Source organism: Trabulsiella guamensis ATCC 49490, assembly GCF_000734965.1.
GTDB classification, from domain to species: domain Bacteria; phylum Pseudomonadota; class Gammaproteobacteria; order Enterobacterales; family Enterobacteriaceae; genus Trabulsiella; species Trabulsiella guamensis.
Genome location: NZ_JMTB01000106.1, coordinates 1 through 52,925, shown reverse-complemented (window position 1 = coordinate 52,925; position 52,925 = coordinate 1). Strand labels below are relative to the sequence as shown.

Here is a 52,925-nt window from a genome sequence, read left to right as displayed (position 1 = left end):
CTGCGGCGTTGACAAGTCCTCTTTTCAAAAAACTTTTCAACCGCCTTATTTTTGTCCAAAGTGCGATTAAACCGCCAGATTTTCGAGCGTTTCAAAACCGTAACGGCGCAAAACGGGTAAAAGTTGTTCAGTCTCTGGCGTCAGCGCCATACAAAAGGCGATATTGGCTTCTGTGGATTTCGCATCCGGCGCTTCATGCTCCAGTAGCCAGGCCGTTCGACGCGCAATCGCCGCGCCGGAATCCACCAGACGAGTGCCTTCGGGCAGCACCTGCAGCAACTCCTCCTGCAATAACGGGAAATGCGTACAGCCCAGCACGACGGTATCCGGCGGTTCCGGCATCCGCAGCCACGGACGTAAAATGCGGCGCAACTCCTCAAGCGAGACAGGTTTACCGTGTAGCTTGGCTTCAGCCAGCACCACCAGCTCTGCCGACCCCAGCATCTCGATGCGGCATTCATTAGCAAAGCGATCAATCAGCTCGCGGGTATAAGGACGTTTCACCGTCCCCCGCGTCGCCAGCAGCCCGACAATGCCGTTCGCCGTCAGACGCGCCGCCGGTTTGATCGCCGGAACCACACCCACAACCGGGAAAGCAAATTTTTCGCGCAGCGCAGGAAGGGAGACCGTACTGGCGGTATTGCAGGCGATAACTGCGAGGGAAAGTGGGTAACGTTGCTGGACCGCCGTCACGATCTCAACAACGCGCTCGACAATAAAATCTTCGCTCTTCTCACCATAGGGGAAAGCGACGTTGTCGAAAGCATAGATGTAATGCAGATCCGGCAGCAACTGCCGGATTTCATCATAGACCGACAACCCACCGACACCGGAGTCGAAGACCAGCACGGTGGGACGTGGATCAGAAGGTGTAGCTGCCAGACAAGGTGTATTCTCGTCCTGCAGTTTGATAGCCATAAACCGTCTCGTAATCTTTATCGAACAGGTTTGCTATTTTACCACGAACTGTCAGGTGAGAGGTGACCGGATATGAAACTGCGACGTCCCACAAACTTACACCACCCAGTTTGACTTCACGATACGGATACGAACTAAAGTCATCGTCATAGCGCGTGCCAAGGTAGCGATACGCGAGATTCCAATCGAGATCCCATACCTGCCAGTCCAGTTGGTATTTCACCTGTTGTTTAGAGCGACGCTTAAGCACTTCGTTGGTTATCGCATTGCGCGGATCAACATAGTCATAAGAGATTTGATGCGCCAGCGGGCCGGTATCAAACTGCGCCGTGGCTTCGATCCCTTCGATACGCGCTTTGTCGACATTGTAATAACGGTAATTGGCGTCATAGCCAATCAGGTTATCAACATCATTCCGGTACGCGCTGATACGCCAGTTTACTGGCCCCGTCAGACCTTCGAAGCCCCCTTCCCATTGCTTACTCTCTTCCGGCTTAAGATCAGGATTACCATAGTCTGCGCTGTGGATCTGGCTCATGGTCGGCGCTTTGTAGGCAGTACCGTATGATCCGATGATGCGATAGCCTTCGATAAACTCCCAGGCAGCGCTGGTTTGCCAGGTACCGTGGTTGCCAAAGTTAGAGTTATCATCATGGCGGGCCGCCGCTTCCAGCGTCACGCTGTTGAACTGCTGCACCGCAGATAAGAAAACGCCGGTATTACGCTGCTCGTAACCTTTTTCCAGATAACCTGTTCCTGCCTGGGTCTTCTGTTTCTGCCAGTCGAGACCCGCGCTAATATTACCGTGTCCCACGGTGAAGGTATTCAGCCACTGCGTGGTGTACTGCTTCACATCGTCTATGGTGGCGGAATCGGCGTAGCGGCCTTTACTCGGGTCATAGTTAATATCTTTGCTGCGACCATAACCGGCTACCAGTTGAGACTGGTAGATCCCCTGGCTGAATCGCAAACCGGTATCCCAGTTCTGGCTGTAAAGCTGACGCGTGTCCGGCGTGCCATCCGCCGTATAGGAGGGGTAACCGTCATAGGCTGTGCGATTATCATAGCCATAACCACGCACAAACCCGCTCAGATTATCAGTGAGCTGCTGCTCAACGGAACCAAACAGAGACTTACTCATAAAACCATCGCGATCAGGCTGACGCGGCACATCATTCGCACCAATATCAAAACCACGGGTATAGGTATAGTTACCACCCATCGTGATTTTGGTTTTGTCGATTTCATGCTGGAAAGCGCCATCATAGGATTGATAGCCATGAGAGCCCACGCTCGCTGAGATCTCTGCGCCCGGTTTATCACGGCCGGTGATAATATTGATGACACCGCCAATCGCGTCCGAGCCGTAAAGCGCTGAACGTGGGCCACGAATATACTCGATACGTTGAATCAGGGAGACCGGTATCTGGCTCAGGTCAGGCGCATTACTGATCCCGGCATTGTTTAACGGGATCCCGTCAATGAGCACCAGTACATGGCGCGCTTCGGTTCCGCGGATGTAGGTTGAAGACTGCGCCCCCATGCCGCCGCTTTGCGCAATATCTACACCAGGCAGACGCTGCATAATTTCATCAACACTGTTTGCCTGCCAGCGTTCGATATCTTCGCGGGTCACGACGGAAGTTGGTGCCAGGACGGTATTCACAGGTTGTTGAAAACGGTTTGCTGTGACGATCAGCGTGTCAGGGGTGGCATCCTGCGCCCAGACGGAAAAAGCCGTGGCGGACATGGCCGTCCACAGCGATACTTTTTTAATCATTGTAAAAGCATCCACAATATAAGAAGGATGCCGCAGGCCTCATCTATAGCACGCGATGATGAAACCAAATGCGACGTGATCCCGGCAGGTCTTCGGGCTGGGTGGCGTTTTATGGATGAAGACTTCCCGTTTTCACAGTGTCTGTTGCTCTCATCCCGCCAGTCTTTACCGCTGCGCGTCAGCTCCAGATTTGCACTGGATTCCCTTTTCACTCTCAGGAGACCGGAAACAGAATGCTACAATTGCGGCATATAGATGTCCAGACTGCTATTAATGATTATGTCTGGACATCCCCGGCGCAATCCCTACAATCGCCGCGTACTTTTTTGAATCAGGATGCACCATGACCCCCGAACACCTTCCTACCGAGCAATACGACGCGCAGCTGGCTGAGAAAGTCGTCCGCCTGCAAAAAATGATGGCGCCTTTTGACGCACCGGTTCCGGAAGTGTTTCGTTCACCAGTGAGTCATTACCGCATGCGCGCCGAATTCCGCCTGTGGCACGAGGGTGACGACCTGTACCACATCATTTTCGATCAAGAGACAAAATCGCGTATTCGCGTCGACAGCTTCCCGGCGGCCAGCGAGCTTATCAACGCACTGATGACCGCTATTATCGCCGGTGTACGCAACAACCGCGTGCTGCGCCACAAGCTGTTCCAGATTGACTACCTGACCACCCTGAGCAACCAGGCGGTGGTCTCGCTGCTGTATCACAAAAAACTGGACGACGAATGGCGTCACGAGGCCGAAGCGCTGCGCGATGCGCTGCGGGCGCAAAACCTCAACGTGCATCTGATTGGCCGGGCGACAAAAACCAAAATTGCGCTCGATCAGGATTTCATTGATGAGCGTTTGCCGGTCGGCGGGCGCGAAATGATTTATCGTCAGGTGGAAAACAGCTTCACTCAGCCGAATGCGGCCATGAATATCCAGATGCTGGAATGGGCGCTGGATGCGACGAAAGACGCGACGGGCGATCTGCTTGAGCTTTATTGCGGCAACGGGAATTTCTCACTGGCGCTGGCGCGTAATTTTAACCGCGTGCTGGCAACGGAAATCGCCAAACCGTCAGTGGCGGCAGCTCAGTACAACATCGCGGCCAACCACATTGATAACGTGCAGATCATCCGCATGGCGGCAGAAGAGTTTACTCAGGCAATGAATGGCGTACGCGAATTCAACCGTCTTCAGGGGATTGATCTGAAGAGTTATCAGTGCGAGACGATTTTTGTTGATCCCCCGCGCAGCGGACTGGACAGTGAGACGGAGAGGATGGTGCAGGCGTACCCACGTATTCTGTACATTTCCTGTAATCCGGAAACGCTGTGTAAGAATCTGGAAACGTTAGGCCAGACGCATAAAGTGACTCGTCTGGCGCTGTTCGATCAGTTCCCCTACACCCATCATATGGAGTGCGGGGTTCTGCTGGAACGGAAGTAAACGAACGGGCTGGCCCTCAGCAGGAGAGGGCCAGCGCATCAGACTTCTTCCATGCGGCCCAGCAGAGCCTGCAGACGCTCCTGCCAGCCGTTTTGCTGCTCGCGCAGCTGGCTGTTTTCGCGCTCCAGCTCTTCGCGGCCATGCTGAGCAGACTGCACTTCCTGCGCCAGCGAATTATTCTTTTCTTTCAGCTCTTCGATTTCCATCTGTAGTAACGTGATGGTATCAATCGCCTGCTGTACTTTGGCTTCAAGTTTCTCAAACACTTCTAATGACATCGTCATACCTCTCCTGAACTTGCAAGGCGTTGATAGCAACCCAAAGATATCGGGTTTAACTGACTCTCGTCCCGGAACGCCGGTGACGCCTTTACGAAAATAAGCGCATTACAATAATGGCCCCGATTGTATGAAGCCCCGGCGCTGCTGTCCAGCGGCAAGCCGCGCAGATTGCGGTTTGCCAGCATTTTCAGTCTATACCTGGTGCGTTCTGAACAGATAACTCTAAATTGTTAACTCATCCGTTAATGAATTGATTCAGCTCACACTCTGCAAAAAGGTGCTTAAACGCACAAAATGGCGCGTAAACGCTCATTTTATTGACGCAGTACACACATTTTGATTTCGATATTTCTCGTTTTTGCTCGTTAACGATAAATTAACACTATGCCTACATGGCAGCATGGTCGTCTTCGGTCACCATGTACCCTATCATCATCACTACGTCTTCAGGATCTAATTATGAGCCAGACATCAACCTTAAAAGGCCAATGCATCGCGGAGTTCCTCGGTACCGGCTTGTTGATCTTTTTCGGCGTTGGATGTGTCGCGGCGCTGAAAGTAGCCGGCGCCAGCTTCGGGCAGTGGGAAATCAGTATTATCTGGGGTCTGGGGGTGGCCATGGCCATTTACCTGACTGCAGGGGTTTCCGGCGCACATCTGAATCCGGCGGTAACTATCGCGCTGTGGCTGTTTGCCTGCTTTGACGGGCGCAAAGTCGTCCCCTTTATTATTTCGCAAATTGCCGGCGCCTTTTGCGCAGCGGCGTTAGTTTACGGGCTTTACTACAATCTTTTTTACAGCTTCGAAGAGACGCATCATATGGTTCGCGGCAGTGTCGAAAGCCTTGAACTGGCAGGTATTTTCTCCACCTATCCGAATCCACACCTCAATTTTGTGCAGGCATTTGCGGTCGAAATGGTCATTACTGCAGTGCTGATGGGTCTGATTATGGCGCTGACCGACGACGGCAACGGCGTACCGCGCGGCCCGCTGGCACCACTGCTGATTGGCCTGCTGATCGCTGTCATCGGCGCCTCAATGGGTCCGCTGACCGGCTTCGCAATGAACCCGGCGCGTGATTTCGGCCCGAAAGCCTTCGCCTGGTTTGCGGGATGGGGCAACGTCGCCTTTACTGGCGGCAAGGACATCCCCTACTTTCTGGTGCCGCTGTTTGCACCGGTCGTGGGTGCGGCGCTGGGCGCGTTTAGCTATCGTAAACTGATTGGCCGCCATTTACCGTGCGATGAGTGTGAGGTGGTGGAAGAAAAGGAATCCACTTCAACGTCGCAGCAAAAAGCTTCGCTGTAAACTGACTACGGGACAAGAATCATGACTGACAAGAAATATATCGTTGCTCTCGACCAGGGCACCACCAGCTCCCGCGCTGTCGTGATGGATCATGACGCTAATATCATCAGCGTCTCACAGCGCGAATTTGAACAGATCTACCCTAAGCCTGGCTGGGTCGAGCATGACCCGATGGAGATCTGGGCCTCGCAAAGCTCGACGCTGGTCGAAGTGCTGGCAAAAGCCGATATCAGCTCTGATCAGATTGCCGCGATCGGCATCACCAACCAGCGTGAAACTGCCATCGTCTGGGATCGTGAAACCGGCAAGCCAATTTATAACGCCATTGTCTGGCAGTGCCGCCGTACCGCGGACATCTGTGAACAGCTTAAGCGCGACGGCATGGAAGAGTACATCCGCAAGACCACCGGTCTGGTGATCGACCCGTACTTCTCCGGCACCAAAGTGAAGTGGATCCTCGACCATGTCGAAGGCTCCCGTGAGCGAGCGAAACGCGGCGAATTGCTGTTCGGCACCGTCGACACCTGGCTTATCTGGAAAATAACCCAGGGGCGCGTTCACGTCACCGATTACACCAATGCCTCGCGTACCATGCTGTTCAACATCCACGAGCTCGACTGGGACGACAAAATGCTCGATGCGCTGGACATCCCGCGCGCTATGCTGCCGGAAGTGCGCAAATCGTCTGAAGTGTACGGCCAGACCAACATCGGCGGTAAAGGCGGCACGCGTATTCCTATCGCCGGGATCGCCGGTGACCAGCAGGCGGCGCTGTTTGGCCAACTGTGCGTCAAGGAAGGGATGGCAAAAAACACCTACGGCACCGGCTGCTTTATGCTGATGAATACCGGCGAGAAAGCCGTCACGTCGGAGCACGGGTTGCTGACCACCATCGCCTGCGGACCGCGCGGCGAAGTGAATTATGCGCTGGAAGGCGCGGTGTTCATGGCGGGTGCCTCTATCCAGTGGCTGCGTGATGAAATGAAACTCATCAATGATGCCTACGACTCGGAATATTTCGCCACCAAAGTGAACGACACCAATGGCGTATACGTCGTGCCCGCGTTTACCGGGCTCGGCGCGCCGTACTGGGATCCGTATGCCCGCGGCGCCATTTTCGGTCTGACCCGCGGCGTGAATGCCAACCACATCATTCGCGCCACGCTGGAGTCGATTGCTTACCAGACCCGCGACGTGCTGGAAGCGATGCAGGCGGACTCCGGCATTCGTCTGCACGCCCTGCGCGTGGATGGCGGCGCGGTAGCCAATAATTTCCTGATGCAGTTCCAGTCCGACATTCTCGGCGCACGTGTCGAGCGCCCGGAAGTCCGCGAAGTTACTGCGCTGGGTGCGGCCTATCTGGCCGGTCTGGCGGTGGGTTTCTGGCAGAATCTGGATGAGTTGCAGGAAAAAGCGGTCATTGAGCGTGAGTTCCGCCCGGGGATTGAAACCACCGAGCGGAACTACCGTTACAGCGGCTGGAAAAAAGCGGTCAAACGTGCGATGGCGTGGGAAGATCACGACTAAGTTCGTCAGCCGCAGAAGAGAGCCGGGCACGAGCCCGGCTTTTTATTAGCTGAAGATCGGCAGCATCAGATACAGCTTAATCACCAGCGCATTGACGATATCAATAAAGAACGCGCCCACCATCGGCACCACGAGGAAGGCCATGTGTGACGGGCCGAAGCGTTCAGTAATCGCCTGCATGTTGGCAATCGCCGTCGGCGTTGCGCCGAGGCCAAATCCGCAATGCCCCGCCGCCAGCACCGCCGCATCGTAGTTTTTGCCCATCATGCGCCAGGTGACGAACATCGCATACAGCGCCATCGCCAGCGTCTGCACCACCAGAATCACCAGCATTGGCAGCGCGAGCGATGCCAGTTCCCACAGCTTCAGGCTCATCAGCGCCATGGCCAGGAACAACGACAACGAGACGTTGCCCAGCACAGAAACCGCACGCTCAAACACACGGTAAAAACCCAGCAGCGCCAGACCATTACTCAGGATCACGCCGATGAACAACACGCAGACAAATACCGGCAGTTCAAACGCGGTGCCTGCCAACAGTTGCGCAACCACGCGACCCACGGTCAGGCAGATGGCAATCAGCGCGATGGTTTCAATCAGCACCAGCGAGGTGATGACGCGCCCGACGTCCGGCTTCTCAAACGCGGTGGGAACTTCCTGATCGTCCGGCGTTCCATCAGGGGTCGACGAGTGTTTAACCAGATAGCGCGCCACCGGCCCGCCAATCAGGCCACCCAGCACCAGCCCAAACGTTGCACAGGCCATCGCGACTTCGGTGGCGTTGGCAAAACCGTAGCGTTCAACAAACAGTTTGCTCCACGCCGCCCCGGTACCATGGCCGCCAGACAGGGTGATCGACCCTGCCAGCAGTCCCATCAGCGGATCAAGCCCCAGCACTTTAGCCATTCCGATGCCAATCGCGTTCTGCATCACAAGCAAACCCACCACGACTATCAAAAATGTACCGAGCACTTTTCCGCCCAGCCGCAGGCTGGCAAGGTTGGCGTTAAGACCGATGGTAGCGAAGAATGCCAACATCAGCGGGTCTTTCAGGCTCATATCGAAATCAATTTCGATATCCATGCTTTTTTTCAGTACCAACAATGCCAGCGCCGTTAACAGACCGCCCGCGACAGGTTCAGGAATGGTGTATTTTTTCAAAAGGGGGACAGTATGGACCAGTTTGCGCCCCAGCAGCAGCACCAGCGTGGCGGCCACGAGCGTCGATAAGGTATCGAGGTGAAACATAAAAAGCTCCTTATTAGCGCATGATCCATTCACACGCGATGTATTGTTCCTGTGCCGATTAATCTCTTCATGAGGAATCAGGAGTCGGATTTTAATCAAAAAATGGGCGGAAATTACAGAAAAATGGTTATCAACAGGCATTTTCAACTGAAAAACCCACTTTAGTGAAATATACAGGCAGTTTTACGCGGTTGCGTAAATTTTTCCGCCAGCACTAGCAAACGTTTGCTTTTGCCATCCAGTTCGATAAAATCCCCACTTTTCCACCACGGGACAGCCTCAGATGTCTGTTAACACCCTCGAGTCAGAAAGTGCGCAACCGGTTGCGCAGACTCAACCCAGCGAATTAATCTATCGCCTCGAAGATCGACCGCCCCTGCCACAAACCCTTTTCGCCGCGTTCCAGCATCTGCTGGCGATGTTTGTTGCGGTGATTACCCCGGCGCTGTTGATCTGTCAGGCGCTGGGTTTACCGGCTGAAGATACGCAGCACATTATCAGTATGTCGCTGTTCGCTTCCGGTGTGGCATCCATCATTCAGATTAAGGCCTGGGGTCCGGTGGGGTCCGGTCTGCTCTCTATTCAGGGAACCAGCTTCAACTTTGTCGCGCCGCTGATCATGGGCGGTACTGCGTTAAAAACCGGCGGTGCCGATGTCCCGACCATGATGGCGGCGCTGTTCGGCACGCTGATGCTCGCCAGCTGTACGGAAATGGTGCTGTCCCGCGTACTGCATCTGGCGCGCCGCATCATTACGCCGCTGGTCTCGGGCGTAGTGGTGATGATTATCGGTCTGTCGCTGATTCAGGTTGGCCTGACTTCCATCGGTGGCGGCTACGCGGCGATGAACGACCACACTTTCGGCGCACCGAAAAACCTGCTGCTGGCCGGTATCGTACTGGTACTGATCATCATTCTGAACCGCCAGCGTAACCCGTACCTGCGCATTGCATCACTGGTCATCGCCATGGCGGCGGGGTATCTGGCGGCATGGGCGTTAGACATGCTGCCCGCAAATACCGCGCCAACCAACAACGATCTGATTATGGTGCCAACGCCGCTTTATTACGGTCTGGGTATCGACTGGAGTCTGCTGCTGCCGCTAATGCTGGTCTTTATGATCACCTCGCTGGAAACCATCGGTGATATTACCGCCACCTCTGACGTTTCCGAGCAGCCCGTTTCCGGGGCGGTGTATATGAAGCGCCTGAAAGGCGGTGTGCTGGCGAACGGTCTGAACTCTTTTGTCTCTGCGGTATTCAACACCTTCCCGAACTCCTGCTTCGGGCAGAACAACGGCGTGATCCAGCTGACCGGCGTTGCCAGCCGCTACGTGGGTTTCGTCGTGGCGCTGATGCTGATCCTGCTCGGCCTGTTCCCGGCGGTCAGTGGCTTCGTGCAGCATATTCCTGAGCCGGTTCTGGGCGGCGCGACACTGGTCATGTTCGGCACCATCGCCGCTTCCGGCGTACGCATCGTCTCCCGCGAACCACTGAACCGCCGTGCGATCCTGATTATCGCCCTGTCGCTAGCCGTGGGTCTCGGCGTCTCTCAGCAGCCGCTGATCCTGCAGTTTGCGCCGGACTGGCTGAAAAACCTGCTCTCCTCGGGTATCGCCGCAGGCGGTATCACCGCGATTGTTCTGAATCTGGTTTTCCCGCCAGAGAAAGAGTAATCCCCGCACGACAGCGGCCAGGCCGCTGTCGTGACATCGAAATACACGATTCCCTCCTTGAGCATTGCGCATAATTCGTGCATAACTCTCTTATGTGCACTTCTCAGGATGGAAGCCCATGAAATTTATCGGGAAGCTGGTTCTCTGGCTGCTGATCGCCCTCCTGGTGGTGATCCTCGCCTTCTATTTTCTGCTCCAGACGCAGTGGGGCGCGCGACAGGTCAGCGGCTGGATCACTGACCACACCCGCTATCGCCTCTCCTTCGATGCGATCGATCATCGCTTCTCGTCGCCTGCGCATATTTTGCTGAAAAACGTCACCTTTGGTCGCGACGACAAGCCGGCAACCCTGGTGGCGAAAGCTGTAGATATCGGCCTCAGTAGCCGCCAGCTCACCGACCCGCTGCACGCCGACACGATCCTGTTGCAGGACGGTACGCTGAATCTCTCGCCGTCGACAGCGCCGTTTCCTTTCGAGGCTGATCGCCTGCAACTCAGCAATATGGCCTTTAACAGTCCGCAAACGAACTGGGACCTGAGCGCCCAGCGTGTTACCGGCGGCGTCAGCCCGTGGTTGCCGGAAGCGGGTAACGTATTAGGTAAGAAAGCAGCGATCCAGATGAGCGCCGGTTCGATGACGCTAAACGGCGTTCCTGCCAGCAACGTGCTGATTCAGGGCACTCTCGACAATGGTGTTGTCTCGCTCGATACCCTCGGCGCCGACATGGCGCGCGGGTCGCTGACCGGCAAAGCGCGCCGCGAAGCGGACGGCAGTTGGGTGATTGATAACCTGCGGCTGGACGAAATCCGTCTGCAAAGCGATAAATCGCTGGCTGATTTTTTCTCGCCCCTCACCACGGTACCATCGCTGCAAATTGGTCGTATCGACGTGACCGATGCGCGTCTGCAGGGGCCAGACTGGGCGGTGACTGATCTGGACATGAGTTTGCGCAACCTGACGCTCAGCAACGGCGGCTGGCAGAGCCAGGACGGTAACCTGTCGATGAACGCCAGCGAGTTTATCTGGGGCAGCATCCATCTTTTCGATCCCATCCTTAATGGCGAATTTTCTCCGCAGGGCATCGCGCTGCGTCAGTTCACCTCCCGCTGGGAAAGTGGCCTGTTACGCACCTCCGGCAACTGGCAGCGCAGCGATAACGCGCTGGTACTCGATGACCTCGCCATTGCTGGTCTGGAATATACGTTACCGAAAAACTGGAAACAGCTGTGGATGGAACCCATGCCGACATGGCTGAGCAATCTGACGCTGAAAAAAGTGAGCGCCAGCCGCAACCTGGTGATCGACGTTGATCCCGCATTTCCGTGGCAGATCACTTCGCTGGACGGTTATGGCAGCAATCTGCAACTGCTGAAGGATCGCCAGTGGGGCGTGTGGAATGGCAACGCCACGCTGAATGGCGCGCTGGCGACGTTTAATCGCGTTGATGTGCGTCGCCCGTCAATGACGCTAACGGCGAATGCGTCAACGGTCAATATCAGTGAGCTGAGCGCGTTTACCGAAAAAGGGATTCTGGAAGCGACAGCGACCGTTTCTCAGCTCCCGCAACGGCAAGTCAACGTGAGCCTGAACGGACGCGGCGTGCCGCTGAATGTATTGCAGCCGTGGGGCTGGCCAGCGCTGCCGATCACTGGTGACGGCAATCTCCAGCTCACTGCCAGTGGCAGCGTGCAGGCGACAGCACCGCTTAAACCCACCGTCAGTGGCCAGCTTAGCGCAGAGAACATGAACCACCAGAAAGCCAGCCAGACAATGCATAACGGCGAAGTCGTCACCGCTGCGCCACAGCCAGCACCTGAAACACCTGCCGCACCATAATCTCCCGCCCCTGACCTGGTCAGGGGCATTTCTTTCCCATGAAACCTGTTCGCATTTTGTGACTGTTTGTACCTATTTCTTGCAACAGGTTCCGGTTCGCTTGCGTAGTTGATATAACACGTTAACTGGAAGAGCACGTAATAAATAAAAATTCCCTTTAAATAAGGTACAACTACTATGTCTGGGATACGTCAACGTATTCTGGAGAACATGCAAAAATTCTCCAGAGCCATGATCGGCGCAGTCTTGTTTTTACCTGTTATTGGTTTAATTCTGGCATTGAGTTCAATATTAACGAACCCGACGCTCATTTCAGAAACGAATTTTTTACATCAAATCGGCCAGCTGTTGGGGGACACGTTCTGGCCGTTATTTGGTAATTTAGGATTATTGTTTTGCGTGGGTATTAGTTACGGTTTAGCGAAGGATAAAAAAACAGAAGTCGCACTGGTGGCGGTGATGTGTTTTATTATGTTCCTCGGCGCTAACCATTCCTGGCTGGAATATACCAACGGTATCGCTGAAAAAATTAATGGCGAATATTACGGTACCGGGCAAACACAAATTCTGGGATTTGTGGTCGTCGATATGGGCGTATTCCTCGGTATTATTCTTGGCTGCACCATTGCATGGGTGCATAACAAAGTCACCGGCATCGAACTGCCTGGCGCACTGTCCATGTATGGCGGCGCGAAGCTGACACTGATTGCCATGACCCCGGTGATCATCCTCTACGCCATGGCTTTTACCTGGATCTGGCCGTTCATCACTCATGGTATTGCTGCGTTAACCGGTTTCATGAAAAACGCGGGCGTGGCGGGTGTGTTCGTCTACGGCTTCTTCGAAAAATTCCTCATCCCCACCGGGTTACACCATTTCGTCTGGTCGCCGTTCCAGCTCACGCAAATTGGCGGCACGCTGAGCGTTGACGGGCAAACGGTCTCCGGGACCCAGGCGATTTTCCTCGCCTATATGCGCCACCCGGACCTGACGCCGGTGATGAACGAAGCGCTGCGCTTCTCACAGCAGGGCATGACCACTATCTTCGGTCTGGCCGGTGCGGCGCTGGCGTTCTATCACACCGCGAAACCGGAGAAAAAAGTGCTGGCGAAGGCGATTCTTTTGCCTGCCATCATTACCTCCATGCTGACCGGGATCACGGAGCCGATTGAATTTACTTTCCTGTTTATTTCGCCGCTGTTGTGGGTGATCCACGCGACACTGACCGCGGCGTCACAGGCGATTTGCGACATATTCACCGTTCGTCCGTGGGGTGCGTCGGGCTTAATTGAATTCCTGATCTATAACCTGCCGCTACCAGTCTCCCTGACCCGCTGGCCGATGTATGTGGTCATTGGTGTCGGTCAGTTCGCAGCGTATTACCTTATTTTCCGCACGCTGGTTGTCAAACTGAAACTGAAAACACCAGGTCGTGAAGATGACGACGACGTGAAGTTATACAGCAAAGAAGATTACCGGCAGAAAATTAAACAGAATGCGCAAACCAGTAATACCACCACCGATGAAATTATCCGTGGGCTGGGCGGTAAAGAAAATATTATCTCCATCGACAACTGTTTTACCCGCTTACGGGTGGCGGTACACAACCCTGATATTGTTGACGATGCAGTTTTAAAAAGTACCGGCGCCAATGGTGTGGTGCATAACCGAAATGAAGTACAAGTTATTTATGGCGTCAGGGTTGGGCAAGTTCGCTCCAGCGTTGACACCTGGCTGGCAAATAATTAAGTGGGAGACGTTATGAAATTAACCGTAATAGGTGGCGGCGGCGTCCGTTCAGCATTCCTGGCGAAATCGCTGGCGTACAACGCACATCGCATCGGCTTACAGGAGGTGGTTTTTCTCGACAGTTCTGCGGAAAATCTGACGCTTTTCGGTGAAATCGCGCGCTATGTGTTTAATACCATTCGGCCAGATATCCATTTCTCTCTGACGACCGACCCCGTCGCGGCGCTGAAAAGCGCCAATTATGTGATTACCACGCTGCGCGTCGGCGGTGATGCAAGCCGCATTCGTGATGAACGCATCGCCCTTGAACACAACACCCTGGGTCAGGAAACCACCGGCGCAGGTGGTTTCGCCATGGCGATGCGCTCCATTCCCGCCATTCTGAACTACTGCCAGTTGATTGAAGAGCATGCTGCCAGGGATGCCATTCTGTTCAACTTCACCAACCCGTCAGGGCTGGTGACGGAAGCGATCATCAAGTCTGGCTTCAAACGCCGGGTGTACGGCATCTGCGATGCGCCATCAGAACTCATTCGCGAGCTACCTTCGATTCTGGGCTGCGACCCGCAGGATCTGAAAGTCGAGTGCTATGGGCTGAATCATTTTTCCTGGTTTACCCATTTCACCGTGCAGGGCGAAGACGTCACCGACCGGTTAATTAATAACCCTGACCTGTACCTTAAAACCGCCATGCAGTACTTCTCGCCGGAACTGGTACAGCTGTGCGATAAACAGTTGCTGAATGAATACCTCTATTACTACTACTATCGGGAAGTGGCACTGAAAGCGATTCAGGACGCGCCGGAAACCCGTGGCGAGCAGATCGCCAGCATCAACCAGGATATGCGCAAGGAACTGGCAGGTGTTAACGTGCGCGAAACCCCGGAAGCGGCATTTGATATCTGGATGAAGCACTATCTGCGCCGTGAAAACAGCTACATGCAAAGCGAGTCGCATCAGGAGAAATTCAACACTCGCGAGCCGCTGACGCTGCAGCAGTTTATTGAAGAGCCGGATACCGGCGGATACGCAGGCGTGGCGCTCGATATTCTTGAGGCGGTCAACAGCAACACCACGAAACGTATTGTGGTCTCGCTCGCCAACAACGGCACGCTGGATTTCCTACAGCCGGACGACGTGATTGAAATCAGCTGTGATCTCAGCAAAACGGGACTGAAGCCGGTCACACCGCAGCACGTCCCGACCGCGCAGAAGAATATGATTTCCTGTGTCAAAGAGTATGAGCGTCTGGCGGTGGCGGCCATCCTTAACCGCGACCGCACGCTGGCGGTGCGCGCGTTAATGGCGCATCCGTTAGTGGGCTCATGGTCACTGGCGCAAAAACTGGTCACGGCGTATCTCGACGATACGCATTGCAAAGACTGGTAAGGGTTTATTCGGGGGTATCGGTAGATGCCCCCGACGCGGTCTGTCTGAACCACAGTTTAAGCAGATGCTCAAAGCCTAAAATGCAGTAACCGAAGAACGGGTTGCTCCAGTAAATATCGTCATCGTATTTTTGCGGGTCGTGAATAATAAAGGAGGTATCTGCCGCCTGGGCTAACGGGCTTTTATAATCACCGGTAAAGCAAATGAGATCGATGTCTTTGCCTTCCAGTGCCTTAACCCAATTTAACGCCGAGCTGCTACGGCCAGATTTAGACACAATCCAGATCGCATCAAATTTCGTTGCTGTTTTTTGTTCGAGTATTTCATAGTCCGGCCATAACGCCAGACTGGCATTAACGCCAATCACCAGGAACTTATTATAAATATACTGTGCAATAAGCTGTGAAAACCCGCTGCCATGGATCAGAATGCGATGATGCTGTAATCCATTGAGCAGCGGGGTCAGTTGCTCTGCGGGCTGAATCTTCATGAAATCAACGTCATTGGTGACGTCCAGCTTGGGCATCGTGATATTAAACTTAATGAAATAGACCAGCTCCAGCCAACCGCTGAATTTCAGCTTTTTCGCCAGACGCACCAGTGAGGAAGGATTACTGTAACAGCGCTCCGCGACGGCACGAATTCCGTCACGAATACATTGTTCCGGATCGTTCTGAATGGTCCGCAAAACGGTTATTTCAGTTTTGCTTAGTTTCACATCGCGAAAAATATTTTCCAGTTCCATGCAACACCCCCGAATAATGAAAAAGGACTGTAACAGACATGTGGATTTCAGTATGTGTATTCTTTCACTTTTCCGGAATAATAATGCCATGAAAAGGAATTTGTCTTTACTGGCGATGGTGTTTTTCTTATGGGGGAATATTACCGCCATTAACAGCACCATCATCCTTTTCTTTTATCATTACTTCCAGATTAGCTGGCAGCAGGCGATGCTCATCACCGTCCTGTTTTATATCGCCCCGTTTATCAGCTGCCTGCCCTGCTCCGTGCTGATTGCCCACTGGGGCTATCGGCGCGTGCTGCAATTTTCATTACTGTTGAGCACCGCTGGCTGCCTGTTGCTCGCGGCGGCGATCAGCATGAATACCTTTTATGGATCGCTGCCAGGAATGTTCATTGTCGCAACAGGCGTGGCCGCCATGCAGGTGGTCGCTAACCCGTACCTGTCGCTGCTTAGCCCGGCTGACCGGCGGGTGAGTAACCTGAGCCTCGCCTCAGCGGTCAATTCGCTGGGCACCACGCTGGCACCGGTGTTTCTTGCACTGCTGTTGAAGCTGTACCCTGCCGATCCTTATCTTCACCAGGAGCCGGTCAGCGGACTGTGGTTCATGCTGGCGCTAGCCTCGATCGCCTTGCTTATCGGAAGCATCATCATTCGCCTGCCAGATGTCCCCCGCCCACCGCTGGCAGCACTGCGTTTTTCCAGCCTTCGCCAGCAACCGCAGCCGTTGCTGAGCATCGCCGCCATTTTTATTTACGTCGGCGTGGAAGTGGCGATTGCAACGAGCCTCGTCCAGTACCTGACGCTCTCCGCTGGCTGGTCGCCGGAAACCGCCATGTCGCTGGTCTCGCTCTACTGGGGCGGCGCGCTGGTCGGGCGACTGCTGTTTGGTCTGTTTGCCAGCAACGCCCATAACGCCACCGTATTTCGAACCGCAACCCTGCTGGGTGTGTTGCTGGTTGCGCTGGCGACAGGGCTCAACAATGCCGCTGGCGGGTGGCTGTTACTACTCACCGGCCTCGGCAACTCGGTGATGTACCCGATTATTTTTGGTCACACCCTCAGTCAGTATCCGCAACAGGCAAACCTGCTGGCGGCCGCGATGGTCATGGCAGGCATTGGCGGGGCGATCATTCCCTGGTTGCAGGCAGTGATCATTGATTACGTCAGCCTTCACCTGAGCTTTCTGCTGCCGATGGCGCTCTATGCGCTGCTTGCGGTGTGGGGCAGGATCGCCTTTGCGAAAGAGAAAAACGGCGTTACGCCCGATCGCTACCCTCTCCCCTGAAGGAGAGGGCATCAGCACCGTTACAGCGTGATCACCAGTTCATTATGCTCTGGCGTCACCACCGCGCCCCATTCACTGCGGGTCACCGTACCGCCCTGCACCTCTGCCACCTGCGGCACATTGCGCAGGCACAGCGACCAGCCGCAAGCTTCGCCTTCACCTTTGACGGTTACGCTGTTGCCGCAGCGCGTCGCTTTTAGCGTAAAGACAACCGCTCCGTTCGCCGCCGGCACCTGACTTATCGCCTCCGCACCATCAACCAAGTTAAACAGCTGGAACGCCGTCCCCTCATGCCAGGCGTAATCCGGCTTCTGGCTGTTATTCCCCAGCGCCAGTAACGTGTTTTCCCGTACGTAGACTGGCAGGCTGCGGAAATCATGCTGCTGTTTCAGCCAGCGACCGCCCTGTACTTCATCGTTGCGCCACAGATGCGTCCAGCGTCCTTCCGGCAGGTAAAACTGTACGTCACCCGCTTCCGAGAAGACCGGCGCAACCAGCACCGCATCGCCAAGCATGTACTGCCTGTCGAGATAGTCGCAGGCGGGATCATCCGGGAACTCCAGCATCATGGCGCGCAGCATCGGCGTTCCGGTCTCGTGAGCCAGCGCGGCCTGACGGTACAGGTACGGCATCATCCGGCATTTCAGTTCGGTAAAGTGACGCACCACGTCGCAGGATTCCTCGTCATAGGCCCACGGGACGCGATAAGATTTGCTGCCATGCAGACGACTGTGGCTGGAGAGCAGGCCGAACGCGCACCAGCGTTTATAGACGTGCGCCGGCGCAGTGTTTTCGAAGCCGCCAATGTCATGGCTCCAGAATCCAAAGCCTGACAGGCCAATCGACAGCCCGCCGCGCAGGCTTTCCGCCATCGATTCATAGTTGGCATAGCAGTCGCCGCCCCAGTGCACCGGAAACTGCTGTGCGCCAACAGACGCTGAGCGGGCAAACAGCACCGCCTCCTGCTCGCCCACGGTCTCTTTCAGCACGTTCCACACCAGTTCGTTGTAGATGTACGCATAATGGTTGTGCATTTTCTGCGGATCGGCACCGTTATGCCATACCACATCGGTGGGAATGCGCTCACCAAAGTCTGTTTTAAAGCAATCGACGCCGATATCCACCAGCCCTTTCAGCTTACTGGCGTACCACGCACAGGCTTCCGGGTTGGTGAAGTCATAAATCGCCAGCCCCGGCTGCCATTTATCCCACTGCCACAGCGAGCCGTCCGGGCGTTTGAGCAGATAATCTTTCTCTTTCAGGTCCCTGAATACCGGGGATTTCTGCCCGATGTACGGATTGATCCAGACACAGATTTTAAGCCCTTTCGCTTTCAGGCGGCGGATCATCCCTTCCGGATCCGGGAAGGTCACCGGGTCCCACTCGAAATCGCACCACTGGAATGCCTTCATCCAGAAACAGTCGAAGTGAAAAACGTGCAGCGGCAAGTCACGTTCGGTCATGCCGTCGATGAAACTATTGACCGTCGCTTCGTCATAGTTAGTGGTAAACGAGGTGGTGAGCCACAGGCCAAACGACCATGCAGGTGGCAGCGCCGGGCGCCCTGTCAGCCGTGTGTAGCGTTCGAGCACCGCTTTCGGCGTCGGACCGTCAATCACGAAATACTCCAGATATTCCCCTTCGACGCTGAACTGCACCTTCGACACTTTCTCCGAGCCGATTTCAAACGACACGCACTCAGGGTGATTCACCAGCACGCCATAGCCACGGTTGGTGAGATAGAACGGGATGTTTTTGTAGGACTGCTCGGTACTGGTACCGCCGTCCCGATTCCAGGTATCGACCGTCTGGCCGTTGCGCACCAGCGCGGTAAAACGCTCGCCAAGGCCATAGACCGTTTCCCCGACGCCGAGATCCAGTCGTTCAAACAGGTAATTGCGTGCGGTGTTGGAGTCCTGCACGTAGCCGTTATTCTTCACCTGACTGCCGGTGATGCGCTCGCCGTTGCGCAAAAAATCCAGTGACCAGAACTCGCCTTTGGTGACGCGAACGCTCAGATTGCCGCTTTTCAGTTCGGCAAATTCTGCGGTGTTCTGCATTTCGACATTAACGTCTTTCTGTACATTCAGCGGATAGTGCGGGCCGTTGTCGATGGCACCCTGAAAGTGTTCAATGCGTACGCCGACCACACCTTCCTGCGGTGAGAAAAAGCGAAGGGTGAACAATGGCGTATCCAGTTGCCAGGTCCGTTCCCGGACGTCGCGCGGGGCGGCGTAAACCACCATCTCGTTGCCCTGTTGTTCGACATCGAACACCTGGATCGGGTGGATCAGAGTGAGCCCGGGTTGGATCAGCCAGTTTCCATCACTGATTTTCATCTTTCATCCTCATAGTTCTTTGCTAACCGGTAGCTGTTCAAATTCCTGTTGATGACGACGTGCGCCCTGCGCAAGTTCGCTCATGATCTTCGCCAGATAGGGGGTTTTCAGGGTGTAGTAACGTCTGGCGATCACTGCACTCAGCAGATAACACACCGCCGGGACAAGAGTGAACAATGCAATGATGATGCTGATGGTGGCGCTGTTTTGCGTTTTCGCCGCAGCGTCATAACCGCCGCCCGCCAGCATCCAGCCAATCAACGCGCCACCCAGCGCCAGGCCGAGTTTCAGCACAAAGAGGGTTCCGGCAAAGCTGATACCGGTGAGGCGTTTGCCGTTGCGCCACTCGCCGTAGTCGACGGTATCAGACATCATCACCCACTGGATGGGCGTTACCAGCTGGTGCAACACGCCAATGACGAAAATGAACAGGAACATGGTGATGTCGTCGTTCAACGGCACAAAGAACATTGCCACGCTTAATACCGCCAGCGCGGCGTTGGTCCACCAGAACACGCTGACTTTGCATTTCCAGTCAGTCAGTGGCTTCGCCAGCGCCGAGCCAATCAGGTTGCCGACGCAATAGGTACCGAGGAAAGCGGCAAACAGCGCGGCATCGCCCATGATCCAGGTGACGTAATACATCATCGCCCCGCCACGCACACAGACGGCGAGGATATTGAGAATGGTGAGCAGCCCGACGATGCGCCACTGGTCGTTCTGCCAGATATCACGCAGATCTTCACGCATGGAAGCGGTGCTCGGCGGCACCTGAATACGTTCTTTGGTGGTAAAGAAGCAGAACGCCAGCATCAGAAACGCCACGACGGAGAGCACTGCAATCCCGCCCTGAAAACCAAACGCTTTATCCTCGCCGCCAATCAGCTTCACCAGCGGCATCATCAGCACCGTGGAGAGCATGCCGCCTGCCGTCGCCAGCACAAAGCGCCAGGACTGCAGCGATATGCGCTGTTTCGGGTCATCGGTAATCACGCCGCCCAGCGCGCAGTAGGGAATATTGACGATGGTGTAGAGCAGGGTCAGCAATGTGTAAGTCACTGCGGCGTAAATCAGCTTGCCGTTGTGGGAAAGATCCGGCGAGCTGTAGGCCAGCACGCAGACAATGCCAAACGGAATGGCACCGAAAATGATCCACGGACGGAATTTCCCCCAGCGACTGCGGGTGCGGTCGGCAATCAACCCCATGCATGGGTCTGAAATCGCATCCAGCGCACGGGCCAGCAGGAACATGGTGCCGACGAAGCCAGCGGGAATACCAAAGATGTCGGTATAGAAAAACATCATATACAACATGACGTTATCAAAAATGATATGGCTGGCGGCATCCCCCATGCCGTAACCAATCTTCTCTTTGACGGACAATACTTCACGTTTCATTTTCTCATCCTTTTGCGCCTGAAGAGGGCATTGAAACCGGTTACGGGATTTTTAAACCATCGTTTCGGACGCTGGTATTCCAAAATCTGGTTATCAAATTACGTTTCTTGCTTTCTGTGATCGCGGTCGGACGGAAGAGTGTGTGAAAATGTAACTAGCGGATTTTATGAGGGTTTATGCAACGCAGGTTATCGCAGGGCAAAATGATGCGAAAAAAGTTCATGAAGTGATGTGGTAAATGCCTGAAAGTAGCTATAATGCGCCCGCCTCCATGTAGCAATGCAGGCGCGGAAGATCGTCGTCTCCGGTGAGGCGGCTGGACTTCAAATCCAGTTGGGGCCGCCAGCGGTCCCGGGCAGGTTCGACTCCTGTGATCTTCCGCCAAAATGTCTTGTTTTGCACTCTCCTTGCATCAACAAATCCCCTTTAGCCAGGCTATTACACAGCACGTCAAAGTGATCTACGAAGAAGAAAAACCTGAACAAATACGCAACCTGTAAGTTTTACTTACAAGTTCAGCAGAAAGGAGCCCGTTGGTAAGTCAGTGTGAACATCCCTGATTTCTACGAGCAAAATCATCTCAAAAGATAGAAAACTTCTATTATCAGGATTAGATGCGACTCGTTTTGCTCAAACGCATCTTGCATGCCTCTTTCACCCACTTACTGAAATTCCCCTTTCCAGCAACTTTCTCAATCTGTTCTAAAAGCTCATCCTCAAATCGAATGTTCTTCATCGTGCTTTTTTTGCGGTCGAAATCGGCTTTCTTTTTCTCTTGCATGGTAGGTACCACTTCGGTTAGGTTGTGTCCATGTGGTACCTACCACATGAAATTTCACATCTGACAACGCTCAAAGGTGCGCCAACACCAGAGAGCGTCTAACCGCACCAACTATCAAGGAGTTGATTATGGCTGATTCGCATTCTACCCCAGACGTTACCGAAACCGGAACTGAGCGCAAGATAATTGTGGGATACCGCCCGCAAGGTCTCGATACCAGCACACCGAGCATGCACCTTTCCGGCAAATGGATGCGTGCGGCCGGGTTTGATACCGGACGTCACGTCACCGTAAAAGTGATGCAGGGTTGTATTGTTCTGGTGGCATACAGCGAACAGGAGCAAAAGCTGCTGGATGAATTAACCCAGGCGAAGCAAAAGCTGAAAGGTATTGAAACGGCGTTGAATTAGCCTGCAAGGGTGATAAACAGGTTTAATGGAGTTGTTCGGTTAAACCGAACAACTCCGCTGAATATAGCTATCCAACTTTTACCTCAGCGTTTTCACCCCGATACACCGGCACCAGCCTTGTCGTACCGGTAATATTATCGGAGACACTCGTCTCAGACGTGGCGATGCGCATGCCCGATTTTCGCAGTCGCTGTATCTCTGCGGCGACGCGCTGAATGCCGAACCAGAACAAAGCGTCGAGCGCGGTGACCTGCAGTCCGCTTTCCAGCGCCAGTTTGAGGCGATCGCGCGGGGCTTTCACCTCTTTGGCGATCTGCTGGAAAGGGGTCGCCATCGTGCCGGTGGGATCAACCCGGCGGATGCGGGTCGAGAGGCGATACTGAAATTCATCGGGGATTTCGCTTAACGAGGTGTTAAGGCTGTAAACGCAGCCAAAACGCTTACCGTTAAACGTCGCACTTTTCTGGCTGAGCTGAAGCTCGTCCCGCAATCCGGCGATCAACTGCGGCGCGCGGGTGAGTAACAACCGGAAGGGAAGCTCGAAGCTGGTGACGTAATCCACATTCAGCAGCGCAATGCGCAGGCGCTCCTCCGCTCCGGCCTGGAGCTGGCGGCACTCGTCCAGCACTTCACGCCACTGATGGGTGAGTCGAGATGGCTCATCGGCTTCCGTAAAACTATATTTTTCAATTTGATAGTCAATTCGTTCGGTCATATCCGTTCGCCATCATCGGTTGATTTTTGCACGCCGGTTATTTTATCTACAGGAACACAAAACAGGAAGCCGTAACACCGATAATATGCCGGATATCAATGCACAAGCTTGATATGTCAGTCCGATAAATCATCCCAACAGGCAGCGCAAAAAACCCGTGATCCTGTTCACATTTCTATAAGCATTACTTATCTGACACAACGCAAATTAACTTTTGCAAATTACCTGTGTTTTTTCGTCTGCTGAACCGTTTTCGCAGCAATTGACGTGGGGGTTTTTACGTGGCTTTATAAAAGACGGTGTCTTTTTGTCCGCCGTCCGGTTCACGGGCGACAGGCATAACAAAATAAAATGAGATGGGGTGTCTGGGGTAACATGAACGAACAATATTCCGCTTTGCGTAGTAATGTCAGTATGCTCGGCAAATTACTGGGCGACACAATTAAAGATGCACTCGGTGAAAACATTCTTGATCGTGTCGAAACCATCCGTAAGCTGTCCAAATCGTCCCGCGCGGGTAATGAAGCTAACCGTCAGGAACTGCTCACCACGCTGCAAAATCTGTCTAATGATGAGCTGTTGCCTGTTGCACGCGCTTTCAGCCAGTTTCTGAATCTGGCCAATACCGCCGAGCAGTATCACAGCATTTCGCCGAAAGGCGAGGCCGCCAGCAACCCGGAAGTCATTGCCCGTACGCTGCGTAAGCTCAAAGACCAACCCGATCTCACCGAAGACACCATTAAAAAAGCCGTTGAGTCTCTGTCACTGGAGTTGGTGCTCACCGCGCATCCGACCGAGATCACGCGTCGTACGCTGATCCATAAAATGGTTGAAGTGAACACCTGCTTAAAACAGCTCGACAATAAAGACATCGCCGATTACGAACGCCATCAGTTGATGCGCCGCTTGCGCCAGCTGATCGCCCAGTCCTGGCACACCGATGAAATCCGTAAATACCGCCCAAGCCCGGTGGATGAAGCCAAATGGGGCTTTGCGGTGGTGGAAAATAGCCTCTGGGAAGGCGTACCGAATTATCTGCGTGAGCTGAATGAACAGCTCGAAGAACACCTTAACTACCGCCTGCCGGTAGATTTCGTGCCGGTCCGTTTCACCTCCTGGATGGGCGGCGACCGCGACGGCAACCCGAACGTGACTGCCGATATCACCCGTCATGTGCTGCTGCTGAGCCGCTGGAAGGCGACTGACCTGTTCCTCAAAGACATTCAGTTGCTCATTTCAGAGCTGTCGATGGTCGACTGCACCGACGAACTGCGCGCGCTGGTTGGTGAAGAAGGTGCTACCGAACCTTACCGCTATCTGATGAAAAAACTGCGCAGCCAGTTGATGGCGACGCAGGCCTGGCTGGAAGCGCGCCTGAAGGGCGAGAAATTGCCAAAACCGGCCGGATTACTGACGCAAAACGAGCAACTTTGGGAACCGCTGTACGCCTGTTACCGGTCTCTCCATGCCTGCGGGATGGGGATTATCGCTAACGGCGAACTGCTCGACACGCTACGTCGCGTGAAGTGTTTTGGCGCTCCGCTGGTACGTATTGATATTCGTCAGGAAAGCACCCGCCATACCGAAGCGCTGGGCGAGCTAACCCGTTATCTTGGTATTGGCGACTACGAAAGCTGGTCAGAAGCTGACAAACAAGCGTTCCTGATCCGCGAACTGAATTCCAAACGTCCGCTGCTGCCTCGCCAGTGGGAGCCAAGCGACGACACCCGCGAAGTGCTGGAAACCTGCCAGGTAATTGCCGAAGCGCCACGTGGTTCCATTGCGGCGTACGTTATCTCAATGGCGAAAACGCCGTCTGACGTGCTGGCCGTGCATCTGCTGTTGAAAGAAGCGGGGATTGGTTTTGCGCTGCCGGTCGCACCGCTGTTCGAAACCCTTGACGACCTGAACAACGCCAACGAAGTGATGACCCAGTTGCTCAACATCGACTGGTATCGCGGCTTTATTCAGGGCAAACAGATGGTGATGATTGGCTATTCCGACTCCGCGAAAGATGCGGGCGTGATGGCCGCCTCCTGGGCGCAATATCAGGCCCAGGACGCGTTAATCAAAACCTGTGAAAAAGCGGGCATTGAACTGACGTTGTTCCACGGACGCGGCGGTTCAATTGGTCGTGGTGGCGCGCCAGCACACGCGGCGCTGCTCTCACAACCGCCGGGCAGCCTGAAAGGCGGTCTGCGCGTGACCGAGCAGGGCGAGATGATCCGCTTTAAATACGGTCTGCCGGAAGTCACCATCAGCAGCCTGTCGCTTTATACCGGCGCGATTCTGGAAGCCAACCTGCTGCCGCCGCCGGAACCGAAAGCGGAATGGCGCCACATCATGGACGAACTGTCTGACATCTCCTGCGAGATGTATCGCGGCTACGTGCGTGAAAACAAAGATTTCGTCCCCTACTTCCGTTCGGCAACGCCGGAACAGGAGTTGGGCAAACTGCCGCTCGGTTCGCGCCCGGCGAAACGCCGCCCGACCGGTGGTGTGGAATCCCTGCGCGCCATCCCGTGGATCTTCGCCTGGACGCAGAACCGCCTGATGCTGCCCGCCTGGCTTGGCGCAGGTGCCGCATTGCAGAAAGTGGTTGAAGACGGCAAGCAGAACGAACTGGAAACCATGTGCCGTGACTGGCCGTTCTTCTCGACCCGTCTCGGCATGCTGGAGATGGTTTTCTCCAAAGCGGACCTGTGGCTGGCAGAGTATTACGATCAGCGGCTGGTGAAACCGGAACTGTGGGGGCTGGGCGAAGAGCTGCGTAAGCTGCTGGAAGCTGACATCAAAGTGGTGCTGGCCATCGCCAACGATGCGCATCTGATGGCTGATCTGCCGTGGATTGCCGAGTCCATCCAGTTACGTAACATCTACACTGACCCGCTGAACGTGCTCCAGGCAGAGCTGCTGCACCGTTCACGCCTGAGCGAGGAGAAAGGCAATGCGCCGGATCCGCGTGTTGAGCAGGCGCTGATGGTGACGATTGCCGGGGTCGCGGCAGGTATGCGTAACACCGGCTGATTGACGCTGTTTACTAAAAGGGCCACACCTTGTGTGGCCTTTTTTGATCGCAACAGGTAAGGTTGCCTCGTCGCAACAGGAATGAGAAACATCATGCGCCACGATATCAGCTATCTCCTGTCCAGGATCATCAACAGCCCCACGCTGCTGCGCCATGTCTTTTTTGCCAGCACTACTGGCGCAATTCCTGACGTTGCGTATCAGGTCCCTTTCCCTCGTCTGGAGATCGTAATCGAAGGTCAGTTGCTGGATTCCGGCATTGTCGGAGAACAGGCGCTGATGAACGAAAACGATGTGCTGTTCGTGCCCGCCGGTGGCTGGAATTTCCCGCAATGGCGCGAGCCGGTCACCACGTTAAGTATTTTATTTGGCAAACAACAGCTCGGTTTTAGCGTCCAGCACTGGGATGGTGCCGTACTGCATAACCTGAATAAAGAGAACGTCGCCCGTCGCGGGCCGCGCGTGGGCTCCTTTTTACTGCAGGCGATCAATGAAATGCTGATGCAGCCGCATGAGCAATCTACAGCCCGGCTAATCATTTCCAGCCTGCTAAGCCATTGCGCTGATCTGCTGGGCAGCCAGATACAGACGGCGTCGCGCAGCCAGGCGCTGTTCGAAGCCATCCGCGAACACATCGACACTCACTACGCATCACCGCTCACCCGCGAGTCGGTGGCGCAGGCGTTTTATATCTCACCCAATTATCTGTCGCACCTGTTTCAGAAAAGCGGCGTGATGGGGTTTAACGAGTATCTGAATCATACGCGTCTGGAACATGCCAGAGCGCTACTGAAGGGCTATGACCTGAAGGTAAAAGAGGTGGCGCATGCCTGCGGTTTTGTCGACAGCAACTATTTCTGCCGCTTGTTCCGTAAAAATACCGAACGTTCACCGTCGGAGTATCGTCGCCAGTACCATAGTCAGCTGACGGAAAAGAAACCCACGACAGAATGAGACACATCGAGGGAAGAGAAAAACGCGATTCACTGGATTTTTGTACGTTTGCGGGTGAAGCCCGCCTGCTTTTTACCCTTTCGCCTCCCGGCTCACTGTGGCTTCTTATAAAGCGTGATCTACATCTCATTCCTCTTTTGACATTACATTTGTCCAGCGTATGGCAGATTTGTCAGATAGCGGGAGATAGCCTGTCGCCCTATCCTGTCTGCATCACTATTGAAGGGGAAACCGCATGGAACTCTATCTCGATACCGCGAACGTCGCCGAAGTTGAACGCCTTGCCCGTATTTATCCACTGGCCGGCGTCACCACCAACCCGAGCATTGTTGCCGCCAGTAAAGAGCCGCTGTGGGAGCTGTTGCCCCGGCTACAGAACGCGGTCGGCGAAAATGGAACATTGTTTGCCCAGACCATGAGCCGTGATGCCGCAGGCATGGTCGCCGAAGCCAAACGGCTGAATAACGCGCTGCCAGGTATCATCGTAAAAATTCCGGTTACGGCGGAAGGGCTTGCGGCGATTAAACAGCTGAAACGCGAAGGGATCCCGACGCTCGGCACGGCGGTGTACAGCGCTGCACAGGGCTTGCTGGCCGCACTGGCCGGGGCAAAATATGTTGCACCTTACGTCAACCGTGTGGATGCGCAGGGCGGCAACGGTATTCAGATGGTACAGGAGTTACAAACGCTGCTGGCACTACATGCGCCGCAAAGCAAAGTGCTGGCTGCCAGCTTCAAAACGCCGCGCCAGGCGCTCGACTGTTTACTGGCTGGCTGCGAAGCAATCACCCTCCCCTTAGATGTAGCGCAACAAATGCTCGGCACGCCTGCGGTAGAGTCGGCTATTGAGAAATTCGAGCAGGACTGGAAAAACGCATTTGGCACTCTCAACCTTTAAGGAGTGAGTATGGACAGAATCATTCAGTCACCTGGCAGATATGTTCAGGGCGCAGATGTTCTGACCCGCCTTGGTGATTATCTCAAACCGATGGCAGATCGTTGGCTGGTCGTGGGCGATAAGTTTGTGCTGGGCTTTGCCGAAGCCACGTTGCGCAAAAGCCTGGGAAATGCCGCATTACACTGTGAAATTGCGCCATTTGGCGGCGAATGTTCGCAAAACGAAATTGATCGCCTGCAGGTCATCGCCAGCCGCGCAGAGTGCAGCGCGGTGTTGGGCATTGGCGGCGGCAAAACGCTGGATACCGCCAAAGCGCTGGCACATTTTATGGGGCTTCCCGTGGCGATTGCGCCAACCATCGCCTCCACAGACGCCCCGTGCAGCGCGTTGTCGGTGATCTACACCGACGCCGGTGAGTTCGACCGTTACCTGATGCTGCCGCACAATCCGAATCTGGTGATCGTTGATACCAAAATTGTGGCAGGCGCTCCTTCACGACTGCTGGCATCCGGTATCGGCGATGCACTGTCGACCTGGTTTGAAGCGCGCGCCTGCGCCCGCAGCGGCGCGACGACAATGGCAGGCGGCAAATGCACCCAGGCCGCGCTGGCGCTTGCCGAACTGTGCTACAACACGTTAATTGAAGAAGCGGAAAAAGCAATGCTGGCGGCAGAAAAACATGTCGTCACCACGGCGCTGGAGCGCATCATCGAAGCGAATACCTACCTCAGCGGCGTCGGTTTCGAGAGCGGCGGGCTGGCCGCGGCGCACGCCATCCACAACGGCCTGACCGCCATCCCGGACGCTCACCATTACTACCACGGTGAAAAAGTCGCATTTGGGACGTTAACCCAACTGGTACTGGAAAACGCGCCGCAGGAGGAGCTGGAGACTGTCGCCGCGCTCTGTTACGCCGTCGGCTTGCCGATAACCCTGGCAGGGCTGGATATTGAAGACGATATCCCGACCAAAATGCGCATCGTGGCGGAAGCGGCGTGTGCGGAAGGCGAAACCATTCACAATATGCCTGGTGATGTCACGGCCGATCAGGTCTATGCGGCGCTGCTGGTTGCCGACCAGTTTGGTCAGCAATGTCTGCATAACTGGGAATAATGTTGTTATAGCGTACGTGCTTCAGGCACGTACGCTCATGATTCAGACGTTCGGGCGAACGCCCAGCGTGTGGCAGATCGCGTAGCTCATTTCGGCGCGGTTCAGCGTGTAGAAGTGGAAATCCTTAACCCCTTCACGGCTGAGGATCTTCACCATGTCCATGGCAATGTTAGCGCCCACCAGCTTGCGGGTTTCCGCGTCGTCGTCGTCCAGCCCTTCAAACATTGCATCCATCCACTTCGGTACGCGAACGTTGGTCATGGTGGCGAATTTCGTCAGCTGTTTATAGTTACTGACTGGCAGGATCCCCGGCACGATTTCCACATCAATGCCGGTCGCCACGCAGCGATCACGAAAACGCAGATAGCTTTCCACATCAAAGAAAAACTGGGTGATCGCGCGATTCGCGCCCGCGTCGATTTTACGCTTCAGGTTGATGAGATCCGCCTGCGCGCTTTTGGCTTCCGGATGGACTTCCGGGTACGCGGCGACGGAGATATCGAAATCACCCACTTCTTTCAGCAGTGCGACCAGATCGGACGCATACATATCCGGTTTACCACTGCCCGGCGGCAGGTCGCCGCGCAGTGCGACAATGTGGCGAATGCCGTTGTTCCAGTAATCCCGCGCGATGGTGCGCAGTTCGTCACGCGTGGCGTCGATACAGGTCAGATGTGGTGCTGCTTCAAGCCCGGTACGCTCTTTAATGCCTTTAATGATGCTGTGCGTGCGATCGCGTTCGCCAGAGTTCGCGCCATAAGTAACGGATACAAATTTCGGCTTCAGGCTGCTCAGGCGATCAATTGAGGCCCACAGGGTTTGCTCCATTTCACTGGTGCGCGGCGGAAAGAATTCAAACGAAACGTTAATCTGGCCATGGAGTTCTGCCAGACTCTGATTCAGGGCTTCCCGCTGGTTGGCGTGAAAAAAGCTCATACCTTACCTCATCAATCTCATGTCGTTGTCTGTTGTGTTTCGAACTTCTATACGTTTAGACGTCCAGATGTAAAAATGACGGAAAAGCGGGATGCCGTCAACAGAAATATCACGATGAAGGCTGAGGAAATTTCAGGCAAGTTGAAAAAAGTTCATGATGCCCTCTCTGAAGAGAGGGCATGCGGAAGGAGAATTACAGCAGTTGCGCCAGACGGTTAATGTCTGACTGGATGGCGCCTGCGGTGACATCGCGTCCGGCACCCGGACCGCGGATCACCAGCGGGTTATCTCGGTACCAGCGGCTTTCGATGGCGAAGACGTTATCGCACGGCAGCAATGCGGCCAGCGGGTGTTCAGCGCGAACGGCTTCGACACCGACGCGCGCTTTGCCGTTGGCGTCGAAACGCGCGACATAACGCAGTACCAGCCCCAGCTCCTGTGCAGCTTCCAGACGCTGCAGCATCTGCTCGTTAAGTTCATCGCCGTTTTCAAAGAAGTGGTCGATGGATCCCTCTTCGCAATGCAACGGCACCAGCGACTCAACGCGAACCTGATCCGGTTCGATGTCATAGCCCGCTTCACGCGCCAGGATCACCAGTTTGCGCATCACATCCGTCCCTGAAAGGTCAACGCGCGGATCCGGCTCGGTCAGCCCCTGCTGCCAGGCCTGATCGACCAGGTCGGTAAACGGCACGGTGCCATCGAATTGCAGGAACAGCCATGACAGCGTGCCGGAGAAAATACCGCTGAGCGACAGGATCACGTCACCGCTTTCCCGCAAGTCACGCACGGTATGGTTCACCGGTAAGCCCGCGCCGACGGTCGCGTTATACAGCCAGTGACGACCGGTTTTTTCAAACGCGTCGTGGATCTGGCGGTATTTGTTACTGGAACTGGCACCCGCCAGTTTATTGGCGCTGATGACGTGGAAACCGTGACTGGCGAAATCGAGGTACTGATCGGCCAGTTGCTCGCTGGCAGTAACGTCCAGCACCACCAGATCGTCATACGGATGGGCGCGCATCCACAAGAACAGCGACTCCTCGTCTTGTTCGATTGCTTCGTCGTTGAAGAAGGCCAGCGCCCGGCTGGCATCCAGCCCGTCGTAATTCAGCAGGCTGCGGCGGCTGTCCACCACCCCGGCGAGAATAAACTCAAACCCGGTACGCGCCGAGAGCGTGCTCTGCTCGCGGGCAAACAACTCCAGCCAGCGGGAGCCGATATTGCCTTTGCCGAACAGCACCAGGCCGATACGTTTCTCGGCGCGGAACAGCGACTGGTGCAACCCCTGGATCAGGCTTTCCGTCGGGCCGGTACGCAGCAGTGCGACGAGGCTGATCCCCTCTTCCGATTGCCAGGTGAACTCTACCGGCTGGCCTTTTAGCTGCTGCCAGAAACGGTGGCAGTGCAGCGGGTTACGGGTGACGCCTGCGCCAACCATCGCTACCAGCGCCAGCCCCTGGCGCAGACGCAGCTCGCCCGGCAGCCCGGCTTCATCCAGCAGTTTCAGGGCGCTGTCGACCACTTCTGAGGTGTAGCAAAACTGCAGCAACTGGCGATCGGCATGAACCCCCACCGCCAGAGGACGCATCTGCGCGCGCTTGAGAATGACATCAATATCTTTATGCGCCTGTCTGAAGTCCTGGCTGGCGGGGACATGGAACTCAATCAGGCACACATCGTCATGGCTGGTGACAATGCGCGCCCCGGTACCCGACGCCAGTACGCGTTCGATACGCGTTGAGCCCTGATCTGGCGTGTAGCTACAGCGCAATTGCAGATCAATATCGCTGCCGGAAACCGGCTGAAGCGTACGCGCGTGCAACACTGGTGCCGCCAGACGCGCCAGTTCGCTGGCTTCATCCAGACGCAGCAGCGGCAGCAGACAGGCATCTTTGACTTTACGCGGGTCAGCGCTGTATACCCCGGCGACGTCACTCCAGATGGTGACGCGGGAAACGCCCGCCAGCGCGCCAACCTGGGTGGCGGAATAGTCGGAACCGTTACGGCCCAGTAGCACCGTTTCCCCCGCGTTGTTGCGCGAGATAAAGCCCGTCACTACCAGACGTTTATTCGGATGTTGCGCCAGCAGGTGTTGCAGCAACGGGTAAGAGAGGCCTTCATCCACCTGCGGTTGTGCGGCGCGTTCGGCACGCAGGAATTCACGCGCATCCAGCCAGACGGCGTCCAGCCCTTGTTCCCGCAGTACGGCGGACATCAGGCGCGCTGACCATATTTCGCCGTGGCCAACCACTTCCGCATACACCGCGTCAGTCACACCACCGTCGAGCAGACCCGCCAGACGCTCAAGATCGTGAATAAACTCACTGATCATGCCATCAGCAATCCCGGCAGGCAGCAGCCCGCTAATCAATTCCGTCTGATAACGACGCAATGCCTGCTGAACCTGATGCGCAGAGAGGCGATCAGTCTGGCTTAATTTCAGCCAGCTGATCAGCTGGTTGGTGGTGCTGCCCGCCGCAGAGACAACCATCATATCGCCCGGCATCGAATATTCCGTCATGATGCCTGCGACTCGCAGGTAACACTTCACATCCGCCAGACTACTACCACCAAATTTGTGCAGCTGACGACCCTTCGCCCCTGCCTGCGCAATCACACTCATGTTTACCCCTCTGCTGCGATCCGGAAGCCATTTTCCAGATCGGCAATTAAATCTTCACCGTCTTCAATACCTGTAGAGATGCGTAGCAACGTCTCAGAAATGCCTGCGGCGGCACGCGCTTCCGGCGCCATGCCCGCATGCGTCATGGTCGCGGCATGGGAGATCAGGCTTTCAACACCGCCGAGCGATTCCGCCAGTGTAAACAGCGACAAACCGCTCAGGAAACGGCGCAGCGTTTGCTCGTCACCATCCAGTTCAAAACTCAGCATCGCACCAAACCCTTTCTGCTGACGCGCCGCAATCTCATGTCCCTGGTTTTCTGGCAAAGACGGATGATACAGCTTTTTCACCAGCGGTTGCTGTTTCAGATAATCAACAATCGCCTGGGCGTTGCGCTGAGCGACCTCCATACGCGGCGACAGCGTACGTAATCCTCGTAATAACAGATAGCTATCAAACGCGCCGCCAGTGACGCCAATATTATTGGCCCACCAGGCCAGTTCAGTCACGACGTCCGGATCTTTCGCAATCACCACGCCTGCAACGACATCGGAATGACCATTCAGGTATTTCGTGCAGGAATGCAGAACCAGATCAGCACCCAGCGCCAGCGGATTCTGTAACGCCGGGCTTAAGAAGGTGTTATCCACCACGCTAATCGCCCCGGCTTCACGCGATAGACGACAGATTTTCTCAATATCGACAACGCGCAACAATGGGTTACTTGGACTTTCTACCAGCACAAGCTTCGGTTTTTCTGCCAGCGCTGCTTTCAACGCCGCGTCATTTCCCTGATCGACAAATAAAACGCGGTAGCAGCCGCGTTTCGCCAGACTGTCGAACAGACGATAGCTGCCGCCATAACAGTCATGCGGCGCGACCAGCAGATCGCCAGGATTAAGATAAACGGTAGTCACCAGATGGATAGCCGACATGCCGGTGTTAGTCAGTACCGCGCCCGCACCGCCTTCCAGCTCCGCCAGCGCTCGTTGGACGACATCACGCGTCGGGTTACCGCGGCGCGAGTAGTCATGCGCGCGGGGTTCATTAAAACCGGTGAAATTGTAGGTGCTGGAGAGATGAATCGGCGGGACAACGCAACCGTACTGTTCGTCGTCATTTAACCCGCTACGCACTGCGATAGTGGCCTGTTTACGCGTCATGTCTGGGCTTCCTGGCTTAATCGGTGAAGGTCAGGGCACAGAGTAACCACTGCCACATTAGACGTCAATACATCTGGACATCTAAATGTCTTTGCGTATAGATTGAGCAAACGACAAATAGCCGTTAAAATTATATGCATTAGCGCACATCTGTTGAGGCTTTCCCCGTGTCACGGCTGCGCCTCTACGGTAAAATACGCACGTTTATGGTCTGAGCGACAGCTTCTGGCCCTTTATTAATGACTGACAGGATTAAAGGTATCTCATGGCTGAATGGAGCGGCGAATATATCAGCCCATACGCTGAGCACGGTAAGAAGAGTGAACAAGTAAAAAAAATTACGGTTTCCATTCCTCTGAAGGTGTTGAAAATCCTCACCGATGAACGTACCCGTCGTCAGGTGAACAATCTGCGTCACGCCACCAATAGCGAACTGCTGTGTGAAGCGTTTTTGCATGCTTTCACCGGCCAACCGCTACCTGACGATGCTGACCTGCGTAAAGAACGTAGTGATGAAATTCCGGAAGAAGCGAAAGTGATCATGCGCGAACTGGGAATCGACCCGGAGACGTGGGAATACTGACGCGTTGATGGCGGTGAGTATCGGCCAATCATGTCAGTCATCCATGCCCGGCGGTACAACGCCACCGGGCAAATATTATCTGTTAGCTTTGTAGCGCCTTCTGCCGGTTCAGGTAACCAATCGTATTGTTACCCCATAGCTTCTCATAAGGCATCCCTGCCAGCATCTCTACCGTCTGACGTGCCTGCGGAGTGATGGCCTCTGGCGTCAGTCGACCCGCCACGCGCATTTTCAGGGTTTCCTCACGCAGCACACTGTGCGTCTTGAGATTCAGGCGGAACTTCAGGGAGATCAAAAAGCCAATCAGCAAAACGCATACCGTACCCACGCTGAGGATCATCAGGATGGTGTGACTCACGCCGGGAACCTGCGTAGGCTGGCCGGATACAAAGCCGGAAAGCTGCATAACGATACCCACCAGCATGACCGCACCTGCCTGCGAGGCTTTACGCGTCAGCGTCATAATCCCGGCGAAAATCCCCTCGCGACGCTGACCGGTGACCACTTCATCGACGTCAGCAATATAGGTATAGATATTCCACGGAATATAGTTGATGCCACCGCGACCCAGGCCGGCAATGGCAGAGATAAGCAGCAACAGTGAGTAGTTGTCGCTCATCCCGCTATAATAAAGCCCGGCATAGGACAGCGCACTGAGGCCAAATAACGTGACCACCACCCGGTAGGAAGGCGCCTGTCCAAAGCGGATGCACAGCGGGATCATCGCCATTACAGCAATAAATTGCAGAATCGCCATGGTTCCCATCAGGTCAGAGGCCAGCGTCGGGCTTTGCATCAACACAAACACCACGTAGTAGGTAAATACGGCGTTAAAGACATCCTGTGCGATATAGCCGCCCAGGTACATTCCAAGGTGTTGGCGGAAAATGCGGATGCGGAACGTTGAACTCAGTTCAATGATCAGTCGATGCAGGCTTTGGCCGAGTGTCAGTTTTTGCGCCTGAGCGGCAAGCTCTTCTTCACTGCGATCGCGCTCCCAGGTAAAACACCACACCAGTGTCAGCACGATGGCGCACATGATGGAAAATACCAGGCTGGCGTAGAAGAAGGAGATCGCGTTGTCTTTACCGAAGTGGTTCAACAATATACCGGGCAAAAACGCCGCAAGGATCGCTGAAAGCTGCGCCATACCAATACGCGCGCCGGAAAATTTGGTTTTTTGTTTGAAATCATCCGTCATCTCCGGCACCAGTGTTTCATAAGGCACCAGGATCATCGTGTAGACCACATCAAACAGCAGATACGTCACCAGATAATACCAGTATCCCATATCGCCCATCCACATCAGGCTATACGAGAAAACACAGGGGATCCCCAGTAAAATAAAGAACTTACGGCGACCAAAACGCTTTCCTGCCCACGTATTACCGAAGTTATCAGTAAGATAACCCATCAGGGGGCTTACCACGGCGTCCAGTATTCTTGCCATGGCGAATATAAAGGTCGCTTCAATCGGTGTTAATCCACAAAACGTCGTGTAGAAATAAAGTAACCATGCTGCTGTGAGCGCTGTCGTCCCTGCGCCCAGACAATCCCCGGAACCATAGGCCAGGTAATTGACAATGCCAATTTTGCGCTTATTCATTTTTTCTTTCCTGCTATATACACAACAGAATTCAATACGCTGCCATAAATTACTCGTTATTTAATGGCATCGCAGGTCAGAAGTTATAACCAATGCCGACACGATAACGGGTTTGTCGATCAGACGTTGTCGTGGTGTTATAGCCGGAAGAGACATTACCAATTTCAGCAAAAGGAACCCAGGATCCAAATTTGTAAGCCACGCGGAAGTTATATTCGTAATCTTCTTTTTTGTTGTTATATAAATCTTCGCTATCGGCAATTTTATAAATGCCATTTAGCTCAAACATCCAGTCAGCGATGTTATAGCCGATCCAGGCTTCAGGGCGGTACACCATACGGTCATCCTTACCATCGGCGTTTCTGCGCGCATACTCCTGGCGATAGCGGAAGGCGGTCCACCAGCTATCGTTAATGTTGTACTGTACGCGGATATAAGGCTTATAGATCGTGATGTTATCACCTGTTTCAACCGCGATCCCAGGCTGCCAGATCAGATCCTGCCAGGTGAACTGGTAACTCGCCGTATACTCGTTGCCATTGCTTTCCATGTTATTCCAGGCACTATTCGACTGTGCATCATCGGAACGAGAAATGGCTTCTACAGCAACCCCAAATCCTGTTGCAAAACGATGTGACATATAAATACGGTCATAGTTACGTCCGTCATCGTAATATTCATGACGGTAATCAACATAACCTGCTTGCGCGGTACAAGATAATAACGGAATAAGTAATAAAGCATATTTTATTTTCATGACTAACCCTCTCAAAAAGTGAGATCCCAGCAAGAGAATAACCCTGCGATTTACACCAAAGTAAAAATCACAAAGTCTGATAACAGGATTATGTAGCGTCATGAACTCTATGGCAGCGCCATCATAAAAACCTTTTAAATTTTGCCACAAAATAAAATTGATGGCAGAAAACGAAAGGTTACAAAGACCGAGATCAATAATAAAAACAATTTATCATTAAATAAGAAACATCGTTTCATTTAAAGAACTGGCGACTTCGATAAACGTTGCGCTACACAATCAGGAAAGGGCCGTGCGATGATGAAGAGCAGAGACAAAAAAAAGCGCCTCGCGGCGCTTTTTTCTGGAAGCAAATCTTATTTGCTGCCCGGGATGCTGAAACGCTTGTTGAAGCGGTCTACACGACCACCGGTCGCAACGTCACGCTGCTTACCAGTGTAGAACGGGTGGCATTTGCTGCACACGTCCAGGTTCAGATCGTGACCCACGGTAGAATGGGTTTTGATCACATTACCGCAAGAGCAAGTTGCAGTAATTTCTACATAATTCGGGTGAATACCTTTTTTCATGGGAAACCTCAGTTAAGGCCGCGTCGCTCTTCCAGCCCTAACGCCGGACACCACGCGATGTTAATAATATAGGTAGTTTAACGCGACTATTTCGCATTAAAGGCGGCGAATCATACAGAATTTAACCATCGGATGCAAACTGATCCGCACGTCCCCGTCGTGTAATGTGTATACTAACGCGCCACTTTTCAAGTCAGGAAGATTCAATGCTCGTTGCTCACGTTGCCTTGCCCGTTCCGTTGCCCCGCACTTTTGACTATCTGCTGCCTGACGGCATGGATACCAAAGCCGGGTGTCGCGTACGCGTGCCGTTTGGCAAACAGGAGCGGATCGGCATCGTGGTCTCGGTGAGCGAGAAAAGCGAGTTGCCATTTGATGAATTGAAAATCGTGGCTGACGTGCTGGATAACGAATCAGTCTTCACCTCTACCGTCTGGCGAATGTTGCTGTGGGCTGCGGATTATTACCATCATCCTGTCGGCGATGTGCTTTTTCACGCCTTACCCGTCCTGCTGCGCCAGGGCAAACCGGCCAGCCATGCGCCGCTGTGGTACTGGTTCGCCACGGAACAGGGCCAGGCGGTCGACATTCATAGCCTGAAGCGTTCGCCAAAACAACAGCAGGCGCTGGCCGCGCTTCGCCAGGGGAAAATCTGGCGCCATCAGGTCGCGGAACTCCATTTTACTGACGCCACACTACAAACGCTGAGAACGAAAGGGCTGTGCGAACTGGCGAACGAGATGCCGCCCTTAGCCGGCTGGCACAGCGACTACGCGGTGGCGGGCGAGCGCCTGCGGCTCAATACCGAGCAAGCCACCGCCGTCGGCGCCATTCACAGCGCAGCGGATCGCTTTTCCGCCTGGCTGCTGGCTGGCGTCACCGGTTCCGGAAAAACCGAAGTCTATCTGAGCGTACTGGAAAACGTACTGGCGCAGGGAAAACAGGCGCTGGTGATGGTGCCGGAAATTGGCCTGACGCCGCAGACCATCGCCCGTTTTCGTCAGCGCTTTAACGCCCCGGTGGAAGTGCTGCATTCCGGCCTCAACGACAGCGAACGCCTGTCCGCCTGGCTGAAAGCCAAAAATGGCGAGGCGGCGATCGTTATCGGCACGCGTTCTTCCTTATTTACGCCGTTTAAAAATCTCGGCGTCATCGTTATCGATGAAGAGCATGACAGCTCATATAAACAGCAGGAAGGCTGGCGCTATCACGCCCGCGATCTGGCGGTCTACCGCGCACACAGCGAGCAAATCCCGATTGTCCTCGGTTCGGCGACGCCCGCGCTGGAAACCCTGCACAACGTCCGCCAGCGCAAATACCACCAGCTAAACCTGACGAAACGCGCCGGTAACGCGCGTCCGGCAAATCAACATGTGCTGGATCTCAAAAGCCAGCCGCTACAGGCCGGACTATCGCCTGCACTGATGAGCCGCATGCGCCAGCATTTGCAGGCGAACAATCAGGTGATCCTGTTTTTGAACCGCCGTGGTTTTGCGCCTGCGCTGCTGTGCCACGACTGCGGCTGGATTGCCGAATGCCCGCGCTGTGACAGCTATTACACGCTGCATCAGACGCAGCAGCAGTTACGCTGCCACCACTGCGACAGTCAGCGCTCGGTGCCGCGCCAGTGTCCGTCGTGCGGCTCCACACATCTGGTGCCGGTCGGACTGGGGACAGAACAGCTTGAGCAGGCGCTTGCCCCGCTGTTTCCGGGCATACCCGTCTCCCGCATTGACCGCGACACCACCAGCCGCAAAGGTGCGCTGGAAAAATATCTGGAAGAGGTGCATCGCGGCGGCGCCCGCATTCTCATTGGCACGCAGATGCTGGCGAAAGGCCACCATTTCCCGGACGTCACGCTGGTGGCGCTGCTGGATGTCGATGGCGCGCTGTTCTCAGCCGATTTCCGCTCGGCGGAACGCTTTGCGCAACTGTATACCCAGGTCTCCGGTCGCGCTGGTCGCGCCGGGAAACAGGGCGAGGTGATCCTGCAAACCCATCACCCGGAACACCCACTGCTGCAAACGCTGCTGCATCAGGGCTATGACGCCTTTGCTCAACAGGCGCTGGCCGAGCGTCAGACCATGCAGCTCCCACCGTGGACCAGCCACGTGCTGATCCGCGCGGAAGATCATAACAACCAGCTGGCACCGCTGTTTCTGCAGCAGTTGCGCAATCTGATTCAGGCAAGCCCGCTGGCGGACGACAAACTATGGGTACTTGGCCCGGTACCTGCGCTGGCGCCGAAACGCGGCGGTCGCTGGCGCTGGCAAATTTTACTGCAACACCCTTCCCGCATCCGCCTGCAACATATCGTGAGCGGCACGCTGGCGCTCATTAATACGCTGCCGGAATCACGCAAAGTGAAATGGGTGCTGGATGTTGATCCAATTGAAGGCTAAGGCCTTTCCCTGCGAGCCAGATCGAGAAATTCAAGATTCATCACATTTTTCATGAAAATTCTGTAACTCCCATGACCCACTATCTGATAAAAATGTGAGCTTGAGTCAGAGACAACGGATGTGTCTGTGCCCGTCAGTGAGGAGAAACCAGGTGAAGCCGAAAAAAGAGGTCGTTGCTGCTACTATGAGGGACGTTGCCATAAAGGCCAACGTCTCAACAGCAACCGTGTCCCGTGCGCTAATGAATCCCGACAAAGTGTCGCAGGCCACCCGCAACCGGGTTGAGCAGGCGGCGCTGGAAGTTGGCTATTTACCGCAGTCACTCGGTCGCAACATGAAGCGCAACGAATCGCGTACCATTCTGGTGATTGTCCCGGATATCTGCGATCCCTTTTTCAGCGAAACCATCCGCGGTATTGAAGTCACCGCAGCAAAGCATGGCTATCTGGTGCTGATTGGCGACTGCGCGCATCAGAATCAGCAGGAAAAAACCTTCATTGATCTGATCATCACCAAACAGATTGATGGCATGCTGCTGCTGGGCTCACGGCTGCCGTTCGACGCCAGCATTGAAGAGCAACGCAATTTGCCGCCGATGGTGATGGCCAACGAGTTCGCGCCTGAGCTTGAATTGCCGACTGTTCACATCGACAACCTGACCGCCGCCTTTGACGCCGTTAATTATCTCCACGAACTGGGCCATGAGCGAATTGGCTGTATTGCGGGTCCCGAAGAGATGCCGCTGTGTCACTACCGCCTGCAGGGCTACGTACAGGCGCTGCGTCGTAACGGCATCACGGTTGATCCGCACTATATTGCGCGCGGCAATTTCACCTATGAAGCGGGCGGCCAGGCGCTGGAACAACTGCTGGCGCTGCCAAAACCGCCGACGGCAGTGTTCTGCCACAGCGACATCATGGCGCTGGGTGCGCTCTCGTATGCGAAGCGTCGTGGGCTGAAAATCCCGAATGATTTGTCTCTTATTGGCTTTGATAACATCTCGTTATCGGAGTTTTGCGACCCGCCGTTGACCACCGTCTCTCAACCGCGTTTTGATATCGGCCGCGAGGCGATGCTGTTGTTACTGGACCAGTTGCACGGGCAAAATGTCAGCAGCGGCTCGCGTTTACTCGACTGTGAACTGATTGTTCGTGGTACTACGCGCAAAATAAATCCCTAAAGCAAACGGCTTTCGGACACGGTCATCTGGTCAAAGCCCCGCCGCTTAAGTAACATGGCGGGCTGAGAAACGAATAAATACAGCGAAACGATAGTGGCACAACGAGATTATGTACGCCGCGGCCAACCGGCTCCTTCGCGGCGCAAAAAGAGCACCTCAAGGAAAAAGCAGAGCAGCTTTTCTTCCGTTTCACCGGCAATGGTCGCCATCGCTGCGGCTGTGCTGGTGGCCTTTATCGGTGGCCTGTACTTTATTACCCACCACAAGAAAGAAGATGCCGATACGTTGCAGAACCGTCAGATGACGGGCAACGGGCTGCCGCCAAAACCCGAAGAGCGCTGGCGTTACATTAAAGAGCTGGAAAGCCGTCAGCCGGGTGTTCGCGCGCCGACGGAACCGTCTGCGGGCGGCGAAGTGAAAAATGCTGATCAACTGACGGACGAACAGCGCCAGTTGTTAGCACAGATGCAGGCTGATATGCGCCAGCAACCGACGCAACTCACTGAAGTGCCGTGGAACGAGCAAACGCCTGAGCAGCGCCAGCAAACGTTGCAGCGTCAGCGTCTGGCGCAGCAACAGCAGCAGGCGCAGCAGCAACAACAATGGACGCAAACACCGCCGGTTCAGCAGCCGAAAGCGCAACCCCGCGTTGCGGAGCAGCCGCGCACGGTGCAAACGAGCCAGCCGCCGCGTCAGACGCAGCAGCCGAAGCAAACCGCGTCCAGCCAGCAGCCTTATCAGGATCTGATCCAGACGCCTGCGCATACCACGGTGCAGCAGCCGAAAACGCAGCAGGCGGCGCCGGTCACGCGCGAGCCGGAAGCACCGAAGGCCACTGCGGAGAAAAAAGACGAACGCCGCTGGATGGTACAGTGCGGCTCGTTTAAAGGTGTCGACCAGGCCGAAACCGTGCGTGCTCAACTCGCCTTTGAAGGTTTCGACTCCCGCATCACCACCAACAACGGCTGGAATCGCGTCGTTATCGGCCCGGTAAAAGGGAAAGAGAACGCCGATAGCACCATCAACCGCCTGAAGCTGGCCGGTCACACAAACTGCATTCGTCTCGGCGCCGGGGGTTGAAACCCCCGAATTGCCCCCCATCTATAATTGCATTCTGCCCCAAACACTGTGCGGGGCGCGTATTCTGAATTGCAACCAAGGGGTCTGCTCGTGACAACAATAGTAAGTGTTCGCCGTAACGGTCATGTGGTTATCGCCGGTGATGGTCAGGCCACGCTGGGCAATACCGTCATGAAAGGCAACGTGAAAAAAGTCCGCCGTCTGTATAACGACAAAGTGATTGCCGGTTTCGCTGGCGGCACCGCAGATGCTTTCACGCTGTTCGAACTGTTTGAACGTAAACTGGAAATGCATCAGGGCCATCTGGTAAAAGCCGCCGTTGAGCTGGCAAAAGACTGGCGCACTGACCGAATGTTGCGCAAGCTCGAAGCCCTGCTTGCCGTCGCGGACGAAAACGCCTCCCTGATCATCACCGGTAACGGTGACGTCGTTCAGCCTGAAAACGATCTGATCGCCATTGGCTCCGGTGGCCCTTATGCACAGGCCGCGGCCCGCGCGTTGCTGGAAAACACCGAAATGGGCGCCCGCGACATTGCGGTCAAAGCGCTGGATATTGCAGGTGATATCTGCATCTACACCAACCATTTCCACACCATCGAAGAATTACCTTCTAAAGCGTAAGGATCTCCCATGTCTGAAATGACCCCACGCGAAATTGTCAGCGAACTGGACAAACATATTATCGGCCAGGATGCGGCGAAGCGCTCCGTGGCTATTGCCTTGCGCAATCGCTGGCGCCGTATGCAGCTGGATGAAGAGCTGCGCCATGAAGTGACGCCTAAAAATATTCTGATGATCGGCCCGACCGGTGTCGGTAAAACGGAAATCGCCCGTCGTCTGGCGAAACTGGCGAACGCGCCGTTTATTAAAGTGGAAGCCACCAAATTCACCGAGGTGGGTTATGTCGGTAAAGAAGTGGATTCGATTATCCGCGATCTGACCGATGCCGCCGTGAAAATGGTGCGTATGCAGTCGATCGAGAAAAACCGCTATCGCGCGGAGGAGCTGGCGGAAGAGCGCATTCTTGATGTGCTGATCCCCCCGGCAAAAAACAACTGGGGCCAGGCCGAAGCGGCGCAGGAGCCGTCTGCCGCGCGTCAGGCATTCCGCAAAAAACTGCGCGAAGGCCAGCTTGACGATAAAGAAATCGAAATAAACCTGGCGGCAGCGCCGATGGGCGTTGAGATCATGGCGCCGCCGGGAATGGAAGAGATGACCAGCCAGTTGCAGTCCATGTTCCAGAACCTGGGCGGTCAGAAACAGAAACCACGTAAGCTGAAGATCAAAGACGCGCTGAAACTGCTGGTGGAAGAAGAAGCGGCGAAACTGGTGAACCCGGAAGAGCTGAAGCAGGACGCCATCGATGCCGTTGAGCAGCACGGGATTGTGTTCATCGACGAAATCGACAAAATCTGTAAGCGCGGCGGCAACACCTCCGGCCCGGATGTTTCCCGCGAAGGCGTACAGCGCGACCTGCTGCCACTGGTGGAAGGCTGTACCGTCTCTACCAAACACGGCATGGTGAAAACCGATCACATTCTGTTTATCGCCTCCGGGGCGTTCCAGGTGGCCAGTCCGTCTGACCTGATCCCGGAACTGCAGGGGCGTCTGCCGATTCGCGTTGAACTGCAGGCGCTGACCACGGAAGATTTCGAGCGTATCCTGACTGAGCCAAACGCCTCCGTCACCGTTCAGTACAAAGCGTTGATGGCCACCGAAGGGGTCAACATCGACTTTACCGACGACGGCATCAAGCGTATTGCTCAGGCTGCATGGCAGGTTAACGAGTCTACTGAGAACATCGGTGCGCGTCGTTTGCACACCGTGCTGGAGCGTCTGGTGGAGGAAATCTCCTTCGATGCCAGCGAACTGGGCGGCAAAACCATTACCATTGACGCAGATTATGTGAGCAAACATCTGGATGCGTTGGTGGCAGATGAAGATCTGAGCCGTTTTATTCTATAATCGCGGTAAATGCATTTTCATCGTTGTTGATGGGGGCTTTCGCCCCCATTTTTTTGGCTGGAACTATGACTGAAATTAGCCGCACTCAGGCCTGGCTGGAAAGCCTCCGCCCTAAAACATTGCCCCTCGCCTTCGCCGCGATTGTCGTCGGTACCGCGCTCGCCTGGTGGCAAGGATATTTCGATCCGCTGGTCGCTGTACTGGCGTTGATCACTGCCGGTTTACTGCAAATTTTATCCAACCTGGCAAACGACTATGGCGATGCCGTGAAGGGCAGCGATAAGCCTGATCGTCTTGGCCCGCTGCGCGGTATGCAGAAAGGGGTGATAACCCAACAGCAGATGAAACGAGCGCTGATCGTCACCGTGGTACTGATTTGCCTCTCCGGTCTGGCGCTGCTGTTCGCCGCGTATCAGGGAATTGGCGATTTTATCGGTTTTCTGGTGCTTGGCGGATTATCGATCATCGCCGCGATCACCTATACCGTTGGCACACGTCCGTATGGCTATATCGGGCTTGGCGACATTTCAGTGCTGATTTTCTTTGGCTGGTTGAGCGTGATGGGGAGCTGGTATCTACAGGCGCACAACATCCATCCGGCGATTTTCCTTCCTGCCACCGCCTGTGGTTTGCTGGCAACGGCGGTGCTGAATATCAATAACCTGCGCGACATTACCAGCGACAGCGAAAACGGCAAAAACACCCTCGCCGTACGTCTCGGCCCGGTTAATGCGCGCCGTTATCATGTTTGTCTGCTGATGGGCGCCCTGCTCTGCCTGGCGCTATTTAACCTGATTTCGCTGCACAGCCTTTGGGGCTGGCTGTTTATTCTCGCCGCGCCGCTACTGGTGAAACAGGCCCGTTATGTGGTGCGCGAACGCGATCCGGCAGCCATGCGCCCAATGCTTGAACAGACAGTAAAAGCTGCGTTGCTGACTAACCTGCTGTTTGTGATTGGAATTATCGGCAGCAGGCTCGCAGCGTAACTGACAAATATCAATTAACAATTGATGATTTTGCCAACAACACACTTAGCGCGATATACTGAAAACTCTCGCAGCAACTGAACGTAAATCCTATGAAATACGATACTTCCGAGCTTTGTGACATCTATCAGGAAGATGTCAACGTCGTGGAACCGCTGTTCTCCAACTTTGGAGGACGTTCGTCGTTTGGTGGGCAGATCATCACGGTGAAATGTTTCGAGGATAACGGGTTGCTGTACGATATGCTCGAACAGAACGGCCGTGGTCGCATTCTGCTGGTTGATGGCGGCGGTTCTGTCCGTCGGGCATTACTTGATGCCGATCTGGCCCGTCTTGCCGTTCAGAATGAATGGGAAGGCATTGTCATCTATGGCGCGGTGCGTCAGGTGGATGACCTGGAAGAGATGGATCTGGGCATTCAGGCGCTGGCGGCGATCCCGGTGGGTGCCGCGGGTGAAGGCATTGGCGAAAGCGACATTCGTGTCAATTTCGGCGGCGTCACCTTCTTCTCTGGTGATCATCTGTATGCCGATAATACCGGCATAATCCTGTCCGAAGATCCCCTTGATATCGAATGATTCCCCACAAAAAAGCCTTCTCAGTGAGAAGGCTTTTTTTATTCTGCCAACAGGCTCAACCCATCAGTACAGTTTCTTCGCGCAGTCCAGCAAGTCAGTCTTGAACGGACGCTTCATGTTTTCGATCGCATCGATGATGTCGTGGTGAACCAGTTTCTCGTTCTGGATACCAACGCAACGTCCGCCGTAGCCCTGCAGCAGCAGTTCAATCGCGTAAGCGCCCATGCGAGAGGCAAGAATACGGTCGTAAGGAACCGGAGAACCACCACGCTGGATGTGACCCAGAACGGTTGCACGGGTTTCACGGCCAGTTTCTTTCTCAATGAAGTGCGCCAGTTCGTCAACGTCGCAGACGTGTTCAGTGATTGCCACAATCGCGTGTTTCTTGCCTTTCGCAATGCCCGCTTTGATTTCAGCCACCAGATCATTACGGTTGAATTCGACTTCCGGCACCACAACGAACTCACAGCCACCAGCAATTGCTGCCGCCAGGGTCAGGTCGCCACAGTAACGGCCCATCACTTCAACGATGGAGATACGCTGGTGAGAAGAAGAGGTGTCACGCAGGCGGTCAATCGCTTCAACCACGGTACCCAATGCGGTGAAGAAACCGATGGTGTAGTCAGTGCCTTTGATGTCGTTGTCGATGGTGCCCGGCAGACCGATGCATGGGAAGCCCATTTCAGTCAAACGCTGTGCACCGAGGTAAGAACCATCACCGCCGATAACCACCAGCGCATCAAGTCCACGTTTTTTCATGTTTTCGATAGCCACAGCACGAATATTTTCATCGCGGAATTCCGGGAAACGCGCTGAACCGAGGAAGGTGCCGCCACGGTTGATCATATCGGAGACGCTGTAACGGTCGAGCTGAACCATACGATCTTCATACAACCCCTGATATCCATCGTAGATACCAAAAATTTCCAGACCTTCTGACAAGGCTGCGCGCACAACGCCGCGGATCGCCGCGTTCATGCCCGGAGCATCACCGCCACTTGTCAACACACCGATTTTTTTAATCATGACTACCTCTGAACTTAGGAATGCTAAAAATTAATTCTTCTGCCCGAAGCGCTCCCGGACCGGGGAGTGAACGACTCTATTAGCAATAGTATATCAAGCTCTTCGTGCTGAATTGATTCAGGTCAGACCAAACGGCGGTAATTTATACAAAAAATGCCAGCCCGGCCCGTAAATTTACAACCGATTACGAAAGTTCAAACTGCCCCTGGCGACCCTGGGGTACCACTGAGCAGGGATCCTGGTGAATAATCACGTCAGAGCCCGGAAAACGCTGCAAAATTGCCTGCTCGACCTGCTCAGCCACTAAATGCGCCTGAACTAATGGCAGGTTATCTTCCATTTCCAAATGAATCTGAATAAAGCGGGTCGGCCCTGACTGCCGCGTTCGAAGATCATGTGCGCCGCTGACGCCGGGCCAGCTTGTCACGATACTGATTATTTCGCTACGTTCATCGTCCGGCAAAGCACGATCCAGCAACGACTGCACCGCATCATAACCCATACGCAACGCGCTATATAAAATATAGATGCCAATGCCCAGCGCAAACAAGGCATCGGCGCGATGCCAGCCGTGCCAGGCAAGCCCCAGCGCCACCAGAATCGCACCGTTCATCATAACATCAGACTGATAATGTAGCATATCGGCACGAACGGCCTGGCTTTGCGTTTTTCGCACCACCCAGCGCTGAAACGTGACCAGTATCAGGGTGCTGATGAGCGCAATAACCGTCACAATCACCCCGATCCCCGGCTGGTTCATCGGCTCTGGTTGCACCAGATGCTGAATGCCGGTAAGGAACAGGAACAGCGCCGATCCGGAAATGAACATGCTTTGCGCCAGCGCTGCCAGCGACTCTGCTTTACCGTGGCCAAAGGTATGTTCTTCATCTGCTGGCTGCAGCGAATAGCGCACCACCAGCAGGTTGGTCAGCGAGGCGGCGATATCTACCAGCGAATCTACCAGCGCCGCCAGAATACTGACGGAACCGGTCAGCCACCACGCAAAAATTTTAATCACCAGCAGCAAAGAGGCCATGATCGTCGCCGCGATCGCCGCCCTGCTGACAAGTCGTCCATAGGATTGGTTCATAGACACTCCCGCTCGTTTCTGCGGCTAGTATAGCGGATAGCGGTGAAGGATAAATTTCCTAATTAACAGGCAAAAAAAACCCCCACATCTGTTTCATACTCCACATCAGAGAGCATCACCTCGAGCTCTACAGCCGTCGTGAAGCCATTCCCGCCGAGGTTATGCTCGAGGTTAATGCGACAGCCGTAGACGCGCGGGTCAAAGCCATCGGCCATTTCCTGAATATCGGTCGCACTGATGACACGACCGTCGCAGGTGTCCCCCTCGACGCCGATGCGAAACCATTTCGAAATTTTTTTAGCCATGAGTCAGGTATCCTGAGTTGGGTTATCGGGTCGGATGTAGTTTCCCGACTCCCTCCCTTGCCAGCCACCGATTACAGAAGTGCAACCCCTGACACAACAGGAGGTTAGCGATTCATCCCTCCTGAATCTTTAGCCTTGCCGTGTACTCATCACAGTGAGGTTTTATGACCACTACCAACGACACATCACTACTCAGCGACCCACGACGACAGACCGCGCCAGCACTGGCGCGAGGGAAAGTCGCAGCAGCGCATGCAACCTGCGGCAGCGGAGGTTTTCTCTGTTTTTGCGGTTACGCCGTCCAGCGAACATTCCAGCCATCTTTAAACAAGATATTTCCGTCTGTGTACTTCCATGTGATGTTTTCGTAGCGAAGCTCTATAGCCTCCATATGAGTTCCACTTACTCCACCCGGAAGTAACGAGGGGGTAATACTGCTAATTTTTACATTTTCGAGCACGATATTAAAATACTCAGTCTCGATCCCCGCCTCGGTAATTCTATACATCCGGATTGTTGCCGACTTAAGGGTCCGCCCCTCGCAAAGCGCGCGGAATAGAATAGGCGTAGTTTGGTCAATCGAACCGAGCCGGGTAGGCATCATGCAGCCGCCTACAATAGGCGAGCCGTTTTTATCAGTTAACCATAAATGCGCTGGAGTAGACATAATTCACATCCTTTTAAAAATCATTTTGACGGCTTAGCCGTAAGATAAACAACGATGAACACTACAACGGCAAAGACTCCGGTTGATTGAACAGCGTAAGCAGGAAAAAATTTAACCACAACCATAAAAAAAATAAAAATAGCGATGGCGGGTATATAAGTGCGAGCAAAAAAACCGACTTGATATTTTAACCACCTCTTTAAAAAATCCATTACTTAGCCATCCTGGAGATTATATTCACAATATCATCATCAGATAGATAAGCATTTTCAAAAGCCCGAGCTTTCACAAAAATCGGTTCTACGATGAAATACATCATTTCTAACTTTCTAAGGTAGAGAGCGTAATAGTATCCAGGCTCCCAAAGCTTAAGTCTGTCCGCGCTTTCCGCTGCTTGCTGCACATAACCATAAAGCCCAGCGACTCCCACAGCACCGCCAGCCAACGCACGGACACGCCCGACTACCAGAGGACTAAAACCGAGGCTCAAACATACGGTCGTAGTTATCCCAAGCGTAAGAGAATCAGCAGTTAGGCTACTGGTTGAAATATTTAAGCCCAATTTGAATAAACGCCACTTGATAAACTCTAATTGCTGCTGCGTTTTATGTTGCAACACATCTTTGAAATAAACCTCAATCAAATCGTAAACAATGCGACGGTCACGAAAAAGCTGATAAAGCCCCTCACCGAAGCGAACATCTTCACTTTTCAGTTTCGAGCAAACATCTTGGTAATTATCAGTAAAGCAGGAGGTGTAATATATTGCGCGGGTTGCACCATCTTTAATTCTGGCGGCTGTTTCTAATACTTGCTTGCCAAGGTCATTCACAGCCTTATCAAGCTGCAACGCCATTAGCTTTTCTGCCTGCATTTCTCTTATGATTGAATCGCTATAATACATATCCCGCCCCTGCGGTTGATAAATGTACATGCAGCGAAAAGTAACACGTTTACATGAAAAGATTAAACAAAAAGGGATAGGCAAATAATACATTCACAAAGAGAATGCATTTAAATAACTCATACCTTAATTATATAGAAGACAGTTTCGAGCAGACTCATACCTTCACTAATGCCTCGCGCCGCTCGTTGTTCAACCCCGCCAGCACTGAAAGCAAGTTTCAGCACTGACGGCGTTTGCTATGGTCGACGCGGTGGTGGAACTATCGGCCCTCTTGCCGGTATGAACGCCTCAATTTTCGGATTACTGATGTCATGGATCCTTCCGAAATTATTTCTGACGATTTCGGCGCACCCGACCAGCTCGGCTGGTGTCAGGTTTTCATTGACCATAATTTGTTGCAGTCGATGCACAATACCCATCAATTTTTTAGCTTGCAGGGTATGCTGCGGCGGTACAGGCATCAATCTAAATAGCTGCGCCTAATACCGCTACACTTTTGCCAGACCATGTTTACCGCCGGGGAACAGGCTGGCAGTTTCCATAAAGTGTCGGACTTTTTTCAGCAACTGCCACATCGTCCGGCACTGATGAATGCGTGTTATCGTGTCATGAAGCGCCTGCCATAGCCGTTCAACATGATTTACCCATGGCGAGTAAACTGGCTGATAAATCACCCTGAACTTCGGATTTTCCTTCAGCCAGCGCTGTGTTTCCCGGCTTTTGTGAATAATGTAGTTGTCCACGATGAGCGTGATGGTTTTCGCCCGTCGGTACGTCGACTTCAGATGTTTCAACAGACTGATAAATAAGGCTGAACTTTTACTGTTGCCGCCCATGTAGCTGGCTTTGCCCGTTCCGCTATGTAACGCGCCAGCCAGATAATATTTTTCATTCTGCCCCGGTATCACCACCCGCTTTTGTTGTCCGCGCAGTTGCCAGTCCGCACCGATTTTGGGATTGAGATGGATATCCACTTCATCTTCATAAAATACCGGATGCGTTGCTCTGCGCCTTTCCGGTATTGCTGAAGCTCATATAATGCCCGTACCTGTCTTCCATATATCCCGCACGTTTCAAGCTCAGACAGCAGCTCTTCTAACTGCTCATCTGTTAGGTTGTTATTGCTCATTTACTTCTGCTCCTTGCTGTCACGTCCTGAGCCGACGTCGTAAATCGCCATAAGGCTATTTGTACAAATGCTCATGCGAAGAATCTCAATCTCCACAGCCTTCTCAGAGAGCATCTGAATAGCTGAATAATTTCCTGCCTTGTGGAGTGACGCTATAAATTACCTCTCTGAGTGTCCACACTCAGAGAATTTTAAAACCGTTCCACACCGTTACAGCTTTTTCTAAGTGGCGTATTTTCTTAGATTGAGAGGTAAGTGATTGATAAAAAAAACCCCCACATCATGTGGGGGAAGACAGGGATGGCGAAAATCAATACGCAGTAATCATATGTAATAAAAGGATTTATTCATAATTTTGTCCACATATTGACCACACTTCGACAGAAAAAAGCCCCGTAGCAACTCGCTGCGGGGCTTTTGCTATACGCCATTGACTTACACCACAGGAATGATAATATCACTTACACCATACGCCAATGACGTACACACATGCTATTCATTGAAACCAATATCTTCACTGAAGATGTCAAAAAACTACTTAGTGATGATGAATACCGCAAGTTTCAGCAGTTCATGGCAGATAATCCAGACTGGGGAGATGTAATCCAGAATACCGGTGGCTTGCGTAAAGTTCGCTGGGTGGCAAAAGGCAAAGGTAAGCGTGGTGGAGTTCGGGTGATTTACTACCACAAGTTGGCCGAATCACAAATCAGACTGCTGTTGATCTACAAAAAAGGCGTCCAGGATGATTTATCTGATGATGAAAAACGCCAGTTAAGGGCGTTAAATGAGGGCTGGTAATGGACAAAAAACTATTTGAACGTCTGAAAGAAAGCATGACGCAGATGAATGAAATCGTTGAAGGGTCACGCGAACCTTCCCGTGAAACAATCGTTACTGCCGTTAAGGTCAAGGCTATCAGAACGGCTACTGGTCTTTCTCAGAGTGGGTTTGCTAAGTTGATTTCAGTAAGCGTAGACACACTAAAGAACTGGGAGCAAGGGCGACGTGAGCCTACTGGGCCAGCTAAAGCATTGCTCAGAGCTATAGAGCGCGATCCACAGCACGTAATCCAGGCCCTTTCTCCTGGACACTAAAACAGAAAGCCCAGGATATTCCTGGGCTACATACTGCAATTATTTCCAGTTACACGCATCCTGAATCGATTTCAGTGCTTCCGGCAATCCTGCTAAATCAAATGTCGCACTCACTGATTTATCATTGTATGGTTTTACCATGGCTAACAACTTACTTGCTTTAGCTAAAGACTGGATAAATTCAATTGGATTTCCGTGGTAAAAAACCGCCTTTGAATCGTTTAATATATCCCATTTTGATATATTCCATTTGGTCTTTTGTTCATTTTGTTTATCAAGCCTGTACAGTACCTGCTTTTCATGAGAGCCAAGGTACGTATCCCAGTTGATAAGAAGATCTGTTTTTTTCTCCTGACACCTGATAGAAAGTACCGGAGTGACTGACTCCCCAAATTGTAAGCGAATTGACTCATTTGCAGGGAGGCTAATGTAAACATTTTCTGAATCATCAACTATTGATGTTTCTTTTGTTATCTGCCATTTACCTGTACCAACAGAAGTCTGTGCATCTTCTGTTATTATCGGCGGCAAAACTTCATCGTAGCAGGCTAAACGCTCATCTTTCTGTGCCTCTGTCTGACACTTAAGCAAAGAGGCTGTATCAACTTCTGCCGAATCTACTGTTGAATATGCTGTAACTAAAGCCGCAAACATAATGAATAAATTACGCAAAGTCATACTCCTTATGATTTCTTCCTTGTAAACAACATAATGATTCCAATAATGATATCGCCAACAACCCAGACACTGGCGATAATCATTACACCTAACCCGGTACCAACAGCAGCCCAAGATCTCTCGGCATCAGATGATCATTACTGATAACTTCCACGCTTTCACCAAGACCAGCAACGAGCCAGTAAATCATAAAAATATTAAACAGAATAAATACCACTTCGCAATTTTGCTGAAAAATGAACGTTTGGTTTCTTCAACTGGCGCCCGCATGACGGACATTTAAGCGCTGAGTCACTAACTTCTTTCCCACACTCGGGACAATTCACTAAAGCCATTTTATACACTCCATGCAATTTTTAACAAAACTCCACAACAGAAGTTAGTGATACAACCCATGTCAAGCCATAAATTCCATTACTGGATAAGAATATGAAACTTTTCTTCGTTGATATCTAATAATAATGCACATTACAGACTGGATAATAAAATAACAAAACTGAAATAAATAAGGCCAGACTGCTTAACGGACTTTTGTTTGTTGCGTATCTGTGTGAATGTGATGCCGGGTGCCTTCCGGTAGGCTAACGACTGGTCAACATCAGCCTGCATGTGTAGAGAACACCGATATCCATGACCAGTATGCTCCGCCGCTCAGGGGAATTCATCACGCTGATATTCTATTTCCCGTATTCCCTACATTTCAATATGCCACTGCAATTTTCAGACATCTATTACAGCACGAGATTAAGTTGATCCCTGCCATAATGCGAC

45 protein-coding genes, 1 tRNA gene, 3 pseudogenes and 1 riboswitch are annotated in these 52,925 nt (G+C 53.6%); of the genes and pseudogenes, 24 read left to right on the top strand and 25 right to left on the bottom strand.

The window, feature by feature from the left end; translation table 11 throughout:
• Positions 1–66: 66 nt before the first annotated feature.
• Together murI and btuB are read right to left on the bottom strand one after the other, a co-directional pair.
• Entirely contained in the window at positions 67–918 is an 852-nt protein-coding gene (murI, locus tag GTGU_RS18030) for a glutamate racemase (protein WP_038160320.1), read from the bottom strand.
• Positions 863–2,698 (bottom strand): TonB-dependent vitamin B12 receptor BtuB, encoded by a 1,836-nt coding sequence (btuB, locus tag GTGU_RS18025; protein WP_038160316.1) that lies wholly within the window; start codon positions 2,696–2,698, stop codon positions 863–865. The genes murI and btuB overlap by 56 nt, the downstream gene beginning before the upstream one ends.
• 66 nt (positions 2,699–2,764) lie before the next feature.
• A riboswitch (cobalamin riboswitch) is annotated at positions 2,765–2,940 on the bottom strand.
• Positions 2,941–3,041: 101 nt separating this feature from the next.
• On the opposite strand from btuB, the gene trmA reads away from it, so the two are divergent.
• On the top strand, positions 3,042–4,142 hold the full coding sequence (gene trmA / locus GTGU_RS18020) for a tRNA (uridine(54)-C5)-methyltransferase TrmA (protein ID WP_038160313.1): 1,101 nt from the start codon (positions 3,042–3,044) through the stop codon (positions 4,140–4,142).
• Between the two features lie 38 nt (positions 4,143–4,180).
• Here the strand turns inward: trmA and zapB are convergent, their stop codons facing one another.
• Entirely contained in the window at positions 4,181–4,426 is a 246-nt protein-coding gene (gene zapB, locus GTGU_RS18015) for a septal ring assembly protein ZapB (RefSeq protein ID WP_156964209.1), read from the bottom strand.
• Between the two features lie 456 nt (positions 4,427–4,882).
• Between zapB and GTGU_RS18010 the strand changes: the two genes are divergently transcribed.
• The gene (locus tag GTGU_RS18010) at positions 4,883–5,731 is read left to right on the top strand and encodes an MIP/aquaporin family protein (RefSeq protein ID WP_038160310.1); all 849 of its coding nucleotides are present in this window, start codon (positions 4,883–4,885) and stop codon (positions 5,729–5,731) included.
• Between the two features lie 21 nt (positions 5,732–5,752).
• Positions 5,753–7,258, top strand: a complete 1,506-nt coding sequence (gene glpK, locus GTGU_RS18005; protein ID WP_038160307.1) for a glycerol kinase GlpK — start codon at positions 5,753–5,755, stop codon at positions 7,256–7,258.
• Between the two features lie 45 nt (positions 7,259–7,303).
• Here glpK and gltS read toward each other — a convergent pair whose 3' ends face one another.
• Positions 7,304–8,506: a sodium/glutamate symporter gene (gltS, locus tag GTGU_RS18000; protein ID WP_038160304.1), complete on the bottom strand. Its 1,203-nt coding sequence runs from the start codon at positions 8,504–8,506 to the stop codon at positions 7,304–7,306.
• Between the two features lie 283 nt (positions 8,507–8,789).
• Between gltS and GTGU_RS17995 the strand changes: the two genes are divergently transcribed.
• The 4 genes from GTGU_RS17995 to GTGU_RS17980 all read left to right on the top strand — a co-directional run bounded on the left by GTGU_RS17995 (position 8,790) and on the right by GTGU_RS17980 (position 15,156).
• Positions 8,790–10,181, top strand: coding sequence for a nucleobase:cation symporter-2 family protein (locus tag GTGU_RS17995; protein ID WP_038160301.1), 1,392 nt, complete (start codon positions 8,790–8,792; stop codon positions 10,179–10,181).
• Between the two features lie 118 nt (positions 10,182–10,299).
• Complete coding sequence (locus GTGU_RS17990; protein ID WP_038160298.1) at positions 10,300–12,018, top strand: AsmA family protein; 1,719 nt, start codon at positions 10,300–10,302, stop codon at positions 12,016–12,018.
• A gap of 177 nt (positions 12,019–12,195) precedes the next feature.
• Positions 12,196–13,767, top strand: coding sequence for a PTS transporter subunit EIIC (locus GTGU_RS17985; protein ID WP_038160293.1), 1,572 nt, complete (start codon positions 12,196–12,198; stop codon positions 13,765–13,767).
• A 12-nt stretch (positions 13,768–13,779) separates the two neighbouring features.
• Positions 13,780–15,156 (top strand): family 4 glycosyl hydrolase, encoded by a 1,377-nt coding sequence (locus GTGU_RS17980; protein WP_038160291.1) that lies wholly within the window; start codon positions 13,780–13,782, stop codon positions 15,154–15,156.
• A 4-nt stretch (positions 15,157–15,160) separates the two neighbouring features.
• Here the strand turns inward: GTGU_RS17980 and GTGU_RS17975 are convergent, their stop codons facing one another.
• Complete coding sequence (locus tag GTGU_RS17975) at positions 15,161–15,901, bottom strand: MurR/RpiR family transcriptional regulator (protein WP_038160288.1); 741 nt, start codon at positions 15,899–15,901, stop codon at positions 15,161–15,163.
• Between GTGU_RS17975 and GTGU_RS17970 the strand changes: the two genes are divergently transcribed.
• A complete protein-coding gene (locus GTGU_RS17970) occupies positions 15,834–17,189 on the top strand; it encodes an MFS transporter (protein WP_342665341.1) in 1,356 nt (451 codons plus the stop codon). The two genes, GTGU_RS17975 and GTGU_RS17970, sit on opposite strands and share 68 nt — an antisense overlap.
• Positions 17,190–17,209: 20 nt before the next feature.
• Here GTGU_RS17970 and yicI read toward each other — a convergent pair whose 3' ends face one another.
• Together yicI and GTGU_RS17960 are read right to left on the bottom strand one after the other, a co-directional pair.
• Positions 17,210–19,528 (bottom strand): alpha-xylosidase, encoded by a 2,319-nt coding sequence (gene yicI / locus GTGU_RS17965; RefSeq protein WP_038160285.1) that lies wholly within the window; start codon positions 19,526–19,528, stop codon positions 17,210–17,212.
• A 9-nt stretch (positions 19,529–19,537) separates the two neighbouring features.
• Positions 19,538–20,926, bottom strand: a complete 1,389-nt coding sequence (locus GTGU_RS17960) for a glycoside-pentoside-hexuronide family transporter (RefSeq protein WP_038160282.1) — start codon at positions 20,924–20,926, stop codon at positions 19,538–19,540.
• Positions 20,927–21,215: 289 nt separating this feature from the next.
• On the opposite strand from GTGU_RS17960, the gene GTGU_RS17955 reads away from it, so the two are divergent.
• Positions 21,216–21,310, top strand: a tRNA-Sec gene (locus tag GTGU_RS17955).
• Positions 21,311–21,536: 226 nt separating this feature from the next.
• Here the strand turns inward: GTGU_RS17955 and GTGU_RS24950 are convergent.
• Positions 21,537–21,707, bottom strand: a complete 171-nt coding sequence (locus tag GTGU_RS24950; protein ID WP_072012015.1) for a YlcI/YnfO family protein — start codon at positions 21,705–21,707, stop codon at positions 21,537–21,539.
• Between the two features lie 128 nt (positions 21,708–21,835).
• On the opposite strand from GTGU_RS24950, the gene GTGU_RS17950 reads away from it, so the two are divergent.
• Entirely contained in the window at positions 21,836–22,117 is a 282-nt protein-coding gene (locus GTGU_RS17950; RefSeq protein ID WP_038160279.1) for a SymE family type I addiction module toxin, read from the top strand.
• Positions 22,118–22,184: 67 nt separating this feature from the next.
• Here the strand turns inward: GTGU_RS17950 and GTGU_RS17945 are convergent, their stop codons facing one another.
• Complete coding sequence (locus tag GTGU_RS17945; protein ID WP_038160276.1) at positions 22,185–22,832, bottom strand: ECs1377 family protein; 648 nt, start codon at positions 22,830–22,832, stop codon at positions 22,185–22,187.
• Positions 22,833–23,207: 375 nt separating this feature from the next.
• Between GTGU_RS17945 and ppc the strand changes: the two genes are divergently transcribed.
• From ppc to gldA, 4 genes are all read left to right on the top strand, one after another.
• The gene (gene ppc / locus GTGU_RS17940) at positions 23,208–25,859 is read left to right on the top strand and encodes a phosphoenolpyruvate carboxylase (protein ID WP_038160273.1); all 2,652 of its coding nucleotides are present in this window, start codon (positions 23,208–23,210) and stop codon (positions 25,857–25,859) included.
• Positions 25,860–25,952: 93 nt separating this feature from the next.
• Positions 25,953–26,813, top strand: a complete 861-nt coding sequence (locus GTGU_RS17935; RefSeq protein WP_038160268.1) for a helix-turn-helix transcriptional regulator — start codon at positions 25,953–25,955, stop codon at positions 26,811–26,813.
• 235 nt (positions 26,814–27,048) lie between these two features.
• A complete protein-coding gene (fsa, locus tag GTGU_RS17930) occupies positions 27,049–27,711 on the top strand; it encodes a fructose-6-phosphate aldolase (protein ID WP_038160264.1) in 663 nt (220 codons plus the stop codon).
• Between the two features lie 9 nt (positions 27,712–27,720).
• On the top strand, positions 27,721–28,824 hold the full coding sequence (gene gldA, locus GTGU_RS17925; protein WP_038160261.1) for a bifunctional L-1,2-propanediol dehydrogenase/glycerol dehydrogenase: 1,104 nt from the start codon (positions 27,721–27,723) through the stop codon (positions 28,822–28,824).
• 42 nt (positions 28,825–28,866) lie between these two features.
• Here gldA and metF read toward each other — a convergent pair whose 3' ends face one another.
• From metF to metB, 3 genes are all read right to left on the bottom strand, one after another.
• Positions 28,867–29,760: a methylenetetrahydrofolate reductase gene (gene metF, locus GTGU_RS17920; protein WP_038160257.1), complete on the bottom strand. Its 894-nt coding sequence runs from the start codon at positions 29,758–29,760 to the stop codon at positions 28,867–28,869.
• Between the two features lie 193 nt (positions 29,761–29,953).
• Positions 29,954–32,386 (bottom strand): bifunctional aspartate kinase/homoserine dehydrogenase II, encoded by a 2,433-nt coding sequence (locus GTGU_RS17915; protein ID WP_038160254.1) that lies wholly within the window; start codon positions 32,384–32,386, stop codon positions 29,954–29,956.
• Positions 32,387–32,388: 2 nt separating this feature from the next.
• Positions 32,389–33,549, bottom strand: a complete 1,161-nt coding sequence (gene metB, locus GTGU_RS17910; protein ID WP_038160252.1) for a cystathionine gamma-synthase — start codon at positions 33,547–33,549, stop codon at positions 32,389–32,391.
• Between the two features lie 265 nt (positions 33,550–33,814).
• Here metB and metJ point away from each other — a divergent pair, with 265 nt between their 5' ends.
• Complete coding sequence (gene metJ / locus GTGU_RS17905) at positions 33,815–34,132, top strand: met regulon transcriptional regulator MetJ (RefSeq protein WP_038160250.1); 318 nt, start codon at positions 33,815–33,817, stop codon at positions 34,130–34,132.
• Between the two features lie 82 nt (positions 34,133–34,214).
• On the opposite strand, the gene GTGU_RS17900 is transcribed toward metJ, so the two are convergent.
• The 3 genes from GTGU_RS17900 to rpmE form a co-directional block, all read right to left on the bottom strand.
• Positions 34,215–35,738 (bottom strand): MFS transporter, encoded by a 1,524-nt coding sequence (locus tag GTGU_RS17900; protein ID WP_038160247.1) that lies wholly within the window; start codon positions 35,736–35,738, stop codon positions 34,215–34,217.
• Between the two features lie 76 nt (positions 35,739–35,814).
• Positions 35,815–36,495 (bottom strand): oligogalacturonate-specific porin KdgM family protein, encoded by a 681-nt coding sequence (locus GTGU_RS17895; RefSeq protein WP_038160245.1) that lies wholly within the window; start codon positions 36,493–36,495, stop codon positions 35,815–35,817.
• Between the two features lie 356 nt (positions 36,496–36,851).
• Complete coding sequence (gene rpmE, locus GTGU_RS17890) at positions 36,852–37,064, bottom strand: 50S ribosomal protein L31 (protein ID WP_038160243.1); 213 nt, start codon at positions 37,062–37,064, stop codon at positions 36,852–36,854.
• Between the two features lie 206 nt (positions 37,065–37,270).
• Between rpmE and priA the strand changes: the two genes are divergently transcribed.
• From priA to rraA, 7 genes are all read left to right on the top strand, one after another.
• Complete coding sequence (priA, locus tag GTGU_RS17885) at positions 37,271–39,466, top strand: primosomal protein N' (RefSeq protein WP_038160241.1); 2,196 nt, start codon at positions 37,271–37,273, stop codon at positions 39,464–39,466.
• 151 nt (positions 39,467–39,617) lie between these two features.
• Positions 39,618–40,646 carry a DNA-binding transcriptional regulator CytR gene (cytR, locus tag GTGU_RS17880; protein ID WP_038160238.1) on the top strand — a complete coding sequence of 343 codons (1,029 nt, stop codon included), beginning with the start codon at positions 39,618–39,620 and terminating at the stop codon, positions 40,644–40,646.
• 93 nt (positions 40,647–40,739) lie between these two features.
• Positions 40,740–41,726: a cell division protein FtsN gene (ftsN, locus tag GTGU_RS17875; protein WP_072012013.1), complete on the top strand. Its 987-nt coding sequence runs from the start codon at positions 40,740–40,742 to the stop codon at positions 41,724–41,726.
• A 90-nt stretch (positions 41,727–41,816) separates the two neighbouring features.
• Positions 41,817–42,347: an ATP-dependent protease subunit HslV gene (gene hslV / locus GTGU_RS17870; RefSeq protein ID WP_038160233.1), complete on the top strand. Its 531-nt coding sequence runs from the start codon at positions 41,817–41,819 to the stop codon at positions 42,345–42,347.
• A 9-nt stretch (positions 42,348–42,356) separates the two neighbouring features.
• Entirely contained in the window at positions 42,357–43,691 is a 1,335-nt protein-coding gene (gene hslU, locus GTGU_RS17865; RefSeq protein ID WP_038160230.1) for an ATP-dependent protease ATPase subunit HslU, read from the top strand.
• Positions 43,692–43,756: 65 nt separating this feature from the next.
• On the top strand, positions 43,757–44,677 hold the full coding sequence (gene menA / locus GTGU_RS17860; protein WP_038160227.1) for a 1,4-dihydroxy-2-naphthoate polyprenyltransferase: 921 nt from the start codon (positions 43,757–43,759) through the stop codon (positions 44,675–44,677).
• A gap of 92 nt (positions 44,678–44,769) precedes the next feature.
• A complete protein-coding gene (gene rraA / locus GTGU_RS17855; protein WP_038160224.1) occupies positions 44,770–45,255 on the top strand; it encodes a ribonuclease E activity regulator RraA in 486 nt (161 codons plus the stop codon).
• A 63-nt stretch (positions 45,256–45,318) separates the two neighbouring features.
• On the opposite strand, the gene pfkA is transcribed toward rraA, so the two are convergent.
• The 8 genes and pseudogenes from pfkA to GTGU_RS17820 all read right to left on the bottom strand — a co-directional run.
• Positions 45,319–46,281, bottom strand: coding sequence for a 6-phosphofructokinase (pfkA, locus tag GTGU_RS17850; RefSeq protein WP_038160221.1), 963 nt, complete (start codon positions 46,279–46,281; stop codon positions 45,319–45,321).
• 184 nt (positions 46,282–46,465) lie between these two features.
• Positions 46,466–47,371 carry a CDF family cation-efflux transporter FieF gene (gene fieF, locus GTGU_RS17845; protein WP_038160218.1) on the bottom strand — a complete coding sequence of 302 codons (906 nt, stop codon included), beginning with the start codon at positions 47,369–47,371 and terminating at the stop codon, positions 46,466–46,468.
• Between the two features lie 152 nt (positions 47,372–47,523).
• Positions 47,524–47,676 (bottom strand): annotated as a pseudogene (locus tag GTGU_RS26380) (GPO family capsid scaffolding protein); the annotation flags it as partial.
• Positions 47,677–47,968: 292 nt separating this feature from the next.
• Entirely contained in the window at positions 47,969–48,343 is a 375-nt protein-coding gene (locus GTGU_RS17835) for an Hcp family type VI secretion system effector (protein ID WP_038160213.1), read from the bottom strand.
• 20 nt (positions 48,344–48,363) lie between these two features.
• The gene (locus tag GTGU_RS17830) at positions 48,364–48,555 is read right to left on the bottom strand and encodes a hypothetical protein (protein WP_038160210.1); all 192 of its coding nucleotides are present in this window, start codon (positions 48,553–48,555) and stop codon (positions 48,364–48,366) included.
• Positions 48,555–49,247, bottom strand: a complete 693-nt coding sequence (locus GTGU_RS17825) for a hypothetical protein (protein ID WP_038160207.1) — start codon at positions 49,245–49,247, stop codon at positions 48,555–48,557. Before GTGU_RS17825 ends, GTGU_RS17830 begins: the two co-directional genes overlap by 1 nt.
• 239 nt (positions 49,248–49,486) lie before the next feature.
• Positions 49,487–49,711 carry a hypothetical protein gene (locus tag GTGU_RS26700; RefSeq protein WP_072012012.1) on the bottom strand — a complete coding sequence of 75 codons (225 nt, stop codon included), beginning with the start codon at positions 49,709–49,711 and terminating at the stop codon, positions 49,487–49,489.
• Positions 49,712–49,738: 27 nt separating this feature from the next.
• Positions 49,739–50,254: pseudogene (locus tag GTGU_RS17820) on the bottom strand (IS630 family transposase); the annotation flags it as partial.
• A gap of 614 nt (positions 50,255–50,868) precedes the next feature.
• Between GTGU_RS17820 and GTGU_RS17815 the strand changes: the two are divergent.
• Both GTGU_RS17815 and nadS read left to right on the top strand, forming a co-directional pair.
• Positions 50,869–51,180 carry a type II toxin-antitoxin system RelE/ParE family toxin gene (locus tag GTGU_RS17815; protein WP_038160204.1) on the top strand — a complete coding sequence of 104 codons (312 nt, stop codon included), beginning with the start codon at positions 50,869–50,871 and terminating at the stop codon, positions 51,178–51,180.
• Positions 51,180–51,476, top strand: coding sequence for a NadS family protein (gene nadS, locus GTGU_RS17810; RefSeq protein WP_038160200.1), 297 nt, complete (start codon positions 51,180–51,182; stop codon positions 51,474–51,476). The genes GTGU_RS17815 and nadS overlap by 1 nt, the downstream gene beginning before the upstream one ends.
• Before the next feature lie 39 nt (positions 51,477–51,515).
• On the opposite strand, the gene GTGU_RS17805 is transcribed toward nadS, so the two are convergent.
• Entirely contained in the window at positions 51,516–52,154 is a 639-nt protein-coding gene (locus GTGU_RS17805) for a type VI secretion system-associated protein TagO (RefSeq protein ID WP_038160198.1), read from the bottom strand.
• Positions 52,155–52,159: 5 nt separating this feature from the next.
• Positions 52,160–52,489: pseudogene (locus tag GTGU_RS24935) on the bottom strand (zinc ribbon domain-containing protein).
• Between the last annotated feature and the right edge of the window lie 436 nt (positions 52,490–52,925).

Bases quoted from the DNA above. Each gene is read 5' to 3' on its own strand.
- murI (WP_038160320.1), bottom strand. From the start codon at position 918: ATGGCTATCAAACTGCAGGACGAGAATACACCTTGTCTGGCAGCTACA.
- btuB (WP_038160316.1), bottom strand. From the start codon at position 2,698: ATGATTAAAAAAGTATCGCTGTGGACGGCCATGTCCGCCACGGCTTTT.
- trmA (WP_038160313.1), top strand. From the start codon at position 3,042: ATGACCCCCGAACACCTTCCTACCGAGCAATACGACGCGCAGCTGGCT.
- zapB (WP_156964209.1), bottom strand. From the start codon at position 4,426: ATGACGATGTCATTAGAAGTGTTTGAGAAACTTGAAGCCAAAGTACAG.
- GTGU_RS18010 (WP_038160310.1), top strand. From the start codon at position 4,883: ATGAGCCAGACATCAACCTTAAAAGGCCAATGCATCGCGGAGTTCCTC.
- glpK (WP_038160307.1), top strand. From the start codon at position 5,753: ATGACTGACAAGAAATATATCGTTGCTCTCGACCAGGGCACCACCAGC.
- gltS (WP_038160304.1), bottom strand. From the start codon at position 8,506: ATGTTTCACCTCGATACCTTATCGACGCTCGTGGCCGCCACGCTGGTG.
- GTGU_RS17995 (WP_038160301.1), top strand. From the start codon at position 8,790: ATGTCTGTTAACACCCTCGAGTCAGAAAGTGCGCAACCGGTTGCGCAG.
- GTGU_RS17990 (WP_038160298.1), top strand. From the start codon at position 10,300: ATGAAATTTATCGGGAAGCTGGTTCTCTGGCTGCTGATCGCCCTCCTG.
- GTGU_RS17985 (WP_038160293.1), top strand. From the start codon at position 12,196: ATGTCTGGGATACGTCAACGTATTCTGGAGAACATGCAAAAATTCTCC.
- GTGU_RS17980 (WP_038160291.1), top strand. From the start codon at position 13,780: ATGAAATTAACCGTAATAGGTGGCGGCGGCGTCCGTTCAGCATTCCTG.
- GTGU_RS17970 (WP_342665341.1), top strand. From the start codon at position 15,834: ATGGTCCGCAAAACGGTTATTTCAGTTTTGCTTAGTTTCACATCGCGA.
- GTGU_RS17975 (WP_038160288.1), bottom strand. From the start codon at position 15,901: ATGGAACTGGAAAATATTTTTCGCGATGTGAAACTAAGCAAAACTGAA.
- yicI (WP_038160285.1), bottom strand. From the start codon at position 19,528: ATGAAAATCAGTGATGGAAACTGGCTGATCCAACCCGGGCTCACTCTG.
- GTGU_RS17960 (WP_038160282.1), bottom strand. From the start codon at position 20,926: ATGAAACGTGAAGTATTGTCCGTCAAAGAGAAGATTGGTTACGGCATG.
- GTGU_RS24950 (WP_072012015.1), bottom strand. From the start codon at position 21,707: ATGCAAGAGAAAAAGAAAGCCGATTTCGACCGCAAAAAAAGCACGATG.
- GTGU_RS17950 (WP_038160279.1), top strand. From the start codon at position 21,836: ATGGCTGATTCGCATTCTACCCCAGACGTTACCGAAACCGGAACTGAG.
- GTGU_RS17945 (WP_038160276.1), bottom strand. From the start codon at position 22,832: ATGACCGAACGAATTGACTATCAAATTGAAAAATATAGTTTTACGGAA.
- ppc (WP_038160273.1), top strand. From the start codon at position 23,208: ATGAACGAACAATATTCCGCTTTGCGTAGTAATGTCAGTATGCTCGGC.
- GTGU_RS17935 (WP_038160268.1), top strand. From the start codon at position 25,953: ATGCGCCACGATATCAGCTATCTCCTGTCCAGGATCATCAACAGCCCC.
- fsa (WP_038160264.1), top strand. From the start codon at position 27,049: ATGGAACTCTATCTCGATACCGCGAACGTCGCCGAAGTTGAACGCCTT.
- gldA (WP_038160261.1), top strand. From the start codon at position 27,721: ATGGACAGAATCATTCAGTCACCTGGCAGATATGTTCAGGGCGCAGAT.
- metF (WP_038160257.1), bottom strand. From the start codon at position 29,760: ATGAGCTTTTTTCACGCCAACCAGCGGGAAGCCCTGAATCAGAGTCTG.
- GTGU_RS17915 (WP_038160254.1), bottom strand. From the start codon at position 32,386: ATGAGTGTGATTGCGCAGGCAGGGGCGAAGGGTCGTCAGCTGCACAAA.
- metB (WP_038160252.1), bottom strand. From the start codon at position 33,549: ATGACGCGTAAACAGGCCACTATCGCAGTGCGTAGCGGGTTAAATGAC.
- metJ (WP_038160250.1), top strand. From the start codon at position 33,815: ATGGCTGAATGGAGCGGCGAATATATCAGCCCATACGCTGAGCACGGT.
- GTGU_RS17900 (WP_038160247.1), bottom strand. From the start codon at position 35,738: ATGAATAAGCGCAAAATTGGCATTGTCAATTACCTGGCCTATGGTTCC.
- GTGU_RS17895 (WP_038160245.1), bottom strand. From the start codon at position 36,495: ATGAAAATAAAATATGCTTTATTACTTATTCCGTTATTATCTTGTACC.
- rpmE (WP_038160243.1), bottom strand. From the start codon at position 37,064: ATGAAAAAAGGTATTCACCCGAATTATGTAGAAATTACTGCAACTTGC.
- priA (WP_038160241.1), top strand. From the start codon at position 37,271: ATGCTCGTTGCTCACGTTGCCTTGCCCGTTCCGTTGCCCCGCACTTTT.
- hslU (WP_038160230.1), top strand. From the start codon at position 42,357: ATGTCTGAAATGACCCCACGCGAAATTGTCAGCGAACTGGACAAACAT.
- menA (WP_038160227.1), top strand. From the start codon at position 43,757: ATGACTGAAATTAGCCGCACTCAGGCCTGGCTGGAAAGCCTCCGCCCT.
- rraA (WP_038160224.1), top strand. From the start codon at position 44,770: ATGAAATACGATACTTCCGAGCTTTGTGACATCTATCAGGAAGATGTC.
- pfkA (WP_038160221.1), bottom strand. From the start codon at position 46,281: ATGATTAAAAAAATCGGTGTGTTGACAAGTGGCGGTGATGCTCCGGGC.
- fieF (WP_038160218.1), bottom strand. From the start codon at position 47,371: ATGAACCAATCCTATGGACGACTTGTCAGCAGGGCGGCGATCGCGGCG.
- GTGU_RS17835 (WP_038160213.1), bottom strand. From the start codon at position 48,343: ATGTCTACTCCAGCGCATTTATGGTTAACTGATAAAAACGGCTCGCCT.
- GTGU_RS17830 (WP_038160210.1), bottom strand. From the start codon at position 48,555: ATGGATTTTTTAAAGAGGTGGTTAAAATATCAAGTCGGTTTTTTTGCT.
- GTGU_RS17825 (WP_038160207.1), bottom strand. From the start codon at position 49,247: ATGTATTATAGCGATTCAATCATAAGAGAAATGCAGGCAGAAAAGCTA.
- GTGU_RS26700 (WP_072012012.1), bottom strand. From the start codon at position 49,711: ATGCCTGTACCGCCGCAGCATACCCTGCAAGCTAAAAAATTGATGGGT.
- GTGU_RS17815 (WP_038160204.1), top strand. From the start codon at position 50,869: ATGCTATTCATTGAAACCAATATCTTCACTGAAGATGTCAAAAAACTA.
- nadS (WP_038160200.1), top strand. From the start codon at position 51,180: ATGGACAAAAAACTATTTGAACGTCTGAAAGAAAGCATGACGCAGATG.
- GTGU_RS17805 (WP_038160198.1), bottom strand. From the start codon at position 52,154: ATGACTTTGCGTAATTTATTCATTATGTTTGCGGCTTTAGTTACAGCA.